55 protein-coding genes (2 of these 55 only partly in view) are annotated in these 56,537 nt (G+C 66.8%); 39 read left to right on the top strand and 16 right to left on the bottom strand.

Annotation, left to right across the window (positions count from 1 at the left end; all coding sequences use genetic code 11):
• Positions 1-91: the final stretch of a preprotein translocase subunit SecA gene (gene secA, locus RIL96_RS00810; protein ID WP_310547096.1), read on the top strand. Its footprint begins 2,579 nt before the window's first position; the window shows 91 of its 2,670 coding nt (coding positions 2,580-2,670); the start codon falls outside the window, past its left edge; it ends in the stop codon at positions 89-91.
• Between the two features lie 60 nt (positions 92-151).
• Here the strand turns inward: secA and RIL96_RS00805 are convergent, their stop codons facing one another.
• Positions 152-940 (bottom strand): Rv3235 family protein, encoded by a 789-nt coding sequence (locus tag RIL96_RS00805; protein ID WP_310547095.1) that lies wholly within the window; start codon positions 938-940, stop codon positions 152-154.
• Between the two features lie 108 nt (positions 941-1,048).
• On the bottom strand, positions 1,049-1,966 hold the full coding sequence (locus RIL96_RS00800; protein WP_310547094.1) for a LysM peptidoglycan-binding domain-containing protein: 918 nt from the start codon (positions 1,964-1,966) through the stop codon (positions 1,049-1,051).
• A gap of 184 nt (positions 1,967-2,150) precedes the next feature.
• On the opposite strand from RIL96_RS00800, the gene RIL96_RS00795 reads away from it, so the two are divergent.
• Positions 2,151-2,714 (top strand): hypothetical protein, encoded by a 564-nt coding sequence (locus RIL96_RS00795; RefSeq protein ID WP_310547093.1) that lies wholly within the window; start codon positions 2,151-2,153, stop codon positions 2,712-2,714.
• 26 nt (positions 2,715-2,740) lie between these two features.
• On the opposite strand, the gene RIL96_RS00790 is transcribed toward RIL96_RS00795, so the two are convergent.
• Entirely contained in the window at positions 2,741-3,016 is a 276-nt protein-coding gene (locus RIL96_RS00790) for a helix-turn-helix domain-containing protein (RefSeq protein WP_310547092.1), read from the bottom strand.
• 387 nt (positions 3,017-3,403) lie between these two features.
• Here RIL96_RS00790 and RIL96_RS00785 point away from each other — a divergent pair, with 387 nt between their 5' ends.
• From RIL96_RS00785 to RIL96_RS00770, 4 genes are all read left to right on the top strand, one after another.
• On the top strand, positions 3,404-4,153 hold the full coding sequence (locus RIL96_RS00785; protein ID WP_310547091.1) for a hypothetical protein: 750 nt from the start codon (positions 3,404-3,406) through the stop codon (positions 4,151-4,153).
• Positions 4,150-5,970 (top strand): CpaE/TadZ family protein, encoded by a 1,821-nt coding sequence (locus tag RIL96_RS00780; RefSeq protein ID WP_310547090.1) that lies wholly within the window; start codon positions 4,150-4,152, stop codon positions 5,968-5,970. Before RIL96_RS00785 ends, RIL96_RS00780 begins: the two co-directional genes overlap by 4 nt.
• Before the next feature lie 139 nt (positions 5,971-6,109).
• Positions 6,110-10,957: an NAD-glutamate dehydrogenase gene (locus RIL96_RS00775; RefSeq protein WP_310547089.1), complete on the top strand. Its 4,848-nt coding sequence runs from the start codon at positions 6,110-6,112 to the stop codon at positions 10,955-10,957.
• Positions 10,958-11,064: 107 nt separating this feature from the next.
• On the top strand, positions 11,065-12,687 hold the full coding sequence (locus RIL96_RS00770; protein WP_310547088.1) for a sensor histidine kinase: 1,623 nt from the start codon (positions 11,065-11,067) through the stop codon (positions 12,685-12,687).
• A 44-nt stretch (positions 12,688-12,731) separates the two neighbouring features.
• On the opposite strand, the gene RIL96_RS00765 is transcribed toward RIL96_RS00770, so the two are convergent.
• Positions 12,732-12,980, bottom strand: coding sequence for a WhiB family transcriptional regulator (locus RIL96_RS00765; RefSeq protein ID WP_310547087.1), 249 nt, complete (start codon positions 12,978-12,980; stop codon positions 12,732-12,734).
• Between the two features lie 556 nt (positions 12,981-13,536).
• Between RIL96_RS00765 and RIL96_RS00760 the strand changes: the two genes are divergently transcribed.
• Positions 13,537-13,995 (top strand): hypothetical protein, encoded by a 459-nt coding sequence (locus RIL96_RS00760; protein ID WP_310547086.1) that lies wholly within the window; start codon positions 13,537-13,539, stop codon positions 13,993-13,995.
• 100 nt (positions 13,996-14,095) lie between these two features.
• On the opposite strand, the gene RIL96_RS00755 is transcribed toward RIL96_RS00760, so the two are convergent.
• On the bottom strand, positions 14,096-14,530 hold the full coding sequence (locus RIL96_RS00755) for a DUF1844 domain-containing protein (RefSeq protein ID WP_310547085.1): 435 nt from the start codon (positions 14,528-14,530) through the stop codon (positions 14,096-14,098).
• Between the two features lie 178 nt (positions 14,531-14,708).
• Between RIL96_RS00755 and infC the strand changes: the two genes are divergently transcribed.
• From infC to RIL96_RS00725, 6 genes are all read left to right on the top strand, one after another.
• Positions 14,709-15,431, top strand: a complete 723-nt coding sequence (infC, locus tag RIL96_RS00750; RefSeq protein ID WP_374761828.1) for a translation initiation factor IF-3 — start codon at positions 14,709-14,711, stop codon at positions 15,429-15,431.
• Positions 15,432-15,800: 369 nt separating this feature from the next.
• Entirely contained in the window at positions 15,801-15,995 is a 195-nt protein-coding gene (rpmI, locus tag RIL96_RS00745) for a 50S ribosomal protein L35 (protein ID WP_310547425.1), read from the top strand.
• Between the two features lie 91 nt (positions 15,996-16,086).
• On the top strand, positions 16,087-16,473 hold the full coding sequence (gene rplT, locus RIL96_RS00740; protein ID WP_310547084.1) for a 50S ribosomal protein L20: 387 nt from the start codon (positions 16,087-16,089) through the stop codon (positions 16,471-16,473).
• Between the two features lie 37 nt (positions 16,474-16,510).
• Positions 16,511-17,461: a TrmH family RNA methyltransferase gene (locus tag RIL96_RS00735; protein WP_310547083.1), complete on the top strand. Its 951-nt coding sequence runs from the start codon at positions 16,511-16,513 to the stop codon at positions 17,459-17,461.
• Positions 17,458-17,763: an RNHCP domain-containing protein gene (locus tag RIL96_RS00730; protein ID WP_310547082.1), complete on the top strand. Its 306-nt coding sequence runs from the start codon at positions 17,458-17,460 to the stop codon at positions 17,761-17,763. Before RIL96_RS00735 ends, RIL96_RS00730 begins: the two co-directional genes overlap by 4 nt.
• Before the next feature lie 122 nt (positions 17,764-17,885).
• Positions 17,886-18,950, top strand: coding sequence for a 2,3-butanediol dehydrogenase (locus RIL96_RS00725; protein WP_310547081.1), 1,065 nt, complete (start codon positions 17,886-17,888; stop codon positions 18,948-18,950).
• Between the two features lie 115 nt (positions 18,951-19,065).
• Here RIL96_RS00725 and thpD read toward each other — a convergent pair whose 3' ends face one another.
• Entirely contained in the window at positions 19,066-19,992 is a 927-nt protein-coding gene (gene thpD / locus RIL96_RS00720; RefSeq protein ID WP_310547080.1) for an ectoine hydroxylase, read from the bottom strand.
• Positions 19,993-20,220: 228 nt separating this feature from the next.
• Between thpD and RIL96_RS00715 the strand changes: the two genes are divergently transcribed.
• Complete coding sequence (locus tag RIL96_RS00715) at positions 20,221-21,405, top strand: amidohydrolase (protein WP_310547079.1); 1,185 nt, start codon at positions 20,221-20,223, stop codon at positions 21,403-21,405.
• An 81-nt stretch (positions 21,406-21,486) separates the two neighbouring features.
• Entirely contained in the window at positions 21,487-21,843 is a 357-nt protein-coding gene (locus RIL96_RS00710; RefSeq protein ID WP_310547078.1) for an acylphosphatase, read from the top strand.
• Here RIL96_RS00710 and RIL96_RS00705 read toward each other — a convergent pair.
• A complete protein-coding gene (locus RIL96_RS00705; RefSeq protein WP_310547077.1) occupies positions 21,827-23,929 on the bottom strand; it encodes a S9 family peptidase in 2,103 nt (700 codons plus the stop codon). The two genes, RIL96_RS00710 and RIL96_RS00705, sit on opposite strands and share 17 nt — an antisense overlap.
• 71 nt (positions 23,930-24,000) lie before the next feature.
• On the opposite strand from RIL96_RS00705, the gene RIL96_RS00700 reads away from it, so the two are divergent.
• Positions 24,001-24,612, top strand: coding sequence for a DNA-3-methyladenine glycosylase I (locus RIL96_RS00700; RefSeq protein WP_310547076.1), 612 nt, complete (start codon positions 24,001-24,003; stop codon positions 24,610-24,612).
• A 114-nt stretch (positions 24,613-24,726) separates the two neighbouring features.
• On the opposite strand, the gene RIL96_RS00695 is transcribed toward RIL96_RS00700, so the two are convergent.
• Positions 24,727-25,281 (bottom strand): hypothetical protein, encoded by a 555-nt coding sequence (locus RIL96_RS00695; RefSeq protein WP_310547075.1) that lies wholly within the window; start codon positions 25,279-25,281, stop codon positions 24,727-24,729.
• 103 nt (positions 25,282-25,384) lie between these two features.
• Between RIL96_RS00695 and RIL96_RS00690 the strand changes: the two genes are divergently transcribed.
• The 17 genes from RIL96_RS00690 to RIL96_RS00610 all read left to right on the top strand — a co-directional run bounded on the left by RIL96_RS00690 (position 25,385) and on the right by RIL96_RS00610 (position 46,283).
• A complete protein-coding gene (locus tag RIL96_RS00690; RefSeq protein WP_310547074.1) occupies positions 25,385-26,371 on the top strand; it encodes a superoxide dismutase family protein in 987 nt (328 codons plus the stop codon).
• 198 nt (positions 26,372-26,569) lie between these two features.
• The gene (locus RIL96_RS00685) at positions 26,570-29,554 is read left to right on the top strand and encodes a DUF4040 family protein (protein WP_310547073.1); all 2,985 of its coding nucleotides are present in this window, start codon (positions 26,570-26,572) and stop codon (positions 29,552-29,554) included.
• A complete protein-coding gene (locus tag RIL96_RS00680) occupies positions 29,551-30,033 on the top strand; it encodes a sodium:proton antiporter (RefSeq protein WP_310547072.1) in 483 nt (160 codons plus the stop codon). The genes RIL96_RS00685 and RIL96_RS00680 overlap by 4 nt, the downstream gene beginning before the upstream one ends.
• A complete protein-coding gene (locus RIL96_RS00675) occupies positions 30,033-31,649 on the top strand; it encodes a monovalent cation/H+ antiporter subunit D family protein (protein ID WP_310547071.1) in 1,617 nt (538 codons plus the stop codon). The genes RIL96_RS00680 and RIL96_RS00675 overlap by 1 nt, the downstream gene beginning before the upstream one ends.
• Complete coding sequence (locus RIL96_RS00670) at positions 31,646-32,068, top strand: Na+/H+ antiporter subunit E (RefSeq protein WP_310547070.1); 423 nt, start codon at positions 31,646-31,648, stop codon at positions 32,066-32,068. The genes RIL96_RS00675 and RIL96_RS00670 overlap by 4 nt, the downstream gene beginning before the upstream one ends.
• On the top strand, positions 32,065-32,331 hold the full coding sequence (locus tag RIL96_RS00665) for an MrpF/PhaF family protein (RefSeq protein WP_310547069.1): 267 nt from the start codon (positions 32,065-32,067) through the stop codon (positions 32,329-32,331). The genes RIL96_RS00670 and RIL96_RS00665 overlap by 4 nt, the downstream gene beginning before the upstream one ends.
• Positions 32,328-32,675, top strand: a complete 348-nt coding sequence (locus RIL96_RS00660; RefSeq protein ID WP_310547068.1) for a cation:proton antiporter — start codon at positions 32,328-32,330, stop codon at positions 32,673-32,675. Before RIL96_RS00665 ends, RIL96_RS00660 begins: the two co-directional genes overlap by 4 nt.
• Before the next feature lie 47 nt (positions 32,676-32,722).
• Entirely contained in the window at positions 32,723-33,997 is a 1,275-nt protein-coding gene (locus RIL96_RS00655) for a YihY/virulence factor BrkB family protein (RefSeq protein ID WP_310547067.1), read from the top strand.
• 392 nt (positions 33,998-34,389) lie between these two features.
• Positions 34,390-36,204 (top strand): ABC transporter substrate-binding protein, encoded by a 1,815-nt coding sequence (locus RIL96_RS00650; RefSeq protein WP_310547066.1) that lies wholly within the window; start codon positions 34,390-34,392, stop codon positions 36,202-36,204.
• A gap of 145 nt (positions 36,205-36,349) precedes the next feature.
• Positions 36,350-37,873, top strand: a complete 1,524-nt coding sequence (locus tag RIL96_RS00645) for an ABC transporter permease (protein WP_310547065.1) — start codon at positions 36,350-36,352, stop codon at positions 37,871-37,873.
• A complete protein-coding gene (locus RIL96_RS00640) occupies positions 37,870-39,057 on the top strand; it encodes an ABC transporter permease (protein ID WP_310547064.1) in 1,188 nt (395 codons plus the stop codon). Before RIL96_RS00645 ends, RIL96_RS00640 begins: the two co-directional genes overlap by 4 nt.
• Positions 39,054-40,868, top strand: coding sequence for an ABC transporter ATP-binding protein (locus RIL96_RS00635; protein ID WP_310547063.1), 1,815 nt, complete (start codon positions 39,054-39,056; stop codon positions 40,866-40,868). The genes RIL96_RS00640 and RIL96_RS00635 overlap by 4 nt, the downstream gene beginning before the upstream one ends.
• 165 nt (positions 40,869-41,033) lie before the next feature.
• Positions 41,034-42,980: a translational GTPase TypA gene (gene typA / locus RIL96_RS00630; RefSeq protein WP_310547062.1), complete on the top strand. Its 1,947-nt coding sequence runs from the start codon at positions 41,034-41,036 to the stop codon at positions 42,978-42,980.
• Positions 42,977-43,417 (top strand): hypothetical protein, encoded by a 441-nt coding sequence (locus RIL96_RS00625; RefSeq protein WP_310547061.1) that lies wholly within the window; start codon positions 42,977-42,979, stop codon positions 43,415-43,417. Before typA ends, RIL96_RS00625 begins: the two co-directional genes overlap by 4 nt.
• Positions 43,414-43,734, top strand: a complete 321-nt coding sequence (gene fdxA, locus RIL96_RS00620; RefSeq protein ID WP_310547060.1) for a ferredoxin — start codon at positions 43,414-43,416, stop codon at positions 43,732-43,734. The genes RIL96_RS00625 and fdxA overlap by 4 nt, the downstream gene beginning before the upstream one ends.
• A gap of 27 nt (positions 43,735-43,761) precedes the next feature.
• Positions 43,762-44,859, top strand: a complete 1,098-nt coding sequence (gene dapC, locus RIL96_RS00615; RefSeq protein ID WP_310547059.1) for a succinyldiaminopimelate transaminase — start codon at positions 43,762-43,764, stop codon at positions 44,857-44,859.
• A 140-nt stretch (positions 44,860-44,999) separates the two neighbouring features.
• A complete protein-coding gene (locus RIL96_RS00610; protein WP_310547058.1) occupies positions 45,000-46,283 on the top strand; it encodes a citrate synthase in 1,284 nt (427 codons plus the stop codon).
• Between the two features lie 116 nt (positions 46,284-46,399).
• Here the strand turns inward: RIL96_RS00610 and dapD are convergent, their stop codons facing one another.
• Positions 46,400-47,386, bottom strand: coding sequence for a 2,3,4,5-tetrahydropyridine-2,6-dicarboxylate N-succinyltransferase (dapD, locus tag RIL96_RS00605; RefSeq protein WP_374761813.1), 987 nt, complete (start codon positions 47,384-47,386; stop codon positions 46,400-46,402).
• Between the two features lie 22 nt (positions 47,387-47,408).
• Here dapD and dapE point away from each other — a divergent pair, with 22 nt between their 5' ends.
• The 4 genes from dapE (at position 47,409) to RIL96_RS00585 (ending at position 52,690) form a co-directional block, all read left to right on the top strand.
• Positions 47,409-48,638, top strand: coding sequence for a succinyl-diaminopimelate desuccinylase (gene dapE, locus RIL96_RS00600; RefSeq protein WP_310547056.1), 1,230 nt, complete (start codon positions 47,409-47,411; stop codon positions 48,636-48,638).
• Between the two features lie 256 nt (positions 48,639-48,894).
• The gene (locus RIL96_RS00595; protein ID WP_310547055.1) at positions 48,895-49,905 is read left to right on the top strand and encodes a TAXI family TRAP transporter solute-binding subunit; all 1,011 of its coding nucleotides are present in this window, start codon (positions 48,895-48,897) and stop codon (positions 49,903-49,905) included.
• On the top strand, positions 49,902-51,953 hold the full coding sequence (locus RIL96_RS00590) for a TRAP transporter permease (RefSeq protein WP_310547054.1): 2,052 nt from the start codon (positions 49,902-49,904) through the stop codon (positions 51,951-51,953). Before RIL96_RS00595 ends, RIL96_RS00590 begins: the two co-directional genes overlap by 4 nt.
• Positions 51,950-52,690, top strand: a complete 741-nt coding sequence (locus RIL96_RS00585) for an SDR family oxidoreductase (RefSeq protein WP_310547053.1) — start codon at positions 51,950-51,952, stop codon at positions 52,688-52,690. Before RIL96_RS00590 ends, RIL96_RS00585 begins: the two co-directional genes overlap by 4 nt.
• Positions 52,691-52,811: 121 nt before the next feature.
• Here the strand turns inward: RIL96_RS00585 and RIL96_RS00580 are convergent, their stop codons facing one another.
• Positions 52,812-53,471: a DedA family protein gene (locus RIL96_RS00580; RefSeq protein ID WP_310547052.1), complete on the bottom strand. Its 660-nt coding sequence runs from the start codon at positions 53,469-53,471 to the stop codon at positions 52,812-52,814.
• Between the two features lie 48 nt (positions 53,472-53,519).
• Positions 53,520-53,747 (bottom strand): YrhK family protein, encoded by a 228-nt coding sequence (locus tag RIL96_RS00575; protein WP_310547424.1) that lies wholly within the window; start codon positions 53,745-53,747, stop codon positions 53,520-53,522.
• A 157-nt stretch (positions 53,748-53,904) separates the two neighbouring features.
• On the opposite strand from RIL96_RS00575, the gene RIL96_RS00570 reads away from it, so the two are divergent.
• The gene (locus tag RIL96_RS00570; RefSeq protein WP_310547051.1) at positions 53,905-54,330 is read left to right on the top strand and encodes a DUF1345 domain-containing protein; all 426 of its coding nucleotides are present in this window, start codon (positions 53,905-53,907) and stop codon (positions 54,328-54,330) included.
• Positions 54,309-54,632, top strand: coding sequence for a DUF1345 domain-containing protein (locus tag RIL96_RS00565; RefSeq protein WP_310547050.1), 324 nt, complete (start codon positions 54,309-54,311; stop codon positions 54,630-54,632). Before RIL96_RS00570 ends, RIL96_RS00565 begins: the two co-directional genes overlap by 22 nt.
• Positions 54,633-54,719: 87 nt before the next feature.
• Here RIL96_RS00565 and amaP read toward each other — a convergent pair whose 3' ends face one another.
• The 5 genes from amaP to RIL96_RS00540 all read right to left on the bottom strand — a co-directional run.
• Positions 54,720-55,307, bottom strand: a complete 588-nt coding sequence (gene amaP, locus RIL96_RS00560; RefSeq protein ID WP_310547049.1) for an alkaline shock response membrane anchor protein AmaP — start codon at positions 55,305-55,307, stop codon at positions 54,720-54,722.
• Positions 55,307-55,861 carry a DUF6286 domain-containing protein gene (locus RIL96_RS00555; protein ID WP_310547048.1) on the bottom strand — a complete coding sequence of 185 codons (555 nt, stop codon included), beginning with the start codon at positions 55,859-55,861 and terminating at the stop codon, positions 55,307-55,309. Before RIL96_RS00555 ends, amaP begins: the two co-directional genes overlap by 1 nt.
• Positions 55,843-56,217 (bottom strand): Asp23/Gls24 family envelope stress response protein, encoded by a 375-nt coding sequence (locus RIL96_RS00550; RefSeq protein WP_310547047.1) that lies wholly within the window; start codon positions 56,215-56,217, stop codon positions 55,843-55,845. Before RIL96_RS00550 ends, RIL96_RS00555 begins: the two co-directional genes overlap by 19 nt.
• Positions 56,214-56,396 carry a hypothetical protein gene (locus tag RIL96_RS00545; RefSeq protein WP_310547046.1) on the bottom strand — a complete coding sequence of 61 codons (183 nt, stop codon included), beginning with the start codon at positions 56,394-56,396 and terminating at the stop codon, positions 56,214-56,216. Before RIL96_RS00545 ends, RIL96_RS00550 begins: the two co-directional genes overlap by 4 nt.
• A gap of 76 nt (positions 56,397-56,472) precedes the next feature.
• On the bottom strand, positions 56,473-56,537 hold the final stretch of the coding sequence (locus tag RIL96_RS00540) for an Asp23/Gls24 family envelope stress response protein (RefSeq protein ID WP_310547045.1). It continues 421 nt past the right edge of the window; 65 of the gene's 486 nt are visible here — the last part of the coding sequence; its start codon lies off the right edge, out of view; it ends in the stop codon at positions 56,473-56,475.

Below are 56,537 nucleotides of genomic sequence, written 5' to 3'. Positions count from 1 at the left end.
CGGGCTCAAGGATGGTGAGCGTAAGACCCGTCTGCAGTTCACCGCACCGGCGGAGAGCGGCGGGACGACCACTGACACCCGCGTGGGCTGATCCGGTCAGAAACTGCCTCGGTGTGGGTCCCGGGTGTGTCGGTGGGTGTGCCGGTGGGGCTCAGCCGAGTTCCATGGCGCAGACCTGCCACCGGCCGCGGTGGGCCTGAAGCCTTAACGCGCAGGCACGTGTGCGTGCGCCGTCGTCGAGGACTACGGAGACCTCCCAGGAGCCTGGGGCGATGTGCGCGGTCCTGAGTCGGCGCACGGCCTGGGCCGGTGGGGCCGGACGCGGCACTGCCGGCTGTGGTGATGTCTGCGGTAGTGATGCGGGATGGTGCGGCGGGGTCGTGTGGAGATGGCGCAGGAGTTCGGCGCGTTCGGCGACCTTCGCCCAGACCGACGGCTCCAACCAGCGCTGCAGCTGCCCTGCCGGGCGCTGCCCGGCCAGAGCCTCCAAGGTCGCCTGGCAGACGATTCGCGAGATGGCCATGATCTGCCGCTGCTCCTCCCGCTGTGAGGCCAGGGCCGTGGGCCGTCGACCATCGGCGCCGCTGCCGGGATCCGCCGTGGAGGCACCGGCACCGGGAGTCTGCGCCTGGGCCGGCTCTTCGGGCGGGAGCTCGGAGGCCGGGCAGCTGCGGCGCAGCAGGGCCGGGACCTCATCCTCGCGTCGCAGACCGAAGATGCTGGGTGAGCGCGGTGGCAATCCTCCCCATGCGGAGCGTTCCTCGACGGTAACTCGCGCATCCCACCGGATGAGCGGGGTCAGTGTGGCCAAGTCGGTGGTGATGTCGCTCGACTCAGCTCTGGACTCGGCTCTGGGCTCTGCACAGGACTCGTGTCGGTGGGACGGATGCGCCGGGGCGGTGGAGCCTCCGTCGGCGGCCTCCAGGGTCATGGCGGTCATCTCAAGGGGTTCCTCTCTGCTCTGCGATGGGGTTGTGCTGTTCTGCGATCGGCTCGTATCTGCCAGGTGTGTCGTCGGCTGATCGGATGCTGCCCTGTGGGCAGCCGCTCAGTGGTGGATGGCGGCCGGACGTTCTAGGACGGTGCCCGGCTGTAGCTGCGCCGGATCCTCCCCGATGAGGTCGTAGTTGGCCTCATGCCAGCGCGGCCATGCCTCGGCGATCTCCCAGTCTGTGGCTCCGGGCCCGAGCTCGGCCGCGGCGATCTCCCAGAGTGTGTCGCCAGGGCGTACCGTCACGGTCTCACCGGCGTCGGCATCGGCCCGCGTCGGAGCCTGGTGGTGGCGGTCTTCGGCGGGTTCCGGTGCCTGAGGGATGAACAGCGGTGCCACAGGGGTCTCCTGATCGTCGAGGGTCTGGGAGGAGGTGCCGGAGTCAGCGGAAGAGGAAGAGCCGGTACCGGTGGAGGAATCCGGAGCCGGTGACGCAGCCGGGGCATCCGGGGCATCCGGGGCATCGGGCTGGTCGAAGGTCTCGCTCACCGCAGGCGGTGCGGCGGAGCCGTCCTGTGCCGGGGCGGCGAAGGCCGCTGGTGCGCCGAGTCCGAGCAGGCTCAGCTGCGTTCCCAGCACGAGCGCGAGGCTGCGGCGCATGAACTGCGGGGCCAGACGCTCGAGCAGTCGGGGAGCCGAGGCTCCGCAACGATCCCAGACTGCCACCAGCACCGAGGCCGTGCCGGCCAGAGCTGCGAGGACGCTGAGCGCGGCACCTGAGATGGCGGCTAGGACGCCCAGCAGCGACTCCGCAGCGCGGCTGCCGCCGGATGAGGTGAGGGCAAGATCGTAGGCGGCGGTGGGAACGTCCCCCCACTGAGCCGGTGAGATGTCGAGCAGGTGGAGCCCGCTGAGGATCAGCACCGGCCCGCAGAGCACAGTGACCAAGCTCAGGACGGCGTCCTGACCTGGTCCGGTATGGCGGGGCGGCCTGGGGTGGCTCGTCACGCGGCTGGGTGATCGCCTCGTGGTCATCGTCGTTCGCTCCTCAGCTCAGCTGCCTGATGCCATCTGATCGTATCGTTTGATGGTGTTTGATGACATTTGACTTCCCTGCATAGTACACAACAGTCATGGTGATGGGTAGGCTGAGGCGCGGAAAGTCCGGTTCGGCCATGTGCCGTGGGCGATCTGGCAGGCAGAGAGGACAGTGGTACCTGTGCGATGGGACGCCCTATTCGCTGATCTCCAGGCACGCTGGGAGGCGGAGTCCGCGGCGGAATTGGACCGTGAGATCGCCGAGGCGGCCCGTTTGGAGCAGTCGACACTGCGGCTGGCCGACCGGCTGCGGGGACACCTCGACGTCCCGTTGAGCCTGCGGCTGCGCTCGGGTCAGACGCTGACGCTCACGCCCCAGCTGGTCGGTGAGGAATGGCTCGCCGGTACCGATGGGGGCAGCGGCCTCGTGGTGCCGTTGGAATCGATCACCGTCGTCGAGGGCTTGCGACGTCGCGCCGCCGCGGAGGCGAGCCGGGCACGGCGAGGGCTGGGGATCGGTGCGGTGCTACGCGCGATGGCGCGGGATCGCGCGGCAGTGACAGTGATGGCTCAGGACGGCGCACAGCTTGCTCACGGACTGCTGGCCGGTGTCGGGCGTGATCATCTCGAGGTCCTCGCCGCTCACGCGGGAGAGGTGCCCCGGCCTCGTGGGCAGGACGACGCCCGGGTGGTGCCGTTCTCCGCCATCGGCCTGGTCCGCGCTGATGTGGCGGCGCGCCTCTGAACCCTGAGGTGTCGGCCCTTAGCGTGTCAGCGCTCAAGGTCCTCTGCCGCCTGGCCTTCGCCCCCCGCACCGTCTGTTCCCGGAGCGGCGAGGGCGTGTGTCTGCGCCTCCCCGCGGGCCGCGGCCTGTTCGGCATAGCGTGCGGCGATGTACTCGTCGAGCTTGGCCTCTTCCACACGCCACTGCCCCCGACCGCCGACCTGGATCGCCTCCAGATCGCCGCTGCGCACGAGTCCGCGGGTTGCTGACATCGAGATGTTCAGGCTCTCGGCGACGTCGGCGAGAGTGAGGAAACGGCGCATCGTGAGGCTTCTCCTTCAGTCGATCTCAGTGTGCTGGTGTCCTGTTCCAGGTCTTCCGGCTCGGTCCCAGCCTCGGTCCAGCTTCGAGGGCAGGTGCGTTGTGATCCGGGCGGAGCCTGGAGATGTCGTTGAGGTGATTCAGGAACCCTCAGCGTCCTTTGATCATCTCATAGCACCGGAAGTGTCAGCTGATACCTCCACAACCCTGTGGAGGAGGTTTCGCATCGGTGGTGGCATCTCCGCTACCCTGGCGCGTCGGAAAGTCATGACGCGGTCTCGGGCCCGCGGCGTGAGAGATGACGACGAGTCGCGAGCAGACGAGTTCCAAGTAGACGAGTTCCAAGCAGATGAGTCGTGAGTATAGGACGAGACGAAAGGTCACAGCACATGGCGGCGCACCGGGGTACCGGGCACTCCCACAGGGCGGAGAGCGCAGGAGACGGCGGAGCAGCGACGGCGAGGGCAGGTGCAGCCCCGGAATCGACACAGGAGCAGGAGCCTGCCCTGGCCGGGAGGCTGCATCGGCCGGGATGGCGTGATCCACGGCTGCTGGTCGGGATCATGATCGTGCTGGTCTCAGTGGCGGCAGTGGTGGCGCTTGTGGCCGCCCAGGACCGCACTGTCGCTGTCTACGCCGCCGGTGAGGACCTCGACGTCGGCGCGGCAGTCGATGCCGATGACCTGCGGGTGGAGCAGGTCCACCTGGCCAATGCCGCCGAACACTATGTCACCGTCGAAGATGGTCTCGACGATGACCTGCAGGTCCTCGCCGCTGTCGATGCCGGTGAGCTGCTGCCGCAGCGCGCCGTGGGGGAGGCGGACCCGCAGGGCCGTCAGGCGGTGATCCTGGAGGTCGACCACACGCTCTCCAGCGCTGTGGCCTCCGGCCGCTCGGTCGATGTGTGGGCGACCTACCAGTCGGCCTCACAGTCGGAGGGCCAGGCCCGTGCAGATCAGGTGGTCACCGCGGCCACAGTGGCCTCGGTCTCCGAGGACAGCTCCGCATTCGGGTCCCAGCAGCGCACCAGCGTGGAGGTGCTCATCGACCCTGAGGACATGGCTGCCGTGCTGGAGGCGCGCGGTGAGGCGCAGATCGCTGTGGTGCCGGTTGGTGCAGATCCGGAGGGCCAGCTGTGAGGCGTTGCGCTGTCGTCACGGCCGGGTACATCGCACAGGACCACATCGCCTCAGTGGAAGGGCGGCAGGGTGCTGTCACCGTGGAGCGGCGATGCGCCGACGTCGCCGAGGTCATCGCGGTGATCCGGGCCGGCTGGGTGGATGCGGCGCTGCTCATCGGCTCGACGGAGGAACTGACCGGTTCTCTGCTCCAAGAGTTCGACGATGCCGGAGTGACCCTGGTGGTGATCTCCGATGTCGCCGGTGAGCGCCGGCGGCTGCGTCAGCTCGGCATCTGTGCGCTGCCGGATGAGACGGAGACCGACACGCTGCTGGCGGCTCTGCGTGGTGAGCCGATACTCGTCGCTGACGAGGAACTCGATGAGGAGGCCTCGACGGAGCCGTGGGCGCAGGCGCTCACCGGGGTGCCGGGTGATGCAGATGCGGCGATGGCCGCAGAAGAACCCGGTGAGGCGCGTGGTCAGAACGCCGAGGAGACGTCCGAGGAGGCAGCAGACGAGGCAACAGACGAGGCCGCAGACGAGGCACGAGATAAGACCGCTGAGTACCCCGCGACTGGTGAGCATGACACAGCTGATGAGAACGGTGCAGTTGGCGAGAACGGTGTAGCTGGTGAGCCTGGCGCCGTTGCTGGGCTTCCTTTCGCTCGTCGTCTGGACCAGCCGCTGCCCCACAGTCGGGGACACACCCTCTCCGAGGGCGGAGCGGATGCCGCATCTGATGCTGACTCGCCGACCTGGGCCGAGACTGTGCCCGATACCGCACCCGATGCCGTGCCCGATACTGTCCCCGCGGACTGGGCCACCAGCAGCGCCGGCTCGGCCGGGGCTTGGGCGCCCAGCTCCGGGCCGGAGCAGTGGGGGCAGACGGTCGGCAGCATCGAGGGGCCAGCCGAGGAATCACTGCAGCACTCCGCCGATCACCAAGCCGATCACCACGCCGCACAGCACTCCGCTGGGCTGCGCGGGGTGGTGACCGTCTGGGGCGCCCCGGGCAGCCCTGGGCGGACCACCGTGGCGGTCAACCTGGCCGCTGAGCTGGCACTCGCCGGGCAGCGTGTCCTGCTCATCGACGCCGATACGGTGGCTTCCTCGGTGGCAGCCCACCTGGGTCTGCTCGAAGAGTCCGCGGGGATCGCCCAGGCCTGCCGCCAGGCCGAGCTGGGGCGGTTGAGCCCGCAGCGGCTGCGCCGCTGTGTCGCCGCCGTCGACGTCGGCGGTGCGCGGGTGCATCTGCTCACCGGGATCCCGCGCGCCGAACGCTGGCGTGAGCTGCGCGAACACGGGCTGCGCGAGGTGCTGCGGCTCGCGCGCGAGGGGTACGACGCGGTCATCGTCGATATCGCCGCACCGTTGGAGCAGGACGAAGAGCTCCTCTACGACACCCAGGCTCCGCAGCGCTACGCGGCCGGGTTGACGGCACTGCGCGCCGCGGACCGCACTCTGGCCGTGGGGGCGGCGGATCCGGTGAGCTTCACGCGGCTGGTGCGTGCTGTGGAGGACTACAGCCTGAGCGTGCCGGAGGCACCCCGGCCGGAGGTCCTGGTGAACCAACTGCGCCGTGAGGTGGTGGGCCGTTCCCCGGAACAGCATGTGCAGCAGGCCTGGGAGCGCTTCGGTGCCGATCAGCCGATCGCCTATCTGCTGCCCTGGGACCGCGAGGGCTGTGATCGGGCACTGCGTCAGGGCCGTGCGCTGGTCGAAGCGGCTCCCGGTTCTGCGCTGCGCGCCGGAATCGCCGAGCTCGCCGGCGCTGAGATGCCGCGGCGGCGTGGGCTCGCCGCCCGGCTGAAGGAGGCTCTTCCCTCGATGAGGTGACTGACCTTGCCGGGCCGGGCGGGCCTCGTCGTCTCCACCGGTAGGAAGCCGCACCCCAAAGCGATATGGTGAGGGCATCGAGGGGTGGACAGTGTGGTCTGCCTGAGCCGACGGGCGTGCACCCGAGAAGAGGATGGACATGTCATCAGAGCTGACCCTCTGGACTCGTGACGACTCGGATCTGGGGGAGGTGGTTCAGGCCTACTTCTCCCACATCGCGGCAGAGGATCTCAGCACTGTCGATGAGCAGGAGCGTGTGGAGCGGGTCGAGGCCCATCTGCACCTCGCTGCGGAGCGCACCGGTGATGCGCCCGCCGTCCGTGTGGCGCAGATCGCCGGACGCAGTATCGCCATGGTCGTCACCGAAGATACTCCTTACCTGGTGGATTCGGTGACCGGTGAGATCTCCCGGCAGGGCCATGCCATGTCCCTGGTGGTCCACCCGATCCTGCTGGTCGGCCGCGGCCCCGAGGGTGACGGTCGACTGCTCTCGGTGCGTCGCGCGGCCTCCGATCAGCGCGGTCTGGCTTCCGGGGATACCCAGACGATGCCGGAACTGGCGCAGCTGCTCGAAGACGAGCGCCGGACGGTGGTCGAGTCATGGATCGCTGTGGAGCTCGATCACCGCGCGGATGCGGATCAGGCCGAGGAGCTCGTCGAGGGTCTGCATGTCGTACTCGCCGATGTGGCCGTCAGCCACCGGGACCAGGACCGGATGCGTCAGCGCGCCCGGGGCACCGCCGGGAACTTGCGGGAGACCGAAGGGCTCGTCGAAGGTCCGGAGGCCGCGGACCTGTTGGAATGGATGTCCGATGAGCACTTCCTGTTCCTGGGGTTTCGGGAGTACCAGTTCGATGTGCCGGGTGACTCCTCCAGCGCGCTGAGCCCGGTCGCCGCCAGCGGGTTGGGGATCCTGGCCCCCGGCCGGGACGATCACCTCACCCGCTTACATGACCTGCCCGGTGATCGCCTCGCCACCCACTCCACCGGTGATGACCGCCGTCCGATGGTCATCACCAAGGCTGATGCCCGCTCCACGGTGCGGCGTCGGACCTATCTGGACTACGTGGCGGTGAAGACCTACGCCTCCGACGGCTCGGTCCGGGGCGAGCGCCGCTTCGTCGGGCTCTTCAACGAACAGGCCTACACCCAGTCGATCACCACGATCCCGCTGCTGCGCTCCCGGGCTCAGGAGCTGCTGCACCGTTCCGGCTTCACCTCGGATTCGCATTCCGGCTCGGATCTGATGCAGATCTTGGAGACCTACCCGCGTGACGAGCTGCTGCAGATGGGCACCGGGGAGATCGAGGAAGCGGCCTGGCAGGTGCTGCAGCTGCAGGAGCGTCGCCGTATCCGCCTGCTGCTGCGCCGCGACCCCTACGGGCGGTTCATGACGGCTCTGCTCTATATGCCCAGGGACCGCTACAACACCGCCGTGCGCCGTCGGGTCGAGGACACCCTGATGCGCCACATCGAGGCCGAGTCCATCGAGTTCACCGTCCGGCTGACCGAATCCGTGCTGGCCCGGGTGTTCTTCCGCATGCGCCTGGCCGAGGAGGCGGGCGAGCCCGAGCTGACCCACGAACAGCTTGAGCACCGCTTGGCCGATGCTATCCGGTCCTGGCCGGATGCGGTCGTCGGGCAGATCGATGCACGCTATGAGGGGGCTCGGGCTGCGGAGATGGCCGCCCGCTGGCAGGAGGCGTTCCCCGCGGACTACCGGGTGATCTATGAGCTCGATGAGGCGCTGGAGGACATCGCCGAGTTCGAATCCCTGCTCGGCGCCCCGCAGGAGGGGCCGCGCATGCGGTTCTGCACGCCCGGGTCCGATGACACCGCCGATATGCGGCTCAAGCTCTATCTCACCGAGCCGAAGACGCTGACCGACACGCTGCCGGTGCTGGACTCCTTCGGGCTCGCCATCTTGGATGAGCGCTCCTACGCGCTGAACCTGGGCGGATCACAGGAGACGCTGCACCTCTATGACCTGGGGCTGCGCTATCCCGAGGGCGTTGATGCCCGCGCCACGATCCCGCTGCTCGAAGAGGCCTACGGCGCCGTGCTCGCCGGCCGTGCGGACTCCGACATCTTCTCCTCCCTGGTGCTGCACCTGGGACTGAACAGCCGCAAAGTCACCGTGCTGCGGGCCTATGCCGGATATATGCGTCAGCTCGGGATCACCCACTCCTCGGACTTCATCGCCGACGCGCTACGGCAGAACGCCCCGGTGGCCTCAGCGCTGGTGGAGTATTTCGAGGCGCGCTTCGATCCGCGGCCGGAGGGTGAACAGATCGACGAGGCGCAGCGCGAAGAGCTCATGGCGCAGGCGCGGGCGGCAGTGGAGACGGCGATGGCCTCGGTGCGGACCCTGGACGCTGATCGTGTCCTGAGCCTGTACCTGACGCTGATCGATGCCACGCAGCGGACCAACGCCTACCACCGCAGGCCCTGGTTGTCTCTGAAGCTGACCCCCTCGGCGATCGAGGCGGCGCCCCTGCCCCGGCCTGCCCACGAGATCTATGTCTACTCGCCGCAGGTCGAAGGTGTGCATCTGCGTTTCGCCAAAGTGGCCCGCGGTGGGCTGCGCTGGTCGGACCGTCCTGAGGACTTCCGCACGGAGATCCTCGGACTGGTCAAAGCGCAGATGGTGAAGAACTCCGTCATCGTGCCCTCCGGAGCCAAAGGAGGCTTCTACGCCAAACAGCTGCCGGACCCGGCAGTGGACCGTGAGGCCTGGTTCGAGGCCGGACGTGAGGCGTATAAGGTCTTCATCCGAGCCCTTCTGGACATCACCGACAACCAGGTGGAGCGTGACGGGCAGATCGTGGTGACACCTCCGGAGGACGTCATCCGGCACGACGGCGACGACGCCTACCTCGTGGTGGCTGCGGATAAGGGCACGGCCACGTTCTCCGACACCGCCAATGAGCTGTCCGTGGAATACGGACACTGGCTGGGTGATGCCTTCGCCTCCGGCGGATCCGTCGGCTATGACCATAAGGCGATGGGCATCACGGCCCGCGGCGCCTGGGAGTCTGTGAAGTCTCACTTCAGCGAGCTGGGGGTGGACTGTCAGGCTGAGGAGTTCACCGCCGTCGCCGTCGGGGATATGGCTGGTGACGTCTTCGGCAATGGGATGCTGCGTTCTGAGCACACGTTGCTGGTGGGGGCGTTCAACCACCTGCACATCTTCATCGATCCGCACCCGGATCCGGCTGTGGCCTACCGGGAGCGCCAGCGGCTGTTCGCCGCAGAACGCTCAGGGTGGGACGCCTATGATCCGGAGCTGATCTCCGCAGGCGGCGGGGTGTTCTCCCGGGCGGATAAGACGATCGAGATCACCGAGCAGATGCGTGAGCGGTTCGATCTCGAGGCCTCGGTGACCTCGTTGACCCCTCCGGAGCTGATCAACGCCATGCTGCGGGCCCCGCTGGACCTGTTCTACAACGGCGGGATCGGCACCTATGTGAAGGCCTCGGGGGAGACCCACGAGTCCGTGGGTGATCGTGCCAATAACGCCGTGCGTGTGGACGGCCGTGACATGCGTTTCCGGGTGGTCGGTGAGGGCGGCAACCTCGGGATGACCCAGGCTGGGCGCATCGAGGCCGCCCAGGCGGGGGTGTTGCTGAACACTGACGCCATCGACAACTCGGCCGGCGTCGACTGCTCCGACCACGAGGTCAACATCAAGATCCTGGTGGATCAGCTCATCTCCTCCGGTCATTTCGAGGCCTCGGAGCGGACTGAGCTGCTGAAGGACATGACCGACGACGTCGCCGAGCTTGTCCTGCAGAACAACCGGGACCAGAACGTGCTGCTGCTGACCGACCGGCATCGGATGGGGGACTGGTCACCGTCCTTCCAGCGGCTGATGGCCTGGCTGGAGGAGACCGCCGGACTGGACCGTGCACTGGAGGTGCTGCCCAGCGATGCCGAGCTCGAGGCCCGCCGGGAGGCCGAGCAGCCGCTGACCGCCCCGGAGCTGGCGGTGCTGATCGCGTATGCGAAGATCCAGCTGAAGCACCAGCTGGTCACCTCCGCACTGCCCGATGACCCGTGGTTCCACCGGAGCCTGGCGGCGTATTTCCCGGATCAGCTCGCTGAGCCGTACGCCCAGGAGCTCTCTCGGCATCCGCTGCAGCGGGAGATCATTGCCAATGCCGCGGCCAACGATGTGATCAACATGGGCGGGGCGACCTTCGTCTTCCGGGCGATGGAGGAGACCTTCGCCTCGGAGGATCAGGTGGTCCGCGCGTTCCTGGTGGTCCGTGAGGTCTTCGGTCTGAGCCGTTTCGATGAGCTGATGCGTCAGCTTCCGGTGAGCTTCCCGCGTCAGAAATGGGCGCTGGTGTACCTGGATATGCGGCGTCTGCTGGATCGGGCGGTGCGCTGGGTGCTCAACCACGGGACCTCGGCGGAGAGCATCGCGGAGGATGTGGAGACCCTCTCGCAGCATGTCCGCCCGCTCTACCGCACGTTGAGCGACCGGCTGGTCGGTGCGGATCAGGAGCGGATTCGTCGCGCGCATGACAAGGCGCTGGACGACGGGCTGCCGGAGGACCTCGCGGGGTGGGTCTCGGAGATGTTCGAGGCGTTCACGCTGCTTGACATCGCCGATCTGGCCCGGCAGCTCGAGGTGGATTCCGAAGAGGTCGCCGAGGTCTACTACACGGTCTACCGGGAGTTCAGCGCTGATGCGATGCTGGAGCGGATCACGTCGTTGCCGCGGAAGGACAAATGGCAGGCGTTGGCCCGCGGTGCGCTGCGTGATGAGCTCTACCATGCACTGCGTGAGATCACCGAGTCCGTGCTCACCAGCACCCAGGCCGGTGATGTCCAGGCACGGATGACCAGCTGGCGTGAGGCCAATGCGGATAAGATCGCCCGGGCTGAGCGGTTGGCGGCCGAGCTCGATGAGCTCAGCACGGACAACATCGCCTCGCTGACTGTGCTGATGCGGCATCTGCGCGGGCTCATCGGTGTCTGAGCCTGTGCTGCGTGGACCGGCGGTAGGGATGGATCTGCGTGAGGGTTTTCGGTGAGGATCTGTGCTGAGGGGCGATGACGCTGAGGAGAGGGACCTGATGAGGACCGATGGCGCTGCATGAGGAGCCGCTGATCGACCACCCGCACCTGCGCGCGGGGGACCTGGACTGGCTGCGCGCCCTGGTGGGGGATTGGCAGATGCTTGCGGATCTGACGTTCTCCGATCTGGTGCTGTGGTTTCCGCACACTGCGGAGGGGTTCGTCTCCCAGGAGGGCCGTTCGTTCCTCGCCTTGGCTCAGGCGAGGCCGTCCACCACCCAGACGGTGGTCCACCGCGACGTCGTCGGTGATCGGATCCGCGCGGATCTGAAGCCGATGGTGGAGCGGGCTTGGCGGTATCAGGTGGAGACGAACTCCTCTGATGAGGGGCGGCCCGCCCCGGCCAGGCTGCGTGTCCAGGCGGTGCCGTTGGTGCGTGGGGAACGGACGCTGGGCGTGATGACCCTGCATTATTCGACGATCGCGCTGCGCGCTCCGTCACGGTTGGAGCTGGTCTACCAGCAGTGTGCGAAGGATCTGCTGACGATGGCCTCGTCGGGCCGTTGGCCGGATCTGGGCCAGGAGTTCGCCGGCTACGGCGGGGCGCCGCGCGTCGGTGATGGTCTGCTCCGCCTGGATGTGGAGGGCACAGTGGTCTTCGCCAGTCCGAATGCCACCTCTGCGCTGTCTCGGCTGGGCGTCTCGGAGGCGTTGGAAGGCCGTTCTCTGGCCGGAATCGGGGCGGAGCTTCGTCGGGCCGTCGGGGGGATGGTCGATGAGTCGGAACCGCTGATGCTCACCGGGCGCAAGGCGATGCGTGCTGAGCTCGAGGCCCACGGGTCCACGGTGACGCTGCGTTCCGTGCCGCTCTACCGGGCGGGGGAGCGGTTCGGCGCGATTGTGCTGTGCCGTGATGTCACGGACCTGCGCCGCCGGGATAAGCAGCTGATGAGCAAGGATGCCACGATCAAGGAGATCCACCACCGGGTGAAGAACAATCTCCAGACGGTCTCGGCTCTGCTGCGGATGCAGTCCCGCCGGATGGACTCCGAGGAGGGGCGCAGCGGTCTGCAGCGGGCGATGCGGCGTGTGGAGACCATCGCGATCGTCCACGATTCGCTCTCGAAGGGGTTGGAGGACAGCGTCGACGTCGACGAGCTGATGCGCCGGCAGCTGCGTCTGGCCGCGGAGATGGCGGAGTCCGGGAGGCAGGCCCATACAGTGGTGGAGGGCAGCTTCGGGCAGCTGCCGCCGGATATGGTCACTCCGTTGGCATTGGTGATCACGGAGGTGGTGGCCAATGCGGTGGAGCATGGGTTCGCCGAGGACCCCGAGCACCGGGAGCTACAGGTGCAGATGCGTGTGCGGCGGCGTACTGATGCCGCTGGCCGGCAGGGCCTGGAGCTGGAGATCGTCGATGACGGGGTCGGGATTCCCGAGGGGAGCTGGTCGCCGGGCTTGGGCCTGCAGATTGTGCAGACCTTGGTGCGCGGGGAGCTCTCCGGCACGATCGAGTGGACGCCGAGAGTCCCCGCGGCCGATGAGGCGGTAACGGCCACTGAGGTAGGAGTGACTCATGAGGTGGGGGTGGCCGATGAGGCGGGGCAGACTGCTGAGCCCGGCCGCCAGACAGCGGAGAGGATCGGTACGCGCGTGGTGCTGCGCGCTCCGATCCTCTCCGGACTGAGCTGATGGTGTGGCTGACTCAGTCGAGCTGATTCAGCCGGGGTACGGCCTCAGGAGGCGCGGCGTGCGCGGGCGGCGCGGCGCTTGAGCGCACGGCGCTCGTCCTCGCTCATGCCGCCCCAGACGCCGGCGTCCTGGCCGGTCTCCAGCGCCCACTGCAGGCAGGTGTCCATCACGGGGCACCGACGGCAGACGGTCTTGGCCTCTTCGATCTGAAGCAGGGCAGGACCAGTGTTGCCGACGGGGAAGAACAGCTCGGGGTCCTTGTCCAGGCATGCTGCGCGGCTGCGCCAATCCATGGTGATCACTACTCCTTGTGCTCTCTCAGCACGGGTGTTGGTCGGGGCCGCAGGTGCTCGGACACATGACAGAGCGGACTCGATCAGGGGTGTGTGGAGCGCCATGCGGTGCATCACGCGATGTTCGTCCCTCATCGGCACCGGACGCCGCCCTCTCCGGGGCAGAGGCGGGGTCCTCAAGGGTGCGAAGAGGAGACGAGCCACGTGACTGCTCTTGCTGCTCGTATAAGCGTGACACGTTAACAAAGGGGTAACAAGGGGTGTTCGTCACACGACGCGCGGACCCCCTGTGGTATTTATCACGTCGCGCGATCGTCCTGGCTGTTCGTTCGGCTTCAGATTCAGCCACTGACACGGTTACTCGCTCGGTCACTCACTCAGCCACTCATCCGGTCATTGTCTTGCCGGTCCTGGTCTCGCCGGTCCTTGTCTCGCCGGTCACCGCCTCGACTGCCGACCCCGGCCTGGGCCCGGCTGACGCGCTCACGGCGGGGGCCTGTGGAGGTGGGGAAACAGCGGGGCCATCCGGTGGCATCAGGAGTGGTTGAATGGGCCCATGGCATCCGGTTCCGGTGACGATCTGACCCCTGATTTCAACGCCCCCCAGCCGCCGAGGCGCTTCTCTCAGGCACGGCCGCGCCCGATCGCCGTCTGGCTTCTCTTCCTGATCCTTTTCATCCAGGGGGTCGCAGTGCTGGTCAGCACCGTCAGCGCTGCACTGGTCAGCGAGGCCGAGGTCCTCGACACCGTCGGCAGGGTCATGCTGGTGCTGCTGTACCTGGGGATCGGAGTGCTGCTGATCATCCTGGGATTCCGGCTGTTCCTCGGCCACTCCGGTGCCCGTACGCCCACGGTGCTCGCGCAGTTCATGATTGTGGTGCTCTCGTTCAGCTTCTTCTCCGGTGGTGCCCTCCAGGTGGGGCTGCTGTTCCTGCTGCCTGCCGCTGTGGCGCTGGTGCTGGCCTTCATCCGCCCGACCCAGCAGTGGCTGGATCAGGCGGACGGCAGCACATAGGACGTCACTAGTAGGGAGAGCACGGCGAGGACGTCGAGGATAGAGCCTCGCCGAGAAGCCCATAGAGAAGGGGTTATGAGAAGGCCTCATGGGCGAGAGCTCAGTTGACCGGGCCGGTCCACTTCTCGCCGGGGCCTTTGCCGGGGGCATCGGGTACGGAAGATGCTTCGCGGAAGGCCAGCTGCAGCGAGCGCAGGCCGTCGCGCAGGGGAGCGGCGTGGGTGCCGCCGACCTCCGGTGCCCCGGCGGTGACCAGTCCGGCGAGTGCGGTGATGAGCTTGCGGGCCTCGTCGAGATCCTGCATCTCGGCGGCCTGCGGGTCATCGGCCAGCCCGGTTTTCACTGCGGCGGCACTCATCAGGTGCACTGCCACGGTGTTGATCAGTTCCACGGCAGGCACCTCGGCGATGTCGCGGGCCTGCTGATCCACGGCCTGCTGCAGGGAGTCATCGGCGGGCGCATCGGTGTGCGGTGCGGTGTGCGGTGCGGGGGTCTGCGGCGTCGGCTCGGGGCCGCTGTTCTGCTCACTGTGCATGCTGGTAAGCTTGTCACAGTCTCTGTCCAGCATGTGCAGTCAATGCAGTGATATGTGCAGTAAGTCGCCGCGAGTCGGCGTGCCTCGGGCCGGTCATTCACCGGTCCTCCGCACGGCATGATCTCGGTGCCGCGCAGCACGCCGCACATGGGTAGCACGTCGGGGCAGCAGGCGCAGTATTTCTTCACATTCACTCAGCACAGGAGTCAGCAAGATCAGCGAACCACGCATCAATGAACGGATCCGAGTCCCAGAGGTCCGACTGGTCGGCCCGCAGGGCGAACAGGTCGGCATCGTGCGAGTCGAAGACGCCATGCGACTCGCCGCGGAGGCGGATCTGGACCTCGTGGAGGTGGCCCCCCGGGCGAAGCCTCCGGTCTGCAAGCTGATGGACTTCGGCAAGTGGAAGTATGAGGCGGCGGTCAAGGCCCGCGAGTCGCGGAAGAACCAGACCACCACGACGCTGAAGGAAGTCCGCTTCCGTCTGAAGATCGACGACCACGACTACGAGACCAAAGTCGGTCACGCCCGTCGTTTCCTCTCCGCAGGTGACAAGGTCAAGGCCATGATCCAGTTCCGCGGCCGTGAGCAGCAGCGCCCGGAGATGGGCGTGCGCCTGCTCCAGCGCTTCGCCGCCGACGTCGAGGATCTCGGCTCAGTGGAGTCAGCTCCCCGGCAGGACGGCCGCCATATGGTGATGGTCGTCGGTCCGTTGAAGACCAAGGCGGAGGCTAAGAAGGAAGAGGCCGCGCAGGCCCCCGCGGAGAAGGACGAGCAGAAGTCTCAGGGCTCGCGTCGGCAGCGGCGCACTCAGGAGCAGAAGCCGGAGGTCTCCACGGAGAAGAAGCCGCTGTCGAACTCGATGGCCGACTACCTTCCGGACGAGCTCAAGAACCTCTGAGCACCCCACCACTGTCCCCAACTCCCTATCCTGCGCCGGATCGCGTAGGATAGGCAGTCGGGTTCGAGGCGGATCCGAGGTGACATCCTGGTGATGGCACCACTCGGTGACGCTCCTCGATGACGCCGACCGGCGAGACTCTCGTCGGTCTCGGAAAGCATCGGGACATCGCCGAGCGAGGATCCGCTTCGCCTATGACAAGGGGGCCGCAGCCCTTCTCCCGTCTCACAGCGCATGACGCTGTGCGAGGAGGAGCGGGTTGAGGAGCCCCACCTCTGCACCGCCGCACGGGGTGTGCTGACCGATCAACGGTCGAGCTCCCGGGCACAGGTGCTGCAGGTCCGCACGAAAGATAGGGAGAACGGCACTATGCCGAAGATGAAGACCCACAGCGGGGCCAAGAAGCGTTTCAAGCTGACCGGCTCCGGCAAGATCAAGCGCCAGCAGGCCAACCGCCGGCACTACCTGGAGCACAAGTCTTCCCGCCTGACGCGCCGTCTGGCCGGTGACCGCATCGTCACCAAGGCCGACGAGAGCCGCATCAAGCGCATGCTGGGCATCTGATCACCCTTCGGGGGACCGATGCGCCGGGGCCGAACAGTTCGGCATCCGGCATCACAGTCAGAGAAGACAACAAGACTCGAGGAGATCGCACATGGCACGTGTGAAGAGGGCGCTCAACGCCCAGAAGAAGCGCCGGGTGGTCCTGTCCCGCGCCTCCGGCTACCGCGGGCAGCGTTCGCGCCTGTACCGCAAGGCCAAGGAGCAGCTGCTCCACTCGTACACCTACAACTACCAGCACCGCCGTAAGCGCAAGGGCGACTTCCGTCGCCTGTGGATCCAGCGCATCAACGCCGCCGCACGCGCTCACGGTATGACCTACAACCGCTTCATCCAGGGCCTGAAGGCCGCTGAGATCGAGGTGGACCGTCGCATGCTCGCTGAGCTGGCCGTCTCCGACGCCGAGGCCTTCAAGGCCCTGGTGGACCAGGCCCGCGCTGCTCTGCCGCAGGACGTCAACGCACCGAAGTCTGCGGCCTGAGCCGCTGCCAGGCTGACGGCCACGGACGGACCGTAGGATGACCGTCGAGGAACGCCCCGCCGAGAGACTGACCAACCCCCGGGCTGACCGGGTGAGGAAGGTCGCCTCCTTGGCGGGGCGTTCTGCGCGTCAGCGTACGGGACTGTTCCTGGCCGAGGGGCCGCAGGCGGTGCGCGAGGCGTTGATCGCGTGGCTGGCCCGCCATGAGGTGGCCCCCGAGGCATCGGGACTCGGTCCCGATGTCGAGGCTCATCGTGATCTGCCCCTGCCGGATGCGGTGTACTTCGCGCCCGGTGTGATGGCTCGTCACGGTGATCTCGCCGCGCTGATCGAACGTATCCACGCGGTGCTCTTCGACCCCTCCCGGGAGCTTCCCCGCAGCGACCGGCTCTTCCTGCGGGAGGCCTCAGAGGAGGTCATCGCCGCGATGTGCGATGCCGTCTCCCCGCAGGGGATCGTCGCGGTCTGCCGCATCCCGTCTGCATCACCTGGCCCGGAGCTGTCCGGGTGTCATCTGACTGCGGCCCTGTGTCGGCTGCAGGATCCGGGCAACGTCGGCACGGTGATCCGCACGGCCGACGCCGCCGGTGCTGATGCGGTGCTGCTGAGTCAGGGCACCGTCGATGTCTGGAGTCCGAAGGTCGTGCGTGCCGCGGCGGGCTCCCATTTCCACCTGCCGCTGGTTCCTGCTGCGGCGCTGGCCGATGAGCTGTCTGCACTGCGCGCTGCCGGTACGCAGATCCTCGCGGCCGCCGGCGAAGGAGCGGTCCCGTTGGCCGGCGGAGACCTTCCGCTGCACCGGCCGACGCTGTGGATGTTCGGCAATGAGGGAGCCGGTTTGGACGCCCAAGAGCGTGCGCTGGCCGACCACGCCGTCGCGGTGCCGCTGTATGGGCGGGCAGAATCGTTGAACGTGGCCACCGCCGCCGCCGTCTGCCTCTACGCCTCGGCCATGGCGCAGCGCCAGATGCCGGGTGCGGACCGATGAGCCGTGCGGTGGAGAACACCGGGTTCACCTGCCTGCACTGCGGAGCGCAGATCCCGGCTCAGGCGGGGGGAAGCTACCGCAACCACTGCCCTCGATGCCTGCACTCGCGGCATGTTGACATCACCCCGGGGGATCGAGCTGCCGACTGCGGTGCCGTGATGGCGCCGGTCGCCGTCGACCATTCGGGCAAGAAGGGCTTCATCCTGGTGCATCGGTGCACCGCCTGCGGGGCGCAGGATCGCAACCGGTTGGCCCCCGATGATGACATCGACGCTGTCATCGCACTCCAGCGCCCGGTTTGACCGGCGCGGGGCGTCAGCCGTGCAGAATGTGACCGATCCCTCGGCGCTCAGCTCTGTCCGCCGTCCCTGCTGCTGACTAGGCTGAAAGTGGCCCTGACACCGACGTCACCAGGAGGCTCGCCATGCGCGCTGCTCGCTATTACGACCGTCACGACATCCGGATCGAGGAGATCGAGGAGCCGCAGCTGAAACCGGGGCACGTCGCCATCGACGTCGCGTGGTGCGGTATCTGCGGCACTGACCTTCACGAATACCTGGAAGGTCCGATCTTCGTCCCGCCGCACGGCCACCCCCACCCGATCTCCGGGGAGGACGCTCCGGTCACGATGGGCCATGAGTTCTCCGGCACCGTGACCGAGGTCGGTGAGGGGGTCGAGGGTCTCGCGCCGGGGCAGAAAGTCGTCGTCGAGCCCTACATCATCTCTGACGAGGTCGACATCGAGAACACTCAGGAATACCACCTCACCGAGAACATGAACTTCATCGGGCTGGGCGGTCGCGGCGGCGGACTCAGCGAGAAGATCGTCGTCGAATCGCGCTGGGTCCACCCGGTGCCGGACAGCTTGGAGCTGGACCAGGCCGCGCTCATCGAGCCGCTGGCAGTGGGTCACCATGCGTTCGTCCGTTCCCGGGCGAAGGCCGGGGATGTGGCGATCGTCGGAGGTGCCGGCCCGATCGGCCTGCTCACTGCGGCCGTGCTGCGCGCCGAGGGGCTCACCGTCTACATCTCGGAGATCTCCGAGGCACGTAAGGCCAAGGCCCGGGAGACCGGGGTCGCCGATGAGGTCTTTGACCCGCGGGAGGTCGACGTCGCCGAGGAGGTGCGTCGTCGCACGGACGGCCGAGGCGCCGACGTCGGCTTCGAGTGCTCCTCGGTCGAAGTGGTGCTCGATATGCTCATTGACGCTCTGCGCCCCGCCGGAGTCCTGGTCAACGTCTCGATCTGGGGGCACAAGCCCGCCGTCGACATGCCGACCCTGGTGCTGAAGGAGATCGAGCTGGTGGGCACCATCGGCTACGCCCACGACCACCGGCGGGTGATCGAGCTGGTGGAGCAGGGCAAGGTCGACCTTGCCCCGTTCATCACCGGCAGGATCGGACTCGATGAGCTCGTCTCGAAGGGCTTCGACGAGCTGATCAACAACAACGAGTCCCACGTGAAGATCCTCGTCGACCCGCGCGCCTGATCCGATCCTGCGCCGTGGGCGTCGGGTGCGGTGAGCGGTCACCGCGCATCGGTCCCTGTGAGGTCCCGATGTCCGACGCCCACGGGGGCGGCGCCCGAGCCGTGGACCCTGGGGATCAGCCGGCGGGGGTGAAGTCCGTGCTGCCGGCGAACTCCGGGCGCGGCTTCGGTGCCGCGTAGGGCTTCCCGGTCGTGTTCTCCACGGAGTTGTAGACGATGAACACGTTGGAGCGGGAGTAGGGTGTCACGTTGCCGTTGGAGGCGTGCATGCAGTTCGAGTCGAACATGATCGCCCCGCCGGCCGGGCCCTCGAGCACGTCGATGCCGTACTCATCGGCGAAGTCGCTCAGGGTCTGCTTGTCGGGAGTGCCGGCTCCCTGCATGACCAGCGACTTCCGATAGTTGTCCTCCGGTGTGCCTCCGGCACAGCTGATGTACCGCCTGTGCGAGCCGGGCATGATCATCAGCGGCCCGTTGAAGGAGTGGTTGTCGGTCAGCGAGATCGAGATGCTGACCGCCCGAGGCGCCGGCATCCCGTCCTCGGCGTGCCAGGTCTCGAAGTCCGAATGCCACCAGAAGTCCTTGCCCACGAACCCCGGCTTGTAGTTGATCCGCGACTGGTGGACGTAGACCTTCGATCCCAGCAGCTGCTCGGCCCGGCGCACGATGCGCGGGTCGTTGGCGATCCTCCTGAAGATCGCGTTGCTGCGGTGGATGTCGAAGATCGAACGGACCTCCTCGGTCTGTGCCTCGACGACGGTCGCTTCGTCGGCCTTGACCTGCGGATCCTCGGAGAGCCGACGGAGCTCGTTCCGGAACGTCTCCAGCTCCTCGGCGGTGAGGAGCTGGTCGATGGTCAGGTATCCGGTGTCCTCGTAGTGCCGCATCGTCTCGGCGTCCAACGGGCCGTCCTCGGGGCTTCCGTGGACGACCGGATCCTGCCTGTCCATCACCTGTGTGGTGTCGCCGTGCCGGGTCGGGTAGCGGTCCTGGGTGCGGTCCGCCTTCTCGTCTGCGGAGACCTGCTGAACGGTCGTGGTCATCGTTGACCTCCTCAGTGGGTCGATCGCTTCTCTGGAGATGTCCTCACGACGCCCCGGAGGCTCTCGCCTGAGAGAGCGCCGTCGTGGGCGACCGTACCAGAGTTGAGGTCTCAACCCCAGGTCAGCAGGACGCTGCAGTGCAGTTCCCGTCCGCCGGCGGACCGTCCGTCCCGGCCCGACGATGACGCGGAACACAGGACCGCGACAGTTCGGTATAGCCTGGAGAACATGGTTGCTCCGAGAAACTGTGTCATCACCGGTGCCCACATCGTGCCCGTCGTCGGCGAGCCCTTCGACGGAGATCTGATGATCACCGAGGGGAGGATCGCCGCGCTCGGACCCGAACTGGAGGTCCCCCAGGGCCATGAGGTCATCGATGCCCGGGGCAGGTGGCTGCTGCCCGGTCTCGTCGACGCCCACGTCCACCTGGGCGTGCATGAGGAGGGTGACGGCTGGGCCGGCGATGATACGAACGAGACCACGGACCCGGTCACCGCGGCGGTGCGTGCCGTGGACGCGATCAACCCGGCAGACTCCGGATTCGACGATGCGCTCGCCGGCGGCGTCACCAGCGTCAACGTGAACCCGGGTTCGGCCAATCCGATCGGCGGACTCACTGCGGCGATCAAGACGCACGGACGCATGGTCGACGAGATGGTCATGCGCGCGCCCTCCGGTCTGAAGGCCGCCCTGGGCGAGAACCCGAAGCGCGTCCACGGTGGCCAGAAGCGCACGCCCAACACCCGGCTCGGGGTGGCCCTGACCATCCGTCAGGCCTTCGCCGCCGCACAGAAGTGGAAGTCCAAGCCGGAGGCGGACCGCGACGCCGACCTCGTCTCCGAGGCGCTGGCGCAGGTCCTGGACCGTGAGATCCCGTGGCGCCAGCACTGCCACCGCGCCGATGACATCGCCACCGCCATGCGCCTGGCCGAGGAGTTCGGCTACGACCTGGTCCTCGACCACGGCACCGAGGCCCATAAGCTCGCCGACGTCGTCGCCGAGCGGGGGATCCCGGTGCTCTGTGGGCCGCTCATCGTCTCGCGGGTGAAGGTGGAGGTCCGCGACCGTACGGCCGCCGCCCCCGGGATCCTCGCCGCGGCGGGGGCCAAGGTCTCCCTGATCACCGACCACCCGGTCGTCCCGATCGACTTCCTCATCCACCAGGCCGCGCTCTCGGTGCGTGAGGGGATGGAGCCGGAGGAGGCGCTGCGGGCGATCACCATCAACCCGGCCGAGGTGCTGGGGCTGGCCGACCGCATCGGCTCCCTCGAGGTCGGCAAGGACGCCGACGTCGTCCTGTGGTCCGGGGACCCGTTGGACACCAGGAACCGGGTGCTGCGCACGTTTATCCGGGGGCGCGAAGCCTACACCTATGACGAGCAGTCCCGGCGCGGGCTCGTCGCCGAGCGCTGAGCCGCGCCCCGAGCTGCGCCGGCACGGAGGGAGGCCCCGTTCCTCTGGTCAGGCGTATCGAGCTCTGGTGAACTGGAGCCTATGAGTGACTCGCCGCCGGAGACCAGTGCAGACCAGCCGTCCCGAGACGCCCGCCTGCTGCGCATCAGCGGCCGGGTCCAGGGAGTGACCTATCGCGCCTCTGCCGCGCGTCAGGCTCAGAGGATCGGCGTGGACGGCTGGGTGCGCAACACCCCCGACGGCGACGTCGAAGCCCTGGTCTCCGGTGAGGCGACGGCGGTGGAGGAGTTCATCTCCTGGTGCTGGTCAGGCCCGAGGCCCGCGCGGGTGGATGCGGTGGCGGAACAGATACCGAGCAGCCAGCAGCTCGCTGAACTCGATGTCGTGCGAGACCCCGGGGAGAACTCCGCGGCCCCGAAGTTCAGCGTCCGCCGCTGAGCCCGAGTTCTGCAGGCATCCGGGGTGTCTCACCGAGCACATGCTCAGCGAGGAACGCCAAGATCACCTCATACCAGAGCGCGGTGTGCTGCGGGCTGAGGATCCAGTGGTTCTCGTGCGGAAAGTACAGATACCGGTGCGGGGTGCGCCCGTCGGCGTCCACAGCCAGCCCTGAACGGTGGAGCAGGTCGTTCCACAGCCGGTTCCCCTCGTTGATGGGTACCCGGTAGTCCTTGTCTCCGTGGATGACCAGCATCGGAGTGACGATCTGCTCGACGAACCGGTGCGGGGAGTGCTCCAGCGCGGCCTCGTCGGTGAACTGCCGACGCCAGAGGAAGGGCGAGTCCGTGGTGCCGGAGAAGTTGTCCAGCGCCCACAGTGAGGCGTGGGTGACGATGGCGTCGAAGCGGTCGGTGTGTCCGGCCACCCAGTTGGCCATATAGCCGCCGAAGGAGCCGCCCATCGCCGCAGTCCGGGAGGCGTCGATGTCGTCACGGGCCTCGGCGGCGTCGGTGATCGACATCAGATCCGTATAGGGATGTCCGCCCCAGGAACCCCACCCACGCTGAATGAACTCCTGGCCGTAGCCGGTGGAGAGCGCGGGGTCCGGCAGCAGCACCGCGTAGCCGCGAGCCACCATCAGCCACGGGTTCCACCGCCAGGACCACGCATTCCAGGAGTTCAGCGGTCCGCCGTGGATCCACAGCAGCAGCGGGGCCGGCTCGGTCTCGGCGTTCTCCGGCAGCGCGAGCCAAGCGCGCAGGCGGGTGTCATCGTCGGCCAGGGTCTCGATCTCGGTGAGCCTGCCGGGCAGTGCGGGCCGTTCAACGGGGTTCTGCAGCCGGGTCACCTCACCGGTGTACCGGTCCACCCGCACGACTTCGTTCGGGTAGGCGTAGCTGCTGCGCACGGCGAATATGGCCTCACCGTTGGGGGCTGCATGAGCACTCGAATAGGTGGCCTCGTCATCGGTGAGCTGATGCGCTTCGCCGGTCTCTGCGTCGATGAGGAACAGCGGGCCACGGCCATTCTGATCCGCCTGAGCCAGGACATAGGCTCCGTCCGGCGTCCAGTCCAGCGGCGTGAACCACAGGTCTGCGGAGCCACCGATCGGGTGCAGCGTCCCGGAGGTGAGGTCGAGGACTTCGAGGACTGGCCTTCCGGCGGTCTCGCTGGTGCCGCGCAGCCCACGGACGACGGCGGCCCGCCGCCCATCACCGCTGATCGGTCCCAGTGACCATCGGCTCTCGACGTCGTCGTCGATGAGGGTGACTGCCCCGGAGCTGACCTCTACGGAAGCCAGTGCCCGCCGCTCGTCGCCGCAGGCCTCGCGGATGATCACCGTGATCAGCGCAGTGCTGCCTTCAGGATTCAGCACCGCCTCACCGCTGAACTCGACCTCGGAGTCCTGGGTCAGCGGGCGCAAGGTCGCCGCCTGGGGTGCAGCGCCGGGGGACGTGTCCGGGTCCAGGGCGAAGAGCTGTGGCCGGGCGGGGCCGAGGTCGTGGTCCCAGAACCGTAAGGAGGTGGTGTCATGCAGGACGCCGGTGACGTGACGGGCCGTACGGTCGCGGTGCAGTCTCGCGTGCTCGGCGGCAGTCTGCGCCGCCGGAAGCATGGCCGCTGTGGCCAGGACTCTCGAGGTCCCGGTGGAGGTGACGGCGGCAGAGATCCCGCCTGGCCAGCGGCCCATACGCTGCGCCTCACCGCTGAGAGCCGGCAGGCACCAGAGCGAGACGTCGCCGGTGCCTTCGGTGGTCTGACCGGTGCCCTCGGACGGCGCTGCCTCAGTCGCCTCAGTCGGATCGCCCGGACGCTTCGAGAGGAACCAGAGCGTACCGTCACCGGAGAAGGCGGGGCTGGTTTCACTCTCGGTGCCGCGGGTCAGCTGCCGGGCCGGGCGCTCGCCGTGTGGGTCGATCTCCCACAGATGAGTGGTGTATGCCGTGCCGTCGGCCTGGGGCACGGCGACTTCGGTGACGAGCCGGGCGCCGTCGGGGCTGATCGTGAGTCCGGAGAGGCGCGGGAAGGCGATGTAGTCCGATAACTCGGTCAGCGGGGAGGCGCCGGAGGTGCTTTCAGTCATGGACCTTGTCTATCACCTGTCCCGGTTCTGCGGTGCTCTCGCACCATGCCACGCGGCGCTACTCTGGAGCTATGAGTTCCCAGGTGAGTGGTCCCGTCGTCGGTGACGATGGGTTGGCGCGGACTCCCTGGGCCTACGGCAGTGAGATGATGCGGCACTATTACGACCACGAGTGGGGAGTACCGGTCACCGACGAGCGGGGCCTGTTCGAGCGGTTGACGTTGGAGGGGTTCCAATCGGGACTTTCCTGGGCCACGATTCTGGCCAAGCGGGAGAACTTCCGCGCCGCGTTCGCAGGTTTCGACGTGGATGCGGTCGCCGCCTTCGATGACGCCGACATCGCCCGTCTGCTCGGCGACGTCGGGATCATCCGGCATCGTGGCAAGATCGAGGCGGCCATCGGCAATGCCCGTGCCACGGTGTCTCTGCGTGCGGGTGGGGGATTGGCGGAGCTGATCTGGTCCTATCAGCCGGCGCAGACGCCGCGGCCGGCCACGATGGACGAGGTGCCCACCCGCTCACCGGAATCTGAGGCGCTGGCGAGACGCCTGCGCAGCGAGGGCTTCCGCTTCGTGGGTCCGACGACGATGTACGCGCTCATGGAGGCGGTGGGGATGGTGGATACGCATCTGCTCGGCTCCTACCGCCGCGGCATACGTCATAGCCACCTGCCGGGATCATAGGCCCCTGAGCGCCTGATTCGGCAGGAGACTATGACAACTGGGCGGCCGCACGAGGAGTCCACGTGGAGACAGCGGTGCGGGGCAGGGAGATAGGGGTGCGGGGGCAGGCTGGTCTCAGGCCTGGCGTGAGCCGGTGAACCAGCGTCCCGACTGCGGCAGCCACAGCAGCAGCACCATGGCCCCGGCGATCAGCAGATCCCACCGGAATCCCATGCCGAGCACTGAGGGGTAGAGCCAGTCGCGCATGACCGCCTCGAGGCCCTCTGCCAATACGGTCAGGGTGAGCAGGCTGCGGACCCAGGCGATCTGCTCGGGGAGTTTGAACACCAGCACGATCTGCAGCAGGCTCAGCGCCATGGAGAAGACCAGCGCCACCAGGCTGATGATCGCGGCGATCAGGCCGCCGGTGCGGGCGATCGACTGCAGTCCGGTCAGGTAGATCAGGAAGCTGGGCAGCAGGAACAGGACGGTCACGGCCGTGACAGCCAAGAGACCGTAGTAGGCGGCCCGCGCGACGGCGGGCATATGTCCCACGGAGAGCAGAGAGGATGAGGACCGCTGCGGGACGAAGTCGGCGATCTCTGTAGGCCACGGCTTCACCGTGCGTCGGCGGGCGGCTGGGCGGTAGACCGAGCGGCGGGCTGGGGAAGTCGAGGAATGTCCGTTCATAACTTATTCATCATACGCCCGGATCCCCGGAATCACAGTGTTCTGAGGGCTAGATCTCATGGCGTTGCCGAGCCGGTGTCCCGGGCACCAGTATCGTGTTGCCATGACCACGCGAGTAAGCCGTCTGCGTTCTCTGCCGTTCGTCCCCTCATTCCTTGCGCTGGCTGTGGTGCTCAGTGCCTGCGGCGGCGAAGGTCAGGAGGCTGAGGGCGGCGGTGACGACGGCGCCACCTCATCGGAGGCGACCGATGAGGGCGGGACGGAGGCATTCGCCGTCGCGGAGCTGGCCGATCCGGCGGGCAACGACGTCGGAACGGTGGAGTTCACCGAGGTCGAGAGCGGGGTGGAGGTCACGGTGAGCGTGCAGGGCTTCACCTCGGGCTTCCGTGGTCTGGCAGTCCATGAGAACCCGGTGTGCGAGGCGCAGTCGGAGAACGAGGACGGCGTCGTCGGTGACTTCATGTCTGCGGGCGGGCACTTGCCGGGTGACGCGCAGGAGTCCGGTGTGGCGGAGGGGGAGCAGACGCCGGAGGACACTGCGGAAAATACAGCGGAGAACAGCGAGGATACTGAGGCTCAGGGTGAGCAGGAGGAGACCGCCGGGCAGACCAGGCAGATCGATCCGCTCGAAGAGCCTGAGCAGCCCGGGGCCGATGAGCCGGTCGCGCCCGAACAGCCGGCCCCGGAGCAGCCAGCGCCGGAACAGGCTCCGGAGCAGGAGGCAGTCCCTGAGGAGGAAGCAGTACCCGAGGAAGTCGAAGAGGCGGAGGAGAGCGCAGGCGAGGACGAGATCGAGCACCCCGAGCATGCCGGTGACCTGCCGAATCTGCTGATCACCGAGGCTGGGGAGGGCTCGCTGACCGTGGTCTCGGACCGGCTGACGCGCCAAGCCGTCGAGGCCGGTGTCTCGGTGATCATCACCGCGGAGCCGGGCAACTTCGCGCAGATCGACGAGCGCTACGCACTTCAGGGACCGGATGCGCAGACCCTCGTCGACGGCGACGCTGGGGAGCGCAGCGCCTGCGGCGTGGCCGGGGAGTCGGCTGAGGATTCTGCCGACGATTCTGCCGACGGTGCTGAGGAGGACTGACACCTTCGCTTTGGAGCCGATGTGACCTGCGCGATATAGTCTCATGCGGTGTGCCGGGAAGACTGGTCGGCGACCCCGAACGCTGTCAGCGTTCGGGTGACGCACCGCGACCGCACTCCACCGCACCCTGACAGGAGGCCTCATGCGCCGGCCCATTAGCGCACCCCTCCGAGACCTCACCGATGATGGGGCGCGCCTGTGACGCTCCTGGTCCTGCTCTTCCTTACCCTCATCCTGGTGCCGATCGCCGGGGCCGTCCACGCGATGCTCGGCCGGGATACCGGGTGGGTCGCCGCCGGTGCTCTGACCGTGCTCGGGCTGACCACCATCCCGTGGATCGGGCCCGTCGTCGCCGGTGGGACGCCCTCTGAGTATCTGCCCTGGATCCCCACCGCCAATGTGGGGATCTCGCTGCATCTCGACGGACTCGGCCTGGTCTTCCTGCTGCTGGTGCTGTTCATCGGCGCTTTGGTCATGGCATACAGCGCCCGGTACTTCGGCCCGGCCAAGCGCACCGGTGACTACTACATCTGGATGCTGCTGTTCGTCTTCGCCATGTCCGGGATGGTGCTGGCCGATGACCTCATCCTGCTCTTCGTCTTCTGGGAATTCACCACGCTGTGTTCCTTCTTCCTGATCAATCGCTCAGGAGACAAGGCCGCGGCACCGGCCCAGCGCACCCTGCTGCTGACGATGGCCGGTGGGCTGGGGCTGCTCACCGCGGTGCTGATGGTGATCGTGCGCACCGGCACCACCAGTCTCCATGAGGTCCTGGGGCACGAGGTCTGGCAGAGTGACGGCGGATTCGCCGCGGCGGTGGCCGTGCTGATCATCTTCGCGGCGTTCACCAAGTCTGCGCAGTTCCCCTTCCACCTCTGGCTGCCCGATGCGATGGTCGCCCCGGCGCCGGTCTCGGCGTATCTGCACGCTGCGGCGATGGTCAAGGCGGGCATCTACCTGCTGCTGCGCTTCGCCCCGGCCTTCGAGGGTGTCGCCGTCTGGCACCTGCTGCTCATCGCCGGGGGTCTCACCACGGCGCTGATGGGCGCGCTGTTCGCGCTGCAGCGCCATGACATCAAAGAGATCATGGCATATTCCACGGTCTCTCAGCTGGGTTTCTTGGTCGCAGTGATCGGTGTGGGCACCCCGACGGCGCTGGCTGCTGCCACCATCCACGTCATCGGCCATGCCCTGTTCAAGTCCTCGCTGTTCATGATGGTCGGCATCATCGAACACGAATCCGGGTCGCGGGACATCCGAGTGCTGCGCGGGCTGTCGGCCACGATGCGGGTCTCGTTGGTCATCACCCTGTTGGGCTCGCTCTCCATGGCCGGGGTCCCGCCGCTGCTGGGCTTTGTGTCCAAGGAGAACCTGCTGGCCGGGTTCCTCTCCGCGGAGAACCCGGCGCTGGCCTGGTCGCTGGCGGGGCTCGCCGTGCTCGCCGCCGTCGGCACCTTCGCCTACTGCGGGCGTATCGTCCTCGGTGCCTTCACTGACTACACCGGTGCCGGTCGCCGCGATGCCCGCCTCGAGCCGATGCCGGCGGATCAGGCGCACGAGGCACCGGCGACGTTCTGGCTTCCGGCCATGCTCCCGGCTGCCGCAGGACTGGTGCTCGGCTTCGTCCCCGGCATCTTCGACGGCCTGGTCAGTGCGGCGGTGAGTGCCTCGTCAGCTGGTGACTATGAGGCGCACTTCGCCCTGTGGCACGGGTTGACTCCGGATCTCGCGCTTTCGGCGGTGATCGTCGGGCTCGGTGTGGTGGTGGTCCTCCAGCGGGCTCGGGTCGATGACCTCATCCCGCGCAGGATCCTCCCGTTCACCGGGGTGGAGGTCATGGAGACGCTGCGCAACGGGGCTATCAGCTTCGGTCGTCGCGTCGGTGACCTGACCCGCACTGATATGCACGGCCTGCACCTGACCCTGCCTGGTGTGCTGCTCGCGGCACTGTGCCTCGCAGCTCTGCTGGCCTCCCCGGTCGTCGGGGAGCTGGACCCGGGCAACACGCGGGCCACCGACTGGGTGCTCAACGGCATGATGTTCCTCTTCCTGCTCGGCGCGGTGGTCACGTTGAGCCGGACGGCGGCAGCGGTGCTTGCCGGCGGCGCCGGGTTCATGGTGGCGGCCTGGTACTTCCTGCTGGGCGCCGTCGACGTCGGGATGACCCAGCTGCTGGTGGAGATGCTCACCGTGGTGGTGCTGGTGCTGGTGCTGCGGAAGCTGCCGCGGCGGTTCCACCCGGTCTCCCGCTCTCGCACCGCGGTCAGTGCGGCGGTGGCCCTCGGTTTCGGTGTGATGGCATTCTTGGCGACCTTCGCGCTGATGGGCCGGCGGGACCAGTCCCCGGCTGCGCAGTGGTATCTGGAGGAGACCTATGAGACCGCTGGTGCGGTCAACATCGTCAACTCGATCCTGGTCGACTTCCGTGCTTTGGACACCTTCGGTGAGCTCACGGTGCTCGGCGTGGCCGGTTTTGCGATCCTGGCCGTGCTGAACTCGGCCTTCTCCACCTCGGACAATCAGCCGGTGTTCTCCAAGCTGTGGGAGGGCACGCCGATCGCGAATCCGGCGGATAACACGGTGGCGATGCGCATGGTGTTCAACTGGGTGGCGCCGTTCATCGTGATCCTCTCGCTGGTGCTGCTGGTCCGCGGTCATTATGAGTCCGGTGGTGGCTTCATCTCCGCGCTGGTGGCCGGCGGGTTCTTTGCGCTGCGGTACCTGGTCGCCGATTCCGACGCCTCGGTCAAACTGCGCTTCGACTACGCGCTGGTGATCGTCGGCGGCATCATGACCGGCGCGATCGTCGGGCTCGTGGGGTATCTGGAGGGCTCCTTCCTGCGGCCGATCATGGTGGACATCCCGTTGCCGTGGGGTGGGGAGTATGCCTTCACCACGGCGTTGATCTTTGACGTCGGCATCTATCTGGCGGTGATCGGTGCGGTGCTGGTGGCCCTGGACCGGCTCGGCCAGGCGCAGCGGTACCCGGCGGAGCTGCTGAAGGCCCACCGGCGTCGGTACAGCGATGTCCCGGAGTCGGCCACGGCGGAGGTTCCCTCTGGTGAGCGCCGAGACCCCGGTGATGTGCCGATCGGTATCGACGCCACGTTGTGGGGCATCGATGCGGAGCCGATGCCGGGCAGATCAGCGGGGCAGAGACCTGATGAGGGGGTGGATCGGTGAGTATCGCGATTGCTGTGGGAATGCTGACGGCCGCGGCGGTCTACCTGTTCATGCAGCGGGGGATGGTGCGGATCGTGCTCGGGTTCGTGCTGATCTCGCACGCGGCGAACCTGATCATCTTCGCCGCGGGGAACACGGCGTTCCGTGAGATCCCGTATGTGGGGGAGGCACTGCCGAGCGATCAGGCTGATCCGCTGCCTCAGGCCTTCGTCCTGACGGCGATCGTCATCGCCTTCTCCATCACGATGTTCATGGTGACCTTGGCGATCACCACGACTACCGACGACGACACCGAGACGGAGGAGGAGTCGCCGGTGAAGGTGCTGACCACCTCGATGCCGACAGTTGCAGAGACCGGTGATCAGGCTGAGGGGACGGGGCGTGGGCAGGCTGGTCCGCAGACTTCCCAGATTCCGGCCCAGTCTGCTGCGCCGCAGGACGAGCGGCACGGTGAGGGTGACAGGGAGGGTGATCGGTGATGATCGAGGCTCTCGCTGAGTTCCTTCCTCCGCTGATGCCGCTGCTGGTGGGGATCCCACTGCTGACCGGTGCGCTGTGCGCGGCCCTGCGGCAGCGGCGCACCTGGCGACATGTCGGGAGCCTGGTGACGTTGGGCGGCATCTTCGTCTTCGCGCTGCTGATGGTCATCGTCACCTCGCAGGGCGTGGTGCTGGCCCACCAGGTGGGTCTGTGGAACTACGGCATCGCCATCCCGTTCGTGGTGGACGCCATCGCAGCACTGGTGCTGATGATCATCTCGATCCTGGGTATCGCCTCGGTGCTGTTCGCTATGGGTACCCATGAGGCGCGGGCGCGGTTCTATCACCCGTTCGTGCTGATCCTCTTCGCGGGAATCTCCGGGGCACTGATGACCGGGGACATCTTCAACCTCTTCGTGTTCATCGAGGTTATGCTGCTGCCCTCCTACGGGCTGCTGGCGATGATGGGGGCGAAGCTCGGTGCTAACAGTGCCCGTATCTACGTGACGGTGAACCTGCTGGCCTCGACCATGCTGCTGGCCGGTATCGCCCTGGTGTACGGCACGGCCGGGTCGGTGAACCTGGCGGAGCTACACGGTGCGGCCTCGGAGGATCCGGCGGTGGCCATCGCCGCCGGGGTGATGCTCACCGCGTTGTCGATCAAGGCGGCAGTGGTGCCGGTGCACGGGTGGTTGACCCGCACGTACCCGATGACCTCGCCCGCGGTGACGGCGCTGTTCTCCGGTATCCACACCAAGGTCTCGATCTACGCGATCTACCGGCTGTACTCGGTGCTCTTCGACGGTGACCCCAGTTATCTGTGGGTGGCTCTGGTGGTGACCTCGTTGACGATGGCCATCGGTGTCTTCGGGGCGATGGGGGAGAAGACCACACGCTCGATCCTGGTGTTCCACATGATCAGTCAGATCGGCTACATCCTTATCGGGGCGGGGCTGTTCACCCTGTTCGGTCTGACGGCGGCGATCTTCTACCTGCTGCATCACATGATCGTGAAGGCCTCACTGTTCCTCTCCACCGGGGCGATCGAGGAGACCTACGGCACTGGGGAGATCTCCCGGCTCGGCGGCATGCTCAAACGGGAGCCGCTGGTGGCGATCACCTTCATGGTGGCCGCTCTCTCGCTGGCGGGGCTGCCGCCGTTCTCCGGCTTCGTCGCGAAGTTCACCATCATCCAGGCCACTCTTGAGGAAGGGCACATCTGGGTGGCCGTGGTCGCGGTGATCGTCTCGGTGTTCACTCTGCTGTCCATGCTGAAGATCTGGACCGGGGTGTTCATGGGGCCGGAGCCTGAGGGGCTGGAGTCTGAGGCCTTGGAGTCGCAGGCGAAGATGCACGGTAAGCGGTATCTGCGTGTGGAGGCGCAGGCGGAGACGCCGACGCTGAGCATCGGACCGCCGACGGCGACGACCACGGCGGTGCTGGAGGGGCGTCAGGCGGTGAAGGTGCCGCTGAAGCTGATCGTTCCCGGTGCGCTCTTGGCCGCGGTGACGATCTTCTTCGGACTGGGCGCTGAGGTGCTGATGTCGCTGTCGGAGGTCGCCGCGGAGCAGCTGATGGACCCGAGCGACTATGTGGAGGCGGTGAGCGGAGCATGAACAGCTGGCTGAGCTGGCCGGTGCGTATCCTGAGCTTCCTGCTCTGGTACACCAAAGAGTTCATCATGGCCAATGTGCACGTCACCTTGGACGTGCTGCGTCCGAAGGGCCGGATGAAGATGACCCCTGGGATCATCGCCGTGCCTGCGGCCTCTCGGACGGACAGCGAGTGGACGCTGATCTCCTCGCTGATCACGCTGACCCCGGGCACGCTGACCATCACGATCTCGCGGAAGCACCGCATCCTCTATGTCCACGGCATGTTCGTCGAGGGCCGGGAGGAGCTGGTCGCGGAGATCCAGGAGATGGAAGACCGGCTGCTGCGGGCGATGCGCCGTGAGCCCGGTGACCTGAGCCGTCCGGTGCTGGCCCCGCATGTGGGTCCGGAGCCGACCGATGAGGAGGGTCGGCCGCTGTGATCTCGGATTGGACCTTAGAAATCGCCCTGGTGGGTCTTGGCCTGGCGATGGCGTTGGCGGGGCTGCGTGGCCTGCTGGGGCCGCGCACCACGGATCGTGCGGTGGCCTCAGATCTGATGTTCTTCGCGGTGATCGGCTTCATCACGCTGATCGGGCTGCGGATCGGTGCGGAGGCCCTGTTCGACATCATCCTCATTGCCACATTATTGGGTTTCATGGCGGCGATCTCGATGGCGCGGCTCGGTTCAGGAGGTCAGCGATGACAGATGTGTTCCTGGTTCTGGGCTTGGCGGCGATCTTTTTGGGGATCTTCATCCTGTTGGTCTCAGCGATCGGTCTGTTCCGTTTCCCGGATCTGTACCTGCGGGCCTCGGCGGTGGGTACTTCGGCGGGTCTGGGCGTGGCCTGCATCGTGGTGGGTGCGCTGATGATGGATTTCACCTGGATGAATCTGCTCAAGGCGTTCATCGCGGTGCTCGCGCAGATGCTGGCCTCGGCGGTGGGTTCGATGGCGATCGCTCGCTCCGGGTATCAGAACAACTCGTTGCCGGCGGATGTCACGTGGATCGATGATCTGCGGATGACCCGACGTGACCTGCACGAATAGCTGATGTTTCCCGGGGATGGGCCGCTGGCTGGGATACTGTGGTCTGCATGAGCGACGAGCCGACGAAGCACCCGGATGAGGCGCGCGAGACGCCTTGGCAGACGTCTGAGACCCAGCAGGCCGCGTTGAGCCCGCACCGTGTGCGGGAACATGACAGTGATGCGACGGATGATGCTGCGGATGATGAGGCCGCGGAGGCGCGGCTGATCCCGTCGGCCAGTGCGGCCGCTGATCAGCCGCATGCGATCAAGGCCCAGGAGCGGCAGAACTTCGCGGAGTCTCGGCTGGCGGAACGGACACAGAAGCCGAAGAATCCGACGAAGCTGACCAAGGCCTCCTGGGGATACAGCCTCAAGCGGGCGGTCTCTGAGTTCGGGAAGGACCAGTGCACGGATCTTGCCGCGGCGCTGACCTACTATGCGGTGCTGGCGGTCTTCCCGGCGCTGATCGGTCTGGTCTCGATCCTCTCCTTGGTGGGTGAGGCGCAGAACGTGCAGGACTTCTTCCTCGACACGCTCGAGGAGCTGCTGGATCCGGAGATGGTCGACGGCGCACGCACCGTCCTGGAGGAGGTCACCACAGCTGGCGGTGCCGGTATTGCGTTGGTGATCGGTATCCTCACCTCGATCTGGACGGCGTCGAACTATGTCAACGCGTTCTCCCGGGCGATGAACCGGATCTTCGAGGTGCAGGAGGGCCGTTCGGCGCTGAAGCTGCGCCCGGTGCTCTACCTGACGACGATCGCGATCATCGTGCTGATCGCTGCGACGGGCCTGCTGCTGGTCACCTCTGGACCGATCGCTGAGGCCGTCGGGGAGACGGTGGGGCTGGGAGACACAGTGCTCACCGTGTGGAATCTGGCCGTCTACCCGATGATGCTGCTCACCGCTGTGGTCGTGGTGGCCCTTCTTTACTATGCGACGCCGAATGTGCGTCAGCCCGGTGTCTCCTGGATCTCGGTGGGTGCGCTGGTGGCGATCGTCGTGGCTCTGCTGGCCACCGCTGGTCTGGGCGTGTACTTCAGCAACTTCGCCAGCTACAACGCCACCTACGGCGCATTGGCCGGTGTCATCATGGCGCTGTTCTGGCTCTACGTGATGAATGCAGTGCTGCTCTTCGGTGCGGAGCTGGACTCCGAGCTCGAGCGCAGTCGCCAGCTGCAGGCCGGTCTGCCGGCCGAGCGCACGATTCTGCTGCCGACCCGCGATGACAGCGGCTCGGAGAAGAAGACCACGAAATATGAGGAGCTGGTGCGTCAGGGCGAGGCGCTGCGTCTCAGCGGCGGAGAGTCCTCCGATCCCGACGATCTCTGGCGGCGGTGAGTCGGCTCCTCGGTCGAGGAGTCCCGCCGTGTCACGTGCTGCATCGTGGTGGCAAAATGTGGTGCCAAGATGATGTGGGGCCGATGTGCCAGACGCCCGGTAATGAGGGGTGACGTTCACCACTGGTGAGCGTGAGAGAGGGTAAACTGGTGTGCCGCGCGGTGCCGGTCCACTGGTACTGATTTCGCCTGAAGAACCTCGATTTCCAGCCTGCGGCACATGTAACGGTTTGGTTACTGGCGGGGAACTAGCATGTGTTTGGTCCCGGTACCGCGTATCGTAGGACCATTCAGAGTGCTGTTAGCTGCATCACGTATCGAGGGTATGGTGCACTTCGGTGCCGCGCAGACTCTGAGGCTTCGTATCACTGCATCATCATTGAGGAGAAATCAATGCGACTGAGGGAACTCTCAGCCGCCGTGGCGATCACGGCCTCCGGCGCGCTTATCCTGTCCAGCTGCACCCCGGGAGGGGGGGACGACAACGGGTCCTCTGAGGATCCCGGCCAGGCGGAAGGCCAGGAGTTCAGCGTCGAGCCGGAGGACACCGGCAAGGCGGATCTGGGCGATGACTTCGAGACCCAGGAGGACTCCATCTCGCTGTCCCTGGGCGAGACGGAGTTCGTCGGCTACAACGGCTTCACCCCCGAGTCCTACAGCGTCTACAACTCCACGGTCGTCAACCACGTCCAGAGCAACTTCTGGTACTGGGGCACGGACAATGTGCAGTACCCCAATGAGGACTTCGGTTCCTGGGAAGTCACCTCAGAAGATCCGATGACTATCGAGTACACCATCAGCGATGACGCGGTCTGGTCCGATGGCACCCCCATCACCGCCGCGGACTTCATCGTCGACTGGGGCGCACAGAACCCCGAGATCACCGACGATGATGACAACCCCCTGTTCAACAACATCTCCTTCACCTACGGGGAGAATGTGCCCGACGGCCCGCAGGGTGAGCCCGACGGCAAGACCTTCACCATCGAGTTCCCCGAGCCTGACGCTGATGCGGAGATCCGCGTGACGGCCCCGCTGCCGGCCCACGTGATCGCCGAGCAGTCTGATATGTCCCTCGAGGAGCTCGTCGACGCCGTCCGCGAGGAAGACAGCGAGGCGCTGGAGCCCGTCGCCGAATTCTGGAACGAGGGCTGGCTGACCAACCCCGGCGAGCTGCCCGACGAGGAGCTCATCCCCTCCTCCGGTCCCTATAAGCTGGACAACTGGCAGGCCGGTGAGTCCCTGACCCTGGTCGCCAACGAGGAATACTGGGGCACCCCTCCCGGTGTGGACGAGCTGGTGTGGCGCTTCGTCTCCGACGACGGCCACGTCCAGGCCCTGGAGAACGGCGACCTCAACGTCATCCGTCCTCAGGCCACGGTCGATACCCGCCAGCAGCTGGAGAACCTCAGCGAGGACCAGTTCGTCATGCACGAGGGCGAGGCGGCGACCTGGGAGCACCTGGACTTCAACTTCATCGACAGCTCCCCGTTCGCTGACAGCCCGGAGCTGCGTGAGGCCTTCGCCAAGTGCGTGCCGCGCCAGCAGATCGTGGACAACCTCGTCGAACCGGTCTTCCCGGACGCTGAAGTCCTCAACGCCCGCGAGGTGCTGAACTTCGAGGAGCACTACGAAGACGTCACCTCTGAGAGCTACGACGGCCAGTACGACGAGGTCGACATCGAAGGCGCCCAGGAGCTCATCGAGGGCGAGGACGCCGAGGGCACTGAGGTGCGCATCGGCTACACCGCGCCGAACCCGCGCCGCACCGACATCGTCGCCGAGATCAAGGCCTCTTGCGACGAGGCCGGCTTCGAGATCATCGATGAGGGCGACGAGGACTTCTTCGGTCCCGGCGGTGCCCAGGAGACCGGTGACTACGAGGTGGCCCTGTTCGCCTGGGCCGGTTCGGGTCAGGTGGCCTCGGGGCAGAACATCTACTCCACGGGCCTGCCGCAGAACTACGGCGAGTACTCCAACGAGACCATCGATGACCTGTTCAACGATCTCGCCGGCTCCACAGATGAGGACGAGCAGCAGGACATCATCGTCGACATCGAGACCGAACTCTGGGATGACCTCTTCGGCATCCCGCTGTTCGTCCACCCGGACCTGACCGGTTCGGACGCGCGGATCCAGAACGTCCGTCACACGGCCTCCCAGGACCAGATCTCCTGGAACGCCGAGCAGTGGCAGCGCGCTGAGTGACAGCTCCCTCAGACTGACGGGCTGCCCTGATGACTGCAGAGGCAGCGCACCGGTCAACACCACCGGTGGGGTCCGGTGTGGGTGATCCCCACGCCGGGCCCCATCGGTGAGTCCCGAACCTGAGAAGAGAAGGCGAACAGATCTCGTGCTCTCCTATGTTCTGAAACGACTGGGCAGCTCCGCGCTGGTGTTGCTCGCCTCGACGCTGCTGGTATTCATCCTCGTGATCAACTCCGGGGACCCCCTGCAGGAGCTGCGGGAATCCAACGCGGAGAACGTCGAGTTCCTCATCCAGCAGCGCATCGAGTACATGAACCTCGACGAGCCCTGGTACACCCGCTACTGGATGTGGCTCAGCGGTGTCCTCGGCTGCTTCGGCGGGGCCTGCGACTTCGGCACCAACATCTCCGGCCAGGACGTCGGGGCGCTGACCCAGCAGGCGGCCGGCTCCTCGCTGCGGCTGGTCTTCCTGGCCACGATCCTGGCCATCATCCTGGGTGTGCTCACCGGCATCGTCTCGGCGATCCGGCAGTACTCGACCTTCGACTACGTGGTCTCCTTCATCGTCTTCCTCTTCTTCTCCCTGCCGGTGTTCTGGGCCGCGGTCCTGGCCAAGGACTGGATGGGCATCCGCTTCAACAACTGGATGGCCGATCCCGGAGTCAGCTGGTCGACCACAGTGACCCTGGCGGTGATCGGGGCAGTGGCCATACCGGCGATCATCGGCGGCACTGTGCGACGTCGGCTCATCACCGCGGCCATGACCTTCGCCTTCGTGATGATCGCCCTGCCCTACCTGGACTGGCTGAACTTCGCCCGCTACCCCCAGCTGGGACCGGCCGCGATCGCCGTCATCGGTGCACTCTTCGCCCTCGGCTTCACCGCCCTGCTGGCAGGGCTGAAGAACCGCCGGGTGCTCTACTCGGCGTTGACCGTCGTCGCGCTGGGAATCGTGGCCTACTACGCCACCTTCTGGCTGCTCATCGACCCACCCGGCGGGTGGCTGACCATCGCCGGACTGTTCATCCTGGCGCTGGCTCTGGCCGTGCTCGTCGCCCGGCTGATCGGCGGGTACGCGAAGAACCTCGCCACCACCGTCAGTCTGCTGACCGCCGCCGTCGTCTCCGGGCTGGTGCTGCTGGATCACTTCATCCGCGCCTGGCCCGGGTTCCTGACGCTGAAACCGCGCCCCATCGCGACCATCGGCTCAGTCTCGCCCAACTTCACCGGGGACTTCTGGGAGACCTCCCTGGACCAGCTCACCCAGCTGATCCTGCCCACCACGATCCTCATGCTGGTCTCGGTGGCCACCTACACCCGGTATATGCGCGCCTCCGTGCTGGACTCGATCAGCCAGGACTACATCCGCACCGCACGCGCCAAGGGCGTCAACGAGCGCACCGTCATCTTCAAGCACTCCTTCCGCAACTCGATGATCCCGGTGACCACGATGGTCGCCTTCGACTTCGCCGCGCTGCTGGGCGGGGCCATCATCATCGAAGCGGTCTTCGGCTGGCGCGGCCTGGGCAATATGTTCATCACCGGGCTCCAAGCCTCTGATCCCGCACCGGTGATGGCCTACCTGCTGGTGGCCGGCACGGCCGCCGTCGTCTTCAACCTGATCGCGGACCTGCTCTACGCAGTCCTGGACCCGAGGATCCGAGTATGAGTACCCACGACCAGAACCCCCAGCACACCCGGGCCGAGGCCGGGGGCCTGCCCGAGGATCCCACCGCGATGGCTGACCTTGCCGAGATCGAAGACCAGAAGCTGACCAGGAGCGAACGCTCGCTCTCCCAGGGCCAGATGGTCCGGCGCCGGTTCTTCGCCCATAAGCCGGCCGTGGCCTCGATGATCATCCTCATCGTCGTGGTCGTGCTGGCCTTCACCTCCATCGGCTTCACCGGAACCGGCGGCTGGTGGGATAAGAACTACCTCTCCACCGGCCCGGTGGTCGACCGCGGAGTACCCAGTCTGTTCGCCGACGGTTTCCTCGGCGAACACCCCTTCGGTCAGGACAACAACGGCCGTGACTACTTCGCCCTGGTGATGCGCGGAACCCAGCAGTCGCTGATCGTCGCCTTCGGCGTGGCCCTCACCTCCACCGTCGTCGGTGTGGTGGTCGGTGCGCTCGCCGGCTATTTCCGCGGTTGGCTGGAGTCGGTGCTGATGCGCATGACCGATATGGTCATCGTCGTGCCGCTGGTGGCCCTGGCGGCGGTGTTCGGCCGGTACGCGCAGAACCTGCCCGGCGGCACACTGCCCCTGGCGATCCTGCTCGGGCTGGTGACCTGGACCAGCATGGCCCGTCTGGTGCGCGCAGAGATCCTCTCCCTGCGGGAGAAGGAATTCGTCGCCGCAGCCATCTCCATGGGGGCGCACCCGGCACGCATCATCATCAAGCACATGCTGCCCTCCTCTGTCGGGGTCATCATCGTCAATGCGACCTTCGCCATCGCCGCGGCCATCCTGCTGGAGACCTCGATCTCCTACCTGGGGATGGGGATCCAGGCGCCGGAGGCCTCGCTGGGGCTGCTGATCAGCCAATATGAGGGGGCCTTCCAGACCCGTCCCTGGCTGTTCTGGTTCCCCGGGCTGTTCATCATCGTCATCGCCCTGTGCGTGAACTTCATCGGTGACGGCCTCCGCGACGCCATCGACCCGCGCCAGCAGCGCAAGGGCTCGCGCCGGCCCGGGCTGCGGGGCGTGCTGGGATTCGGCGGCAAGGACAAGGCCCAGGACCGCACCGCCGCGCAGCCCGCTGCTGCCGGGGCCGGCAGTGCTGAAGGGCTGGGCAATGATCGGCTGGGCAATGATCGGCTGGGTACTGAGCAGAAGGAGGGCGAGCGATGAGCCGTCCCGTACTGAGCTATAAGGACATCCGGGTCAGCTTCGCCACCGAGTTCGGCGAGGTGGACGCGGTCAAGGGCGTCAGCTTCGACATCGCCCCGGGCGAGGTCGTCGCCGTCGTCGGGGAATCCGGCTCCGGGAAGTCGGTGACCTCCTCGACCGCCATGGGCCTGCTGCCGGGCAACGCCAGCATCGACGGTGAGGTCGAGTTCGACGGCACACCGGTCTCCACGATGAGCGCGGGGCAGCGACGTCGGCTGCGCGGCCGTGACATCGCGATGATCTTCCAGGAGCCGATGACGGCGCTGAACCCGGTGCTGCGGGTCTCCGACCAGCTCGTCGAGGCCCTGCAGGTCCATGGCATTGCTTACGGACAGGACGCCCTGCACCGGGCGGTGGACCTGCTGCGTCAGGTCGGCATCCCTGATCCCGAGCGTCGGGTGCGCGAGTACCCGCATCAGTTCTCCGGCGGGCAGCGTCAGCGCATCGTGATCGCCATGGCCATCGCCTGCGGGCCGAAGGTGATCATCGCCGACGAGCCCACCACTGCGCTGGACGTCACCGTGCAGGCGGAGATCCTGGATCTGCTGCGCACCCTGAAGGGGGAGCTGAACACCGGCATCCTGCTCATCACCCACAACATGGGCGTGGTCGCTGATATGGCCGACCGCGTGGTGGTGATGCTCCACGGAGAAGTGGTCGAGACCGGCACTGTGGATGAGGTGATGCTCACCCCGCAGCACCCCTACACTCAGCGGCTGCTGGACGCGATGCCGAAGCTGCGCCAAGACGCCCATAACATCGAAGAGACCGTCCACGAGGTCGAGGAGACTCACGGAGCCCACGTGGACCCGGATTCAGCGACCGTCTCGGTCACTGAGCCGAACCCGGAGATCACCCCGGCCGCGGCATCTGCACAGCCCGGCACCGGCACCGGCTCTGGCACTGGCACCGGCCCCGGAAAGACCTCCTCCGGTGAGCCCTTCGCCCTGGAGGCGAAGAACATCTCCCTGGAGTACAGGTTCCGCCGCAAAGCCACCCGTGTGGTGGAAGGGGTGAGTTTCCAGGTCGAGCCGGGCGAGATCATGGGCCTGGTGGGGGAGTCGGGTTCCGGCAAATCCACTGTCGCCAAGGCGGTGCTCGGCCTGCTGGATGTGCCTGAAGGCGAGCTCTACGTCCGCGGGAAGAACATGCCCGCGCTGAAGGGCAAGGAGCGCAAGGCCCTGAAGCGGGAGATCGGCGTGGTCTTCCAGGACCCGGCGGCCTCGCTGGACCCACGAATGCCCGTCGGGGACATCATTACCGAGCCGATGGTGGTCCACAAGGTCGGAGACAAGAAGAAGCGTCTGGACCGCGCGCAGGAACTGCTCGACGCAGTGCGGCTGCCGCGCAGCGTGGTCAACCGCTTCCCGCACGAGCTCTCCGGCGGGCAGCGCCAGCGCATCAGCATCGCCCGCGCCCTGACGCTGAACCCCACGCTGCTCATCGCCGACGAGCCGACCTCCGCGCTGGACGTCTCGGTCCAGGCCGCCGTGCTGGACATGTTCAAGGACCTGCAGGAGCAGTACTCCTTCGCCTGCCTGTTCGTCAGCCACGATCTCGCCGTCGTCGACACTCTGGCCCATAAGGTGCTGGTCATGCAGAACGGCCGGGCCGTGGAGCAGGGGACCACTGACGAGATCCTGCGTCACCCGCACGAGGACTACACCCAGCGGCTGCTGGCCGCCGCCCCGGTGCCGCATCCGCGGGAGCAGGCCGAACGCCGGGAGGCCCGCCGTCAGCTGCTCGCCGCACAGGGCGTGGCCCTGGACTGAGGCTGCTCCACTCCACCCCACCCACATCGAGTCCCCGATTCCTGCAGCGTGTCGGCCCTGAAACGGCCGAAACAACGCCTGAAGTCGGGGACTCGATGCGTGCGGCAGTGCCAGTACACTGGACAGGTTGTCCCCGTACTACCCCGGAAGGCGTCGTAGACACCCATGACCACTGCTGCCGCACGCGTGACCACCGGCACCGATCAGCGCCGCGATCTGCGCAACGTCGCCATCGTCGCCCACGTCGACCACGGCAAGACCACCCTCGTCGACGCCATGCTCCGCCAGACCGCCGCCGTCGGCGGACACGGGGACCTCGAAGACCGCGTCATGGACTCCGGGGACCTGGAGAAGGAGAAGGGAATCACGATCCTCGCGAAGAACACCACCGTGTTCTACTCCGGCCCCTCAGCCCCGGAGAAGGCCGGCGCCGAGCAGGTCACCATCAACGTCATCGACACCCCGGGGCACGCCGACTTCGGCGGTGAGGTTGAGCGCGGCCTCTCCATGGTCGACGGGGTGGTCCTGCTCGTCGACGCCTCCGAAGGCCCCCTGCCGCAGACCCGCTTCGTGCTGCGCAAGGCACTGACCGCCCAGCTGCCGGTCATCCTCGTGGTCAATAAGACCGACCGCCCCGATGCGCGCATCGACGGCGTCGTCTCCGACACGATGGACCTGCTGCTCGGACTCGCCTCCGACATCGCCGAGGACTACCCGGACCTCGACCTCGACGCCGTACTCGACGTCCCGGTGGTCTACGCCTCCGGCAAGGCCGGCCGCGCCTCCACCACCCAGCCCGCCGACGGCGGACTGCCCGAGGAGGACAACCTCGAACCGCTGTTCTCCACCATCCTCGAGCACGTCCCGGCACCGCGCTACGACGCCGAGGAAGTCCTCCAGGCCCACGTCACCAACTTGGACGCCTCCCCGTTCCTCGGCCGTCTGGCCCTGCTGCGCATCTTCAACGGGACCCTGCGGAAGAACCAGCAGGTCGCCTGGGCGCGTAAGGACGGCAGCACCAAGACGGTGAAGATCACCGAGCTGCTGGCCACCCGCGGGCTTGAGCGGGTCTCCGCTGAGGAGGCCGGTCCCGGGGACATCGTCGCCGTCGCCGGCATCGAGGACATCATGATCGGTGAGACTCTCACCGATGTGGAGAACCCGAAGCCGCTGCCCAACATCGTCGTCGACGATCCGGCCATCTCCATGACCGTGGGCATCAACACCTCACCGATGGCCGGACGGGTCAAAGGCGCGAAGGTCACCGCTCGGCAGGTCAAGGACCGCCTGGACAAGGAGCTCATCGGCAACGTCTCGATCAAGGTGTTACCCACTGAGCGTCCTGACACCTGGGAGGTCCAGGGCCGAGGGGAGCTCGCTCTGGCGATCCTCGTCGAGCAGATGCGCCGCGAAGGTTTCGAGCTGACCATCGGCAAGCCGCAGGTCGTCACCCGGGAGATCGACGGTCAGCTGTGCGAGCCCATGGAGAACATGACCATCGATGCTCCCGAGGAGTTCATGGGCGCGATCACCCAGCTCATGGCCGCCCGCCGCGGGCTGATGAACACGATGACCAACAACGGCACCGGTTGGGTCCGCATGGAGTTCATGGTCCCGGCCCGCGGGCTCATCGGCTTCCGCACCAAATTCCTCACCGAGACCCGCGGTGCCGGCATCGCCTCCTCCTACGCCGCCGGCTACGAACCGTGGAAGGGTGAGATCGAGTACCGGGTCTCCGGCTCCCTGGTCGCCGACCGGGCCGGCTCGGCCACCCCGTTCGCGATGATCAACCTCCAAGAGCGCGGCACCTTCTTCATCGACCCGCAGGACGAGGTCTATGAGGGCATGGTCGTGGGGGAGAACTCGCGCAACGAGGACATGGAAGTCAACATCACCAAGGAGAAGAAGCTCACGAATATGCGCGCCGCCAGCGCAGAGAACTTCGAAGGGCTGACTCCGCCGACCAAGCTCACCCTCGAGGAGTCCCTGGAGTTCGCCGCCGGTGACGAATGCGTGGAAGTCACCCCGGAGTCGATCCGCATCCGCAAGGTCACCCTCTCGGCCTCCGATCGGCTGAAGGAGGCCCGTAAGAGGAAGAGCACCGGGGCGTGACACGTGCCGCAATCCTGGGTGTGGCCTTCGCCTCAGGTGCGATCCTCGGAGTCCTCGGCACTGCCCTGCACAGCAGCATCTGGATCTTCGGCGAGACCCGCGGCGGCCTCGTCGTGCCCTGGGGTGCGGCGCTGGCTCTGCTGATCTGTCTGCTGGCCCAGCTGTGGATCGGGCTGCGCAGCGCGACCCTGGTGGACACCGCGGTCATGGGCATCACCACCTTCACCGTGGCCACTGCGGCCTACCTGTGGCCCGGCGCGGATCAGCTGGTGGTGCCCTACAGCTCCGAGGCCATGGAGATGCTTCCCGGGCCGACGATCGCCTCACTGGTGTGGTGGCTGGGCAGCGCCGCTGTGACACTGGTCTCCATGGTGCTGGTCAAATGGATCGTCGCACGCGACGAGGCCCTGCACCGGGCCGATAGACTGACGCCATGACCTACATCATCGCCCTTCCCTGTGTGGACCTGAAGGACAAGGCCTGCATCGATGAATGTCCGGTGGACTGCATCTATGAGGGGGAGCGCTCCCTGTACATCCACCCGGACGAGTGCGTCGACTGCGGCGCCTGCGAGCCGGTGTGCCCGGTGGAGGCCATCTACTACGAGGACGATCTCCCCGAGGAATGGTCCGAGTACTACCGGGCGAACGTGGAGTTCTTCGACGACCTCGGCTCGCCCGGCGGTGCCGCGAAACTCGGGCTGATCGAGAAGGACCACGAAGTGATCGCCGCATTGCCTCCCCAGGAGCACTGAGTAAGGACGAGTGAGGACCCGGTCACCATGCTGACTCTGCCCGAATACCCCTGGGATGCGATGGCCCCCTTCGTAGAGCAGGCCCGGGCCCACCCCGACGGCGCGGTGAACCTCTCCATCGGCACCCCGGTGGACCCGACACCGCCGCTACTCCGTCAGGCTCTGGCGGAGGCTGCCGACGCCCCCGGGTACCCGACGACCCACGGCCGTGCCGAGCTGCGTGAAGCCGTCTCCGCGTGGTTCGCCCGGCGGCGGAACGCGCCTGACGTCGACCCCGAGGCCGTGCTGCCCACGATCGGCTCCAAGGAGTTCGTCGCCTGGTTGCCGACTCTGCTGGGCCTGGGGTCCGGCGACGTCGTCCTGCGCCCGACAGTGGCCTATCCGACCTACGACATCGGCGCGCAGATCGCCGGGGCCACGCCGCTGGCCGTCGATGATCCGACCACTCTGGGCGAGGCCGAACTGGCCGGGGTGAAGCTCATCTGGCTGAACTCCCCGTCAAACCCCACCGGCGCAGTGGACTCGGCGGAGCACATGCGCGAGGTGGTACGTCTGGCCCGCCGCATCGGCGCCGTCGTCGCCTCGGACGAGTGCTACGCGGAGCTGCCCTGGACCGTTGAGGACGTCCCCTCCGTGCTGGACCCGCGGGTCTGCGGGGGAGACCACAGCGGGCTGTTGGCCGTCTACTCGGCCTCGAAGCAGTCCAACCTCGCCGGCTACCGGGCGGCCTTCGCGGCCGGGTGCCCGCAGCTGATCGCCGGGCTGGTCAACACCCGCAAGCATGCCGGGATGATCATGCCGACCCCGGTGCAGGAGGCCCTGCGCGTGGCCCTGACCGATGACGAGCACGTCACCGCCCAGCGGGAGATCTACCGGCGGCGTCGCCAGCAGCTGCTGCCGGCTCTCGAGGCGGCCGGGTTCGAGGTCCGGGACTCTGCGGCGGGGCTGTACCTCTGGTGCACCGACGGCGTCTCTGACTCCTGGACCCAGGTGGAGCGCATGGCCGAACGCGGGATCATCGTCGGCCCCGGGGTCTTCTACGGTGAGCAGGGTGACGGGTTCATCCGCGTGGCAGTGACGGCCACCGACGAGCGCGTCGCCGCCGCCGTCGCCCGGTTGCCCTGAGTCCACAGGCCCTCATGCGCCGGTGCTGAAGTGGCACGCGGAGGCGACCACCAGGTAAGTTTGCCGTGTACCGCACATCACGTGTGCCTTGTTCCGATGCGCCTCAGGCGCCGGATCATGTGCATGAATGAGGAGTTCGCATGACTGAGCAGCCATCTGCCCGCCTGACGCTCGGCGACCAGGAGCTCCAGCTCCCCGGCGAAGGCGCTGTGGAGGGCAATACGGGGCTCAACATCGCCCCGCTGCTGAAGGAGACCGGCACGGTCACCTATGACCCCGGTTTCATGAACACGGCGAACGCGAAGTCCGCGATCACCTACATCGACGGTGCCGAAGGCATCCTGCGCTACCGCGGATACCCGATCGAGCAGCTGGCCGAGCACTCCAGCTTCCTCGAGGTCACCTACCTGCTGATCTACGGAGAGCTGCCCACTGCCGAGCAGCTCTCCGACTTCGACACCCTGACCCGGCGGCTCACGCTGCTGCACGAGGAACTCAAAGGGTTCTTCGGCGGCTTCCCCCGTGATGCCCACCCGATGCCGGTGCTCTCCTCGGCCGTCTCCGCGCTGTCCACCTTCTACCAGGACTCCCTGGACCCCTATGACACCGACCAGGTGGAGCGCTCCACCTACCGGCTGCTGGCGAAGGTGCCGACCATCGCCGCCTACGCCTATAAGAAGTCCATGGGCCAGCCCATGCTGTACCCAGACAATGAGCTGAACCTGGTCGAGAACTTCCTGCGCGGCTGCTTCGGCGTCCCGGCCGAGCCCTATGAGCTGGACCCGGCCATCGTCAAAGCACTGGACACTCTGCTGATCCTCCACGCCGACCACGAGCAGAACTGCTCCACCGCCACCGTGCGTCTGGTCGGCTCCTCCCAGGCGAATATGTTCGCCTCCATCTCGGCAGGCATCAACGCGCTGTTCGGCCCGGCCCACGGGGGTGCGAACGAGGCGGTGCTGAAGATGCTGCGCGAGATCCAGGCCGAGGGCATGAAGCCTGAGGACTTCATGGAGAAGGTCAAGAAGAAGGAGGCCGGAATCCGGCTGATGGGCTTCGGCCACCGGGTGTACAAGAACTACGATCCACGTGCCCGCATCGTCAAGGGCCTGGCCGATGATCTGCTGGCACGCCTGGGCGGCGACGACGAGCTCTTCGACATCGCCCAGCGCCTGGAGCAGAAGGCCCTGGAAGACGACTACTTCGTCGAGCGCAAGCTCTACCCGAATGTGGACTTCTACACCGGGCTGATCTACAAGGCTATGGGCTTCCCGGAGAAGATGTTCACCGTGCTCTTCGCCCTGGGCCGCCTGCCCGGTTGGATCGCCCAGTGGCGCGAGATGATCGAGGACCCCTCCACGAAGATCGGCCGGCCCCGGCAGCTCTACGTCGGCGCCGCGGAGCGCAACTACCCCGGAATCTGAAGTCCCGGTCACCGCTGCCGCAGCACAGAGAATCGGCGTGGCCCCTGATGCTGATCAGGGGCCACGCCGATTCTCTCTTCTCTATGGTCGGTTCTTTGCCGTCCCTGCGGGGGGGCTCAGTTCTTGTGCAGGGCCTCGTTGAGCTCGATCTTCTGCCCCTTGCGCGGCACGGCGTCCACCCGGCCGGAGACGGAGTCACGGCGGAACAGGAGTCCGGAGACGCCGGAGAGGTGGACGGCCTTCGTCGTCGCGGAGACCTCACCGTCGTCGTTGAGCACGGTCACCTTGGTCCCGGCGGTGAGGTAGAGCCCGGCCTCGACCACGCAGTCATCGCCCAGCGAGATGCCCACACCGGCGTTCGCGCCCAGCAGCACCCGCTCACCGAGCGTGATCCGTTCCTTGCCGCCGCCCGAGAGGGTGCCCATGATCGAGGCCCCGCCGCCGACGTCGGTGCCGTCGCCGACGACGACGCCGGCGGAGATACGGCCCTCCACCATCGAGGCGCCCAAAGTCCCGGCGTTGAAGTTCACGAAGCCCTCATGCATGACGGTGGTGCCCTCGGCGAGGTGGGCGCCCAGACGGACGCGGTCGGCGTCGCCGATCCGCACGCCCTTCGGGGTGACATAGTCCACCAGGCGCGGGAACTTGTCGATGGAGTAGACGGTGACGTGTCCGCGGGAGCGCAGCCGCAGCCGGGTGCTCTCGAAGTCCTCGACCGCGCACGGGCCGAAGTTCGTCCACACCACATTGGTCAGGTGGGCGAAGATGCCGTCCAGGTTGATGGTGTTCGGGCGGACCAGGCGGTGTGAGAGCAGGTGCAGGCGCAGCCAGACGTCAGAGGTTCCGGCGGCCTGGGTGCTCAGGTCAGCCTCGACGGAGATGACCTCGGTCCGCACCCCGCGGGCAGGGCCCTCACCGGCGGCGGCGCGCAGGGACTCCAGCAGTGCGTCGTCTGAGTTCTCGGCCAACGGTGTCAGCCGGGGGGCGGGGAACCACGTGTCCAGGACGGTGCCGTCACCGGTGACAGTAGCCAGCCCGTGGCCTGAGGCAGTGTGTGCAGCAGTGGTCTCAGTGGTGCTTTCAGCAACGTTCATGGCCTCCATCCTACGGACTACAGTGGGGCCCATGCGTCCTACTGATTCTGACTCCACCGGCTCTGATCCCACGGCCTCTGATCCCACGGCCTCTGATCCCGCCGACTCTGATCCCAGGCTGTCTCCCGCGCTCTGCGGCGACGACGTCGTCGACCTCACCGAACAGCTTCTGGCCCTGCGCTCAGTCTCCGGAGAGGAGAAACCGCTGGCTGATGCGGTCGAGGCGTATCTGAGCAGACTGAACACGGCTGTCGGTTCCGGGCATAATCTGCATCTGCACCGCGACGGCGATACCGTCATCGCGCGCACGGAGACCGGAGCGGCGGAGCGGATCGTGCTGGCCGGGCACCTGGACACAGTGCCGCTGCCCACTGTGCCCTGTTCACGCGGTACGGTGCCGCCGAGCTGGGAGGGCGAGATCCTCTACGGCCGCGGTGCCACAGATATGAAGGGTGGGGTGGCCGTGCAGCTGGTCCTCGCCGCTGATATCGCGGCGCGGCTGGATGAGCTCGGTGCGGAGGACTCCTTGCCGCGCGATGTGACCTGGGTCTTCTATGACCACGAGGAGGTCGAGGCCTCCAAGTCCGGCCTGGGCCGCGTGCTGCGGAACAGCCCGGAGCTGCTGGCCGCGGACTTCGCCGTGCTGTTGGAGCCCACCGACGGGGTGGTCGAAGGCGGCTGCAACGGCACCTGCCGCGTGGAGGTCACCGTTGAGGGGGTGGCCTCACATTCCGGGCGTGCGTGGAAGGGCGTCAATGCGATCCATGCCGCTGCTCCGGTGCTCACCGCGCTGGCTGAGTACGAGGCCCGGAGTGTCGACGTCGACGGCCTGGCCTACCGTGAGGGGCTGAGTGCAGTGGGGATCGAGGGCGGCATCGCCGGCAATGTGGTGCCGGATTCCTGCACGGTGACGGTCAACTACCGCTTCGCCCCGGATAAGACGCAGGAACAGGCCCATGAGCATGTCCGTGAGGTGATGCGCGCCGCGGGTGTCAGCTCGGCGCAGATGCGTGTCACTGACACCTCACCTGGTGCGCTTCCGGGGCTGGACCACCCGGCGGCGGCCTCCTTCGTCGAGGCCGTCGGCGGCGAACCGATGCCCAAGTACGGCTGGACTGATGTGGCCCGCTTCTCCGCTCTCGGCGTCCCGGCGGTGAACTACGGTCCCGGGGATCCGCTGCTGGCCCACACCGACGACGAGCATGTCTCCGCGGAGGCATTGCGTCAGTGCCTGGCCGGGCTGCGCCGCTGGCTGGGCTGAGTGCTCCTGCTGGACTCGGCGGTGGGGAACTCCGCAGCTGGGGACTCCGCGGTTGACCGCGAATGTCGGCTGCATGTCGCAGGATCTGTCCTATGACGATTCTGTAACGATCGATCGAAGATCACACCGATCACCCCATCGACTGTGACCTGCTGCATAGGGTGTTGTCATCGGACCGGAGGGGGTCCGGGCGAGTCCGTGTGCGTTCAGCCGCGGCGTTCGCAACATTCACCCGCATCAGAAGGAGGAGACAACGATGGGTATCCGTCGTACGTCGGCAGCCGCGGCCACCGCCGCTGCCATGGTGGTCCTGGCGGCCTGCGGCAATGGCAACGGTGACGCCGAGGGGGACGAGGACCTCGAGATCGGCGAGGAAGACGACTTCGTCACCGACCTGACCTTCGGCACCGGCGGCACCGCCGGTGTGTACTACCCGCTGGGCGGGGAGTACGCCCAGATCTTCGAGGACACCATCGATGACATCTCCGTCGATGCGATCTCCACTGACGCCTCCGTGTTTAACATCGGCCAGATCAGCCAGGAGGAGATGCAGCTGGGCATGGCCCAGTCGGATACCTTCATCACCGCGATCAACGGTGAGGACGACTTCGAGGGCGCGGACATCGACAACGTCGGCTGGATCGCCGGCCTCTACCCCGAGGCCGCGCACATCGTGACCATGGAGGGCTCCGGCATCGAGTCGGTGGAGGACCTCGAGGGCGCGAACATCGCGGTGGGCGCACCCGGCTCCGGCACCCGCGCGGTGTCCGACGCGATCCTTGCCGCCTACGGGATCGAAGACGGCGACTACGAGGCCTATGAGGAGGAGTTCGACGACTCGCAGTCCCTGCTGCAGGACGGCAACATCGACGCCTCGATCTTCGTCGTCGGCACGCCCACCGGCTCGCTGAACGAGATGGCCGCCACCTCTGACGTCACGCTGCTGGGCCTTGATGAGGATGTCGCCTCGGACATCGCCGGGGACACCTACTTCGACGAGTACACCATCGAATCCGACAACTACGACTTCCTCGACGACGACGTCCTCACCCTGTCGGTCTCCGCGGCCGTGCTCGGCTCGACCACACAGATCAGCGAGGACCTCGCCTATGACATCACCGCGGCGATCTTCGACAACGCCGAGGACATCACCCTGCCCCAGGGCGAGCTGATCTCCCACGAGGATGCGCTGCTGGGCATCGGTGACGCCCCGCTGCACCCCGGTGCTGAGCGGTACTACGAGGAGCAGGACGTCGAACTGCCGTGAACGCCTCACCCGCGACTCAGCCCGGGCACTCCGCCGAGGCTGACGAGCGCGTCGACGAGGTCCTCCGCGAGCATGACACCGCCAGCCGATTCCGCACGGATCTCGGCTGGTGGGGATGGCTCGTGGGGGGCCTCTCCGTCGCCCTGACCCTCTTCCACCTCTACACCGCCGTCACCGGGTCCCGTCCCACGCTGATCCAGGGAGCGATCCACGTCGGTGCGGCGGTGTCGATCATCTTCTTGCTCTATCCGGCGCGCAAACGGCCGGTGGCCGCGCCGAGCGGCGTGCGGTGGAAAGATCTGCTGATCGGCCGGGGGCGAGGTGTGCCCTGGTACGACGCGCTGCTCTCGCTGCTGGGCCTGGCGGCGAACCTCTACATCGTCTACCGCTATGACTTCCTGCGCAGCCCCCAGCCCGGCATCTTCGGCTACGACGACATCGACTATCTCGTCGCCGTCCTCGGCATCGTGCTCATCCTGGAGGCGACCCGCCGCTGTGTGGGGCTGCCCATCGTGATCGTGGCCGCCACGGCCTTCGTCTACGGGGTCTGGGGCAATTACAGTCCGTTCTTCAGTCACTCAGGCAACGATTTCACCTCCTACGCGGCCACCACGTTCTTGGAGACCGGTTCCATCTTCGGCACACCGATCCAGGTGTCCTCCACGTTCATCTTCCTGTTCCTGCTCTTCGCTGTGGTGCTGATCCAGACGAACATCGGCACCTACTTCACTGACTTGGCCTTCAAGGCCGCCGGCCGGTATTCGGGCGGTCCGGCTAAGGCAGCGGTGGCGGCCTCAGGGCTGCAGGGCATGGTCTCGGGATCTTCTGTGGCCAATACGGTGGCCTCCGGCTCCTTCACCATCCCGATGATGAAGAAGTCCGGGTTCAAGCCCCATGTGGCTGCGGCGACGGAGGCCACCGCTTCCACCGGCGGCCAGCTCATGCCTCCGATCATGGGCGCTGCGGCGTTCATCATGGCCGAATACACCGGGATCCCGTACAGCGAGATCATTCTGATCGCGATCATCCCCGCGGTGCTCTACTTCTCCGGTGTCATGCTTTCTGTGCATTTCGACGCCAAGCGCAATGGGATCGCCGGTATGGCGAAGGAGGAGCTGCCCACTGCGCTCTCGCTGGTGACCAGGGCAGATCTCATCCTGCCGCTGTTCGTCATCGTCTTCATGCTGCTCAACGGCAGCTCCCCGGCGCGGGCCGCGTTGTGGGGCATCGCCACGGCCTTCCTGCTGAGTTTCCTGCGCAAAGACACCCGGCTGGGTCCGCGAGGGATCATCGAGCTGATGATCCTCGGTGCCCGCACTGCACTGCCGGTGATCGCAGCCTGTGCCTCGGCGGGCATCGTCGCCGGCACGGTGACCAATACTCCGCTGGGGCAGCGGTTGGGCCGCGGCATCATCGATATGGCCGGTGGTCACTTCCTGCTGGTGCTGGTGTTCACGATGCTCGCCTGCATCATCCTGGGTATGGGCCTTCCGACGACGGCGAACTACGTGGTCACCGCGACAGTGGCCGCTCCGATCCTCGTGGAGTTCGGCGTGCCGCTGATCGCCGCGCATATGTTCGTGTTCTTCTTCGGCATCCTTGCCGACATCACCCCGCCGGTCTGTCTGGCTGCCTTCGCCGGAGCGGGAATCGCCAACGCCAACCCCCTCAGAACGGGGGTGACCGCGATGAGATTGGCGATCGCGGGATTCGTCATCCCGTATGTCTTCGTCCTCCAGCCGGCACTGCTGCTGGAGGGTGACTTCCGTGATCTGGCGACGTCACTGCTGACGGTGCTCGTCGGAATGGTGGCTCTGGCGGCAGGTATGGCGGGCCACCTGCTGATCCGGACGACCGTGGTCGAGCGTGTCCTGCTGATAGGTGGTGGGACGTTGCTGATCTACCCCGACGTCCTGATCTCCGTCGGGGGTATGGTGGCGATGGCCCTGGCGGTGTTGCTGCAGGTCGGCCGTCGGACTCGTCGCGGCGGCACCGCACGGAGCCTGGAGAACCGCACTGCCGAGCAGGAAGCTGAGACACGGGGATGAGCCCAGAGACGTACGCCGGGAACGACGACGCCGCACAGCGGGATCCGAACCGTCCGATCGCGCTGATCACCGGTGCCACCCGGGGGATCGGCCGTGCCATCGCCGAGGACCTCTCCGCCGATCACCACATCCTCGTGGGCGGCACCGATGCGGCCCGGACTGCGGCGGTGGTGGCCGAACTGCCTAGTGCTGAGCCCTTCGTCGCGGATCTGCAGGACCTCGGGGCGGTGGTCACGGCCGTCACTGAGGCGGGTCTGGACTCGCTGGACGTGCTAGTGCACTCCGCCGGCGTCGCCGCCACCGGGACGTTGGAACAGACCCCGGCGCAGGAATGGCAGCGCAGCTTCGCGGTCAACGTCTTCGCCGTTGCCGAGCTGACTCGTCTGCTGCTGCCGGCACTGCGTACGGCGAAGGGCCAGGTCATCGCGATCAACTCCGGGTCAGGGTATGTCTCGCGCAACGGGGGAGGGCTGTACTCGGCGACCAAGTTCGCGCTGCGGGCGCTGACTGATGCGCTGCGTGAGGAGGAGCGCGGCACTGTACGGGTCACCTCCATCCACCCGGGGCGTGTGGACACGGATATGCAGGTCCAGCTGCAGAGCGCGATGGGCAATGAGGACTACGACGGCAGCCGCTACGTGGCCGCGGAGTCTGTGGCGGTCACAGTGCGCACCGCACTGTCCATGCCTGCTGAGGCGATGGTCGATGAGCTGGCCATCCGTCCGGTGCGCGGCTGATCGCTGGTCTCGATGGTGTTCACCACGCTGTCTACCTGTCCTGCCTACCAGATCTGCCTACCAGGCTGCCCACCAGACCTCATTGCCAGATCGCTCTACCTGACCGCCACCAGGCCGCAGACTACTCCGCCCGGCGTGCCCCGATCCTGCGCAGGAGGAACCAGGCCACCGCCAGCACCACAGCGGCGATGACCAGATACTGCAGCTGCCCCACGTACCTCTCGACGACGTGCCAGTTCTCGCCGAGCGCGTAGCCGGAGCCGATCAGCGCACTGTTCCAGAGCAGCGATCCCGCCGTGGTCAGGCCGAGGAAGAGCGGCAGGTTCATCCGGTCGATACCCGCCGGGATCGAGATCAGCGAGCGGAAGATCGGCAGCAGCCGGCCGAAGAACACCGCTGATCTGCCGTGCCGGTGGAACCAGTCCACTGTGCGATCGATATCGGAGACGTCGACCAGCGGCAGCCTCGCACCCCAGGAACGCAGCCTGGGCAGCCCGAAGGCCGCGCCCAGCCAGTACAGCGCGGCCGCACCGATCACAGACCCCGTGGTGGCGCCGATGACTGCGAGCCCCAGGTTCATCGACCCCTGCGAGGCGGTGAGCCCGGCCAACGGCAGGATGACTTCGCTGGGGATCGGCGGGAACAGGTTCTCCAGAGCCACCAGCAGCGCCACACCCAGCACGCCGAGGGCATCCATGATGGAGACCACCCACCCGGTGAACCCCGAGAAGGTCTCGGAGGAGCTCTGGGCGGCCAGCGGCAACGGGGAGATCAGGGGCACCCGGGAATCGTAGAGGTGTTGGCTGGATGTTCGATGGGAGCCTACGGCTCAGAAATCCCGGGAGGATTCGGTGTGCGGGGAGGATATCCTGCCCAGGTGCACCCGCCGAGAGAGACGGATCACCGGGCGGATGAGCATCTGCACACTGCCGATGAGGAACAACCAGGTACCCGTGGTGACCGTGTCCTGACCGAAGAACAGGATGCTGCCGATGACGAACCAGATACCGATCAGAATGTCATTGGCGATCGAGACGACTTCATAGCGCTGCCGGATGACCAGCTATTCACGGCCGATATGCACGGTCAGCGGCTCCTCGGCCCGCCGCTGACGGATCTGCTCATGATGCTGGTGGCGTGCCTGGTGAGGGGATTCCAGGGGTTCAGGGTGCGCAGTGCTCATAGTCCCCATCCTGCTATGGAACGATGAGCCCATGGAACATCGACAGGCTGGGCCAGACGGTGCGACTGGAGCAGACGGGGCGGTCGGAGCACTCGGAGTACGGCATCCGCGGGGTCACCGTCTGATCGGTCATCATCGGCTCCTCCTCGCAGCAGCAGCCGGGATCCTCACTGCCGGGCTGACCATGCTCGGCGGCGCCTCTGTGGTGCTGGCGGTCATGACCGGATGGATCGTGCTGGCCGGGCTGTTCCTGGCGTGGTCGGGGGCAGCGCTGCTGCGGTTGGACGCGGCAGGTACCCGCCGCAGCGCAGTGGGCCAGGACCCGGGCCGGATCGGCGTCGACGCGGTGATCCTCGGGGCCTGTGCGGTGAGCCTGATCGGTGTGGGGCGCTGCTCTTCGACGGCGGAGTCGGTGCCAGCGCCGGAGTCGTGGCGATGCTCGGGCTGCTCTCGGTGATCTCCGCTTGGGCGATGATGCACTTCGTCTTCGCCACCCGCTATGCGGCGATGTACTACGCCGCCGCGCAGAAGGACGGCAGCCGCCTCATCGACTTCAACACCGAGGAGGATCCGTGCTTCGTCGACTTCGTCTATTTCTCGGGGACCATAGGGGTCAGCTATGCGGTCTCTGACACTGATGTCAGCTCATCAGCAGTGCGGGCGGTGCTGGTGCTCCACGCGGTGCTGAGCTTCTTCCTCTCCACCGTGGTGCTGGCCTCCACAGTGAACCTCGTCCTGCAGTTGGCCGGGCATATGTGAACGGCAAGCGCAGAACGACGGCGGGGTCGATGCAGAGATGATCTGCATCGACCCCGCCGTCGCGGTACGGAGCACCGGGGGAGGAGCTCAGCTGATCTCGGCGTACCGGCTGCCCTTGGACTCTCGGACCGGATCGATGACGACCCGCACTGAGGCCAACGGAGCCCCGAGAGAGTACTCGCACTCCTGCAGCAAGGGACCATGGAGCTGGGCGAGCGTCTCACCCAGGTTGATCCGCTCATCGACCTGAGCGCGGATCAGCAGATCCGGGTGGTCCGCCGTCCCGGCTACGCGGACCGCGGCGGAGACCACCCCGAGCAGCCCTTCGGCTCGCTCTTCGATGGCCTGCTGCAGCACCTTGGTCGGCAGCTCCGTGACACCCTCACGGCCGTCACGGTGCAACCGGAATCCGCTGGTGCTGCGGGACCGCGGCACCGCAGCGATCAGCCAGGTCAGCGCGAAGACCCCCAGCAGCAGGCAGACTGCCAGCACCAGGATCGGCAACGAGACCGGCAGCGCGGCGGCGTCCTGGATGCTGGAGCCGGCCTCCGGGGCCTGCGGCAGCACCTGCTGGACGCCGAAGGCCACCGCCAGGGCGGCACCGCCGAGCAGCACCAGTACCAGGCCGACGACGACGAGAAGGGTCCGATTCGGGGATGCTGATGACGGAATCATCACCCCTCCTTCCTGCGTCGCAGACGGGCGACGACCTGAGGCGCCTTCGACGGAGACATCTCTTCCAGGCGCTGGCGGATGTTCGTTTCGACCTCCCGGGACGTCGCTCCCGGATCCGGTGACAGGGTCATGGCGTGGACCAGGATGCGCTTGGACGTGGCCTGAACCTTCGGTTCGAAGACTCCGTCGACTCGCGCCGCCTCGGCCGCGGCCAGACGGCGCAGCCCCTGGGTGGTGACCACGGTGCGCATCCGGTCCTGTGGGACCTGCGGGCGTTCGCCGGCCCGCAGATCCGAGAACCACGACGGCCCCGGCTTCAGCGCCAGACCGATGAGGACCAGCCCCAGCAGCACCAGCACTGCGCCGATGCCGATCACCCACGGGGAGTCCCAGCTCTGACCGGCGGCGTCTTCGACCGCCGGCAGCTCGGTGTCGGTGAAGGCCAGAGTCACTGCGACCCAGACGCCGAGCACTGCTGCGGCCAGGATCACCAGGGCGGTGACCATTGCTGCGATGCGCCTGTCCGAGCGGCGTCTCAATGCAACTGTGCCCATCCTCGGCCTCCTTCCTGGGGTGCGGCTGAGGTGTCTTCGTCGACGTTGAGCCGGGCGATGCTGATGTCCACGTAGCGCACGGTCACCCCGGTGAGCCGCTGGACCTCACTGCGCAGGCGTTCGCGGGCCTGTTCGGTGATGTCGCGGATCGGTGCGGGGAACGGCAGTGCCAAGTGGACCTTCAGCGAGGCCACGGAGCCGCTGAGTGAGACCTCGACCTTAGGCCGTTGCGGGGCCGAGGACATCAGGGGAATCAGAGAGCGGCCCGCGGCGGAGACCGAGGGCAGAGTCCTGGCGGTCTCGGCCGCCACCTTCTCCACGACGGTCTCGCGGACGATGAGGCGGCCGGCAGTCATCGCTGTGACCTGTCAGTCGGGTTCAGCCGCCCCAGATCGATCCGACCGTCGAGGGCCAGGCCGACGGTCAGGCCGAGTCCGCCGAGGAACGCCACGCCCAAGAAGGCCAAGAAGCCGTCGTTGATGGCGACGATCCCCAGGATCAACCCGGTGAACAGTCCTACATACACTTTACTCATCGTCGTCTCCTCCGAGTAGTGGTCAGCTGCCAAGTCCGGCCGGTGCGCCCGGCCGGACTTGGCAGCTGAGGGATGCTCAGGCCAGGTCCTTGTCCGTGCCGGAGCCCTCGTCCTCGTTGTCCTCCTCGGGCAGGTGGACAT

The sequence above is a fragment of the Nesterenkonia aerolata genome (assembly GCF_031470965.1).
GTDB lineage: Bacteria > Actinomycetota > Actinomycetes > Actinomycetales > Micrococcaceae > Nesterenkonia > Nesterenkonia aerolata.
Note: the sequence above shows the minus strand (reverse complement) of the source record. Positions and strands in the feature narration are given on the sequence as shown.

Bases quoted from the DNA above. Each gene is read 5' to 3' on its own strand.
- RIL96_RS00805 (WP_310547095.1), bottom strand. From the start codon at position 940: ATGACCGCCATGACCCTGGAGGCCGCCGACGGAGGCTCCACCGCCCCG.
- RIL96_RS00800 (WP_310547094.1), bottom strand. From the start codon at position 1,966: ATGACCACGAGGCGATCACCCAGCCGCGTGACGAGCCACCCCAGGCCG.
- RIL96_RS00790 (WP_310547092.1), bottom strand. From the start codon at position 3,016: ATGCGCCGTTTCCTCACTCTCGCCGACGTCGCCGAGAGCCTGAACATC.
- RIL96_RS00785 (WP_310547091.1), top strand. From the start codon at position 3,404: ATGGCGGCGCACCGGGGTACCGGGCACTCCCACAGGGCGGAGAGCGCA.
- RIL96_RS00775 (WP_310547089.1), top strand. From the start codon at position 6,110: ATGTCATCAGAGCTGACCCTCTGGACTCGTGACGACTCGGATCTGGGG.
- RIL96_RS00770 (WP_310547088.1), top strand. From the start codon at position 11,065: ATGGCGCTGCATGAGGAGCCGCTGATCGACCACCCGCACCTGCGCGCG.
- RIL96_RS00765 (WP_310547087.1), bottom strand. From the start codon at position 12,980: ATGGATTGGCGCAGCCGCGCAGCATGCCTGGACAAGGACCCCGAGCTG.
- RIL96_RS00760 (WP_310547086.1), top strand. From the start codon at position 13,537: ATGGCATCCGGTTCCGGTGACGATCTGACCCCTGATTTCAACGCCCCC.
- RIL96_RS00755 (WP_310547085.1), bottom strand. From the start codon at position 14,530: ATGCACAGTGAGCAGAACAGCGGCCCCGAGCCGACGCCGCAGACCCCC.
- rpmI (WP_310547425.1), top strand. From the start codon at position 15,801: ATGCCGAAGATGAAGACCCACAGCGGGGCCAAGAAGCGTTTCAAGCTG.
- rplT (WP_310547084.1), top strand. From the start codon at position 16,087: ATGGCACGTGTGAAGAGGGCGCTCAACGCCCAGAAGAAGCGCCGGGTG.
- RIL96_RS00735 (WP_310547083.1), top strand. From the start codon at position 16,511: ATGACCGTCGAGGAACGCCCCGCCGAGAGACTGACCAACCCCCGGGCT.
- RIL96_RS00730 (WP_310547082.1), top strand. From the start codon at position 17,458: ATGAGCCGTGCGGTGGAGAACACCGGGTTCACCTGCCTGCACTGCGGA.
- RIL96_RS00725 (WP_310547081.1), top strand. From the start codon at position 17,886: ATGCGCGCTGCTCGCTATTACGACCGTCACGACATCCGGATCGAGGAG.
- thpD (WP_310547080.1), bottom strand. From the start codon at position 19,992: ATGACCACGACCGTTCAGCAGGTCTCCGCAGACGAGAAGGCGGACCGC.
- RIL96_RS00715 (WP_310547079.1), top strand. From the start codon at position 20,221: ATGGTTGCTCCGAGAAACTGTGTCATCACCGGTGCCCACATCGTGCCC.
- RIL96_RS00710 (WP_310547078.1), top strand. From the start codon at position 21,487: ATGAGTGACTCGCCGCCGGAGACCAGTGCAGACCAGCCGTCCCGAGAC.
- RIL96_RS00705 (WP_310547077.1), bottom strand. From the start codon at position 23,929: ATGACTGAAAGCACCTCCGGCGCCTCCCCGCTGACCGAGTTATCGGAC.
- RIL96_RS00700 (WP_310547076.1), top strand. From the start codon at position 24,001: ATGAGTTCCCAGGTGAGTGGTCCCGTCGTCGGTGACGATGGGTTGGCG.
- RIL96_RS00695 (WP_310547075.1), bottom strand. From the start codon at position 25,281: ATGAACGGACATTCCTCGACTTCCCCAGCCCGCCGCTCGGTCTACCGC.
- RIL96_RS00690 (WP_310547074.1), top strand. From the start codon at position 25,385: ATGACCACGCGAGTAAGCCGTCTGCGTTCTCTGCCGTTCGTCCCCTCA.
- RIL96_RS00675 (WP_310547071.1), top strand. From the start codon at position 30,033: ATGATCGAGGCTCTCGCTGAGTTCCTTCCTCCGCTGATGCCGCTGCTG.
- RIL96_RS00670 (WP_310547070.1), top strand. From the start codon at position 31,646: ATGAACAGCTGGCTGAGCTGGCCGGTGCGTATCCTGAGCTTCCTGCTC.
- RIL96_RS00660 (WP_310547068.1), top strand. From the start codon at position 32,328: ATGACAGATGTGTTCCTGGTTCTGGGCTTGGCGGCGATCTTTTTGGGG.
- RIL96_RS00655 (WP_310547067.1), top strand. From the start codon at position 32,723: ATGAGCGACGAGCCGACGAAGCACCCGGATGAGGCGCGCGAGACGCCT.
- RIL96_RS00650 (WP_310547066.1), top strand. From the start codon at position 34,390: ATGCGACTGAGGGAACTCTCAGCCGCCGTGGCGATCACGGCCTCCGGC.
- RIL96_RS00640 (WP_310547064.1), top strand. From the start codon at position 37,870: ATGAGTACCCACGACCAGAACCCCCAGCACACCCGGGCCGAGGCCGGG.
- RIL96_RS00635 (WP_310547063.1), top strand. From the start codon at position 39,054: ATGAGCCGTCCCGTACTGAGCTATAAGGACATCCGGGTCAGCTTCGCC.
- typA (WP_310547062.1), top strand. From the start codon at position 41,034: ATGACCACTGCTGCCGCACGCGTGACCACCGGCACCGATCAGCGCCGC.
- fdxA (WP_310547060.1), top strand. From the start codon at position 43,414: ATGACCTACATCATCGCCCTTCCCTGTGTGGACCTGAAGGACAAGGCC.
- dapC (WP_310547059.1), top strand. From the start codon at position 43,762: ATGCTGACTCTGCCCGAATACCCCTGGGATGCGATGGCCCCCTTCGTA.
- RIL96_RS00610 (WP_310547058.1), top strand. From the start codon at position 45,000: ATGACTGAGCAGCCATCTGCCCGCCTGACGCTCGGCGACCAGGAGCTC.
- dapD (WP_374761813.1), bottom strand. From the start codon at position 47,386: ATGGAGGCCATGAACGTTGCTGAAAGCACCACTGAGACCACTGCTGCA.
- dapE (WP_310547056.1), top strand. From the start codon at position 47,409: ATGCGTCCTACTGATTCTGACTCCACCGGCTCTGATCCCACGGCCTCT.
- RIL96_RS00595 (WP_310547055.1), top strand. From the start codon at position 48,895: ATGGGTATCCGTCGTACGTCGGCAGCCGCGGCCACCGCCGCTGCCATG.
- RIL96_RS00585 (WP_310547053.1), top strand. From the start codon at position 51,950: ATGAGCCCAGAGACGTACGCCGGGAACGACGACGCCGCACAGCGGGAT.
- RIL96_RS00570 (WP_310547051.1), top strand. From the start codon at position 53,905: ATGGAACATCGACAGGCTGGGCCAGACGGTGCGACTGGAGCAGACGGG.
- RIL96_RS00565 (WP_310547050.1), top strand. From the start codon at position 54,309: ATGCTCGGGCTGCTCTCGGTGATCTCCGCTTGGGCGATGATGCACTTC.
- amaP (WP_310547049.1), bottom strand. From the start codon at position 55,307: ATGATTCCGTCATCAGCATCCCCGAATCGGACCCTTCTCGTCGTCGTC.
- RIL96_RS00555 (WP_310547048.1), bottom strand. From the start codon at position 55,861: ATGGGCACAGTTGCATTGAGACGCCGCTCGGACAGGCGCATCGCAGCA.
- RIL96_RS00550 (WP_310547047.1), bottom strand. From the start codon at position 56,217: ATGACTGCCGGCCGCCTCATCGTCCGCGAGACCGTCGTGGAGAAGGTG.
- RIL96_RS00545 (WP_310547046.1), bottom strand. From the start codon at position 56,396: ATGAGTAAAGTGTATGTAGGACTGTTCACCGGGTTGATCCTGGGGATC.